Origin of the sequence: Pedobacter sp. ASV1-7 (genome assembly GCF_040203335.1) — a bacterium.
Classification (GTDB): Bacteria; Bacteroidota; Bacteroidia; order Sphingobacteriales; family Sphingobacteriaceae; genus Pedobacter.
Genome location: NZ_JBEHBV010000001.1, coordinates 1,038,085 through 1,095,755, shown reverse-complemented (window position 1 = coordinate 1,095,755; position 57,671 = coordinate 1,038,085). Strand labels below are relative to the sequence as shown.

Annotated in this window: 53 protein-coding genes and 5 tRNA genes (2 of these 58 only partly in view); 21 read left to right on the top strand and 37 right to left on the bottom strand. The window is 37.4% G+C overall.

The features are described 5' to 3' along the window. Nucleotides 1-239: the beginning of a response regulator gene (locus ABDJ41_RS04730; protein WP_349784602.1), read on the bottom strand. It extends 1,339 nt beyond the left edge of the window; 239 of the gene's 1,578 nt are visible here — the first part of the coding sequence; its start codon is at nt 237-239; its stop codon lies off the left edge, out of view. 177 nt (nt 240-416) lie between these two features. Further along, nucleotides 417-1,703 (bottom strand): sugar MFS transporter, encoded by a 1,287-nt coding sequence (locus tag ABDJ41_RS04725; protein WP_349784601.1) that lies wholly within the window; start codon nt 1,701-1,703, stop codon nt 417-419. A 200-nt stretch (nt 1,704-1,903) separates the two neighbouring features. Here ABDJ41_RS04725 and ABDJ41_RS04720 point away from each other — a divergent pair, with 200 nt between their 5' ends. From ABDJ41_RS04720 to ABDJ41_RS04695, 6 genes are read left to right on the top strand one after another with little or no spacing between them, the layout of a single operon-like run. After that, entirely contained in the window at nt 1,904-2,770 is an 867-nt protein-coding gene (locus ABDJ41_RS04720; RefSeq protein WP_349784731.1) for a transketolase, read from the top strand. A 2-nt stretch (nt 2,771-2,772) separates the two neighbouring features. Then, nucleotides 2,773-3,732: a transketolase family protein gene (locus tag ABDJ41_RS04715; protein ID WP_349784600.1), complete on the top strand. Its 960-nt coding sequence runs from the start codon at nt 2,773-2,775 to the stop codon at nt 3,730-3,732. A gap of 30 nt (nt 3,733-3,762) precedes the next feature. Next, complete coding sequence (locus tag ABDJ41_RS04710) at nt 3,763-4,323, top strand: RNA polymerase sigma factor (protein WP_349784599.1); 561 nt, start codon at nt 3,763-3,765, stop codon at nt 4,321-4,323. Between the two features lie 34 nt (nt 4,324-4,357). Further along, nucleotides 4,358-4,963 (top strand): hypothetical protein, encoded by a 606-nt coding sequence (locus ABDJ41_RS04705; protein WP_349784598.1) that lies wholly within the window; start codon nt 4,358-4,360, stop codon nt 4,961-4,963. 10 nt (nt 4,964-4,973) lie between these two features. After that, the gene (locus ABDJ41_RS04700; RefSeq protein WP_349784597.1) at nt 4,974-5,426 is read left to right on the top strand and encodes a hypothetical protein; all 453 of its coding nucleotides are present in this window, start codon (nt 4,974-4,976) and stop codon (nt 5,424-5,426) included. Nucleotides 5,427-5,441: 15 nt separating this feature from the next. Further along, nucleotides 5,442-6,629: an aspartate aminotransferase family protein gene (locus ABDJ41_RS04695; protein ID WP_349784595.1), complete on the top strand. Its 1,188-nt coding sequence runs from the start codon at nt 5,442-5,444 to the stop codon at nt 6,627-6,629. Nucleotides 6,630-6,644: 15 nt separating this feature from the next. Here ABDJ41_RS04695 and ABDJ41_RS04690 read toward each other — a convergent pair whose 3' ends face one another. From ABDJ41_RS04690 to ABDJ41_RS04675, 4 genes are all read right to left on the bottom strand, one after another. Beyond that, nucleotides 6,645-7,565, bottom strand: coding sequence for a DUF58 domain-containing protein (locus tag ABDJ41_RS04690; RefSeq protein ID WP_349784594.1), 921 nt, complete (start codon nt 7,563-7,565; stop codon nt 6,645-6,647). Nucleotides 7,566-7,632: 67 nt separating this feature from the next. Continuing rightward, nucleotides 7,633-7,950 (bottom strand): thioredoxin, encoded by a 318-nt coding sequence (gene trxA, locus ABDJ41_RS04685; RefSeq protein ID WP_316816023.1) that lies wholly within the window; start codon nt 7,948-7,950, stop codon nt 7,633-7,635. Between the two features lie 132 nt (nt 7,951-8,082). After that, nucleotides 8,083-12,513: a DNA polymerase III subunit alpha gene (dnaE, locus tag ABDJ41_RS04680; protein WP_349784592.1), complete on the bottom strand. Its 4,431-nt coding sequence runs from the start codon at nt 12,511-12,513 to the stop codon at nt 8,083-8,085. Between the two features lie 88 nt (nt 12,514-12,601). Then, nucleotides 12,602-13,087, bottom strand: coding sequence for a lipocalin family protein (locus ABDJ41_RS04675; RefSeq protein ID WP_349784591.1), 486 nt, complete (start codon nt 13,085-13,087; stop codon nt 12,602-12,604). Nucleotides 13,088-13,233: 146 nt separating this feature from the next. Here ABDJ41_RS04675 and mdh point away from each other — a divergent pair, with 146 nt between their 5' ends. Next, complete coding sequence (gene mdh / locus ABDJ41_RS04670) at nt 13,234-14,172, top strand: malate dehydrogenase (RefSeq protein WP_349784590.1); 939 nt, start codon at nt 13,234-13,236, stop codon at nt 14,170-14,172. A 25-nt stretch (nt 14,173-14,197) separates the two neighbouring features. Next, nucleotides 14,198-14,629, top strand: coding sequence for a retropepsin-like aspartic protease (locus tag ABDJ41_RS04665; protein WP_349784589.1), 432 nt, complete (start codon nt 14,198-14,200; stop codon nt 14,627-14,629). Between the two features lie 224 nt (nt 14,630-14,853). Here the strand turns inward: ABDJ41_RS04665 and gyrB are convergent, their stop codons facing one another. Continuing rightward, on the bottom strand, nt 14,854-16,812 hold the full coding sequence (gene gyrB / locus ABDJ41_RS04660; RefSeq protein WP_349784588.1) for a DNA topoisomerase (ATP-hydrolyzing) subunit B: 1,959 nt from the start codon (nt 16,810-16,812) through the stop codon (nt 14,854-14,856). A gap of 254 nt (nt 16,813-17,066) precedes the next feature. Between gyrB and ABDJ41_RS04655 the strand changes: the two genes are divergently transcribed. The 3 genes from ABDJ41_RS04655 to ABDJ41_RS04645 all read left to right on the top strand — a co-directional run bounded on the left by ABDJ41_RS04655 (nt 17,067) and on the right by ABDJ41_RS04645 (nt 19,370). Next, nucleotides 17,067-17,654, top strand: a complete 588-nt coding sequence (locus ABDJ41_RS04655) for an OmpH/Skp family outer membrane protein (protein ID WP_349784586.1) — start codon at nt 17,067-17,069, stop codon at nt 17,652-17,654. A 259-nt stretch (nt 17,655-17,913) separates the two neighbouring features. Continuing rightward, nucleotides 17,914-18,558, top strand: coding sequence for a porin family protein (locus ABDJ41_RS04650; protein ID WP_349784585.1), 645 nt, complete (start codon nt 17,914-17,916; stop codon nt 18,556-18,558). An 86-nt stretch (nt 18,559-18,644) separates the two neighbouring features. Beyond that, nucleotides 18,645-19,370, top strand: a complete 726-nt coding sequence (locus tag ABDJ41_RS04645; RefSeq protein WP_349784583.1) for an EcsC family protein — start codon at nt 18,645-18,647, stop codon at nt 19,368-19,370. Between the two features lies 1 nt (nt 19,371). Here the strand turns inward: ABDJ41_RS04645 and ABDJ41_RS04640 are convergent, their stop codons facing one another. After that, nucleotides 19,372-19,773, bottom strand: a complete 402-nt coding sequence (locus ABDJ41_RS04640) for an RNA-binding S4 domain-containing protein (RefSeq protein WP_349784582.1) — start codon at nt 19,771-19,773, stop codon at nt 19,372-19,374. A 114-nt stretch (nt 19,774-19,887) separates the two neighbouring features. Between ABDJ41_RS04640 and ABDJ41_RS04635 the strand changes: the two genes are divergently transcribed. Genes ABDJ41_RS04635 through miaA form a run of 6 tightly spaced genes read left to right on the top strand, consistent with a single transcriptional unit; the run spans nt 19,888 to nt 25,471 of the window. Then, entirely contained in the window at nt 19,888-20,706 is an 819-nt protein-coding gene (locus ABDJ41_RS04635) for a 2,3,4,5-tetrahydropyridine-2,6-dicarboxylate N-succinyltransferase (RefSeq protein ID WP_502930324.1), read from the top strand. Nucleotides 20,707-20,710: 4 nt separating this feature from the next. After that, entirely contained in the window at nt 20,711-21,826 is a 1,116-nt protein-coding gene (locus tag ABDJ41_RS04630) for a glycosyltransferase family 4 protein (RefSeq protein ID WP_349784581.1), read from the top strand. Nucleotides 21,827-21,842: 16 nt separating this feature from the next. After that, on the top strand, nt 21,843-22,409 hold the full coding sequence (locus tag ABDJ41_RS04625) for an L-threonylcarbamoyladenylate synthase (RefSeq protein ID WP_349784580.1): 567 nt from the start codon (nt 21,843-21,845) through the stop codon (nt 22,407-22,409). Between the two features lie 26 nt (nt 22,410-22,435). After that, nucleotides 22,436-23,842 (top strand): CCA tRNA nucleotidyltransferase, encoded by a 1,407-nt coding sequence (locus tag ABDJ41_RS04620; RefSeq protein WP_349784579.1) that lies wholly within the window; start codon nt 22,436-22,438, stop codon nt 23,840-23,842. A gap of 57 nt (nt 23,843-23,899) precedes the next feature. Continuing rightward, nucleotides 23,900-24,553: an IS1096 element passenger TnpR family protein gene (locus tag ABDJ41_RS04615; protein ID WP_349784578.1), complete on the top strand. Its 654-nt coding sequence runs from the start codon at nt 23,900-23,902 to the stop codon at nt 24,551-24,553. 9 nt (nt 24,554-24,562) lie between these two features. Continuing rightward, nucleotides 24,563-25,471 carry a tRNA (adenosine(37)-N6)-dimethylallyltransferase MiaA gene (gene miaA / locus ABDJ41_RS04610; RefSeq protein ID WP_349784577.1) on the top strand — a complete coding sequence of 303 codons (909 nt, stop codon included), beginning with the start codon at nt 24,563-24,565 and terminating at the stop codon, nt 25,469-25,471. Here the strand turns inward: miaA and ABDJ41_RS04605 are convergent. From ABDJ41_RS04605 to rpsU, 18 genes are all read right to left on the bottom strand, one after another. Further along, the gene (locus tag ABDJ41_RS04605) at nt 25,468-25,782 is read right to left on the bottom strand and encodes a DUF3467 domain-containing protein (protein WP_349784575.1); all 315 of its coding nucleotides are present in this window, start codon (nt 25,780-25,782) and stop codon (nt 25,468-25,470) included. The two genes, miaA and ABDJ41_RS04605, sit on opposite strands and share 4 nt — an antisense overlap. 89 nt (nt 25,783-25,871) lie before the next feature. After that, nucleotides 25,872-30,158, bottom strand: a complete 4,287-nt coding sequence (gene rpoC, locus ABDJ41_RS04600; protein WP_349784573.1) for a DNA-directed RNA polymerase subunit beta' — start codon at nt 30,156-30,158, stop codon at nt 25,872-25,874. 73 nt (nt 30,159-30,231) lie between these two features. Then, nucleotides 30,232-34,035, bottom strand: a complete 3,804-nt coding sequence (gene rpoB / locus ABDJ41_RS04595; protein ID WP_349784572.1) for a DNA-directed RNA polymerase subunit beta — start codon at nt 34,033-34,035, stop codon at nt 30,232-30,234. Between the two features lie 153 nt (nt 34,036-34,188). Further along, the gene (gene rplL / locus ABDJ41_RS04590) at nt 34,189-34,563 is read right to left on the bottom strand and encodes a 50S ribosomal protein L7/L12 (protein WP_349784571.1); all 375 of its coding nucleotides are present in this window, start codon (nt 34,561-34,563) and stop codon (nt 34,189-34,191) included. Nucleotides 34,564-34,626: 63 nt separating this feature from the next. Next, a complete protein-coding gene (rplJ, locus tag ABDJ41_RS04585) occupies nt 34,627-35,148 on the bottom strand; it encodes a 50S ribosomal protein L10 (RefSeq protein WP_349784570.1) in 522 nt (173 codons plus the stop codon). 2 nt (nt 35,149-35,150) lie between these two features. After that, complete coding sequence (rplA, locus tag ABDJ41_RS04580) at nt 35,151-35,849, bottom strand: 50S ribosomal protein L1 (RefSeq protein ID WP_349784569.1); 699 nt, start codon at nt 35,847-35,849, stop codon at nt 35,151-35,153. Between the two features lie 23 nt (nt 35,850-35,872). After that, nucleotides 35,873-36,316 (bottom strand): 50S ribosomal protein L11, encoded by a 444-nt coding sequence (gene rplK, locus ABDJ41_RS04575; RefSeq protein ID WP_349784568.1) that lies wholly within the window; start codon nt 36,314-36,316, stop codon nt 35,873-35,875. An 89-nt stretch (nt 36,317-36,405) separates the two neighbouring features. Continuing rightward, nucleotides 36,406-36,948, bottom strand: coding sequence for a transcription termination/antitermination protein NusG (gene nusG / locus ABDJ41_RS04570; protein WP_349784567.1), 543 nt, complete (start codon nt 36,946-36,948; stop codon nt 36,406-36,408). A 9-nt stretch (nt 36,949-36,957) separates the two neighbouring features. Then, nucleotides 36,958-37,155 carry a preprotein translocase subunit SecE gene (gene secE / locus ABDJ41_RS04565; protein ID WP_349784566.1) on the bottom strand — a complete coding sequence of 66 codons (198 nt, stop codon included), beginning with the start codon at nt 37,153-37,155 and terminating at the stop codon, nt 36,958-36,960. A gap of 13 nt (nt 37,156-37,168) precedes the next feature. Beyond that, nucleotides 37,169-37,239 (bottom strand) — tRNA-Trp (locus tag ABDJ41_RS04560). Nucleotides 37,240-37,347: 108 nt separating this feature from the next. Further along, nucleotides 37,348-38,535, bottom strand: a complete 1,188-nt coding sequence (gene tuf / locus ABDJ41_RS04555) for an elongation factor Tu (RefSeq protein ID WP_349784565.1) — start codon at nt 38,533-38,535, stop codon at nt 37,348-37,350. Between the two features lie 118 nt (nt 38,536-38,653). Beyond that, nucleotides 38,654-38,725 (bottom strand) — tRNA-Thr (locus ABDJ41_RS04550). An 84-nt stretch (nt 38,726-38,809) separates the two neighbouring features. After that, nucleotides 38,810-38,882 (bottom strand) — tRNA-Gly (locus ABDJ41_RS04545). 11 nt (nt 38,883-38,893) lie between these two features. After that, a tRNA-Tyr gene (locus ABDJ41_RS04540) sits at nt 38,894-38,976 on the bottom strand. Between the two features lie 39 nt (nt 38,977-39,015). Next, nucleotides 39,016-39,088: transfer RNA gene (locus ABDJ41_RS04535), tRNA-Thr, on the bottom strand. Between the two features lie 205 nt (nt 39,089-39,293). Continuing rightward, on the bottom strand, nt 39,294-39,641 hold the full coding sequence (gene hpf / locus ABDJ41_RS04530) for a ribosome hibernation-promoting factor, HPF/YfiA family (protein WP_349784564.1): 348 nt from the start codon (nt 39,639-39,641) through the stop codon (nt 39,294-39,296). A 14-nt stretch (nt 39,642-39,655) separates the two neighbouring features. Then, a complete protein-coding gene (locus ABDJ41_RS04525; RefSeq protein WP_349784563.1) occupies nt 39,656-40,540 on the bottom strand; it encodes a tyrosine-type recombinase/integrase in 885 nt (294 codons plus the stop codon). 125 nt (nt 40,541-40,665) lie between these two features. Further along, nucleotides 40,666-40,860 (bottom strand): 30S ribosomal protein S21, encoded by a 195-nt coding sequence (gene rpsU / locus ABDJ41_RS04520; protein WP_349784562.1) that lies wholly within the window; start codon nt 40,858-40,860, stop codon nt 40,666-40,668. 103 nt (nt 40,861-40,963) lie between these two features. Here rpsU and ABDJ41_RS04515 point away from each other — a divergent pair, with 103 nt between their 5' ends. Further along, the gene (locus ABDJ41_RS04515) at nt 40,964-41,335 is read left to right on the top strand and encodes a hypothetical protein (protein ID WP_349784560.1); all 372 of its coding nucleotides are present in this window, start codon (nt 40,964-40,966) and stop codon (nt 41,333-41,335) included. Nucleotides 41,336-41,431: 96 nt separating this feature from the next. Here ABDJ41_RS04515 and ABDJ41_RS04510 read toward each other — a convergent pair whose 3' ends face one another. The 4 genes from ABDJ41_RS04510 to ABDJ41_RS04495 form a co-directional block, all read right to left on the bottom strand. Beyond that, nucleotides 41,432-42,604 (bottom strand): acyl-CoA dehydrogenase family protein, encoded by a 1,173-nt coding sequence (locus ABDJ41_RS04510; protein ID WP_349784559.1) that lies wholly within the window; start codon nt 42,602-42,604, stop codon nt 41,432-41,434. Between the two features lie 190 nt (nt 42,605-42,794). Then, nucleotides 42,795-43,670, bottom strand: coding sequence for a putative Ig domain-containing protein (locus ABDJ41_RS04505; protein ID WP_349784558.1), 876 nt, complete (start codon nt 43,668-43,670; stop codon nt 42,795-42,797). A 155-nt stretch (nt 43,671-43,825) separates the two neighbouring features. Continuing rightward, the gene (locus ABDJ41_RS04500) at nt 43,826-44,353 is read right to left on the bottom strand and encodes an adenine phosphoribosyltransferase (RefSeq protein WP_349784556.1); all 528 of its coding nucleotides are present in this window, start codon (nt 44,351-44,353) and stop codon (nt 43,826-43,828) included. Nucleotides 44,354-44,355: 2 nt separating this feature from the next. Next, complete coding sequence (locus ABDJ41_RS04495; RefSeq protein ID WP_349784555.1) at nt 44,356-45,264, bottom strand: ComEA family DNA-binding protein; 909 nt, start codon at nt 45,262-45,264, stop codon at nt 44,356-44,358. A gap of 143 nt (nt 45,265-45,407) precedes the next feature. Here ABDJ41_RS04495 and ABDJ41_RS04490 point away from each other — a divergent pair, with 143 nt between their 5' ends. The 3 genes from ABDJ41_RS04490 (at nt 45,408) to ABDJ41_RS04480 (ending at nt 49,656) form a co-directional block, all read left to right on the top strand. Continuing rightward, complete coding sequence (locus tag ABDJ41_RS04490; RefSeq protein WP_349784553.1) at nt 45,408-47,159, top strand: bifunctional lysophospholipid acyltransferase family protein/GNAT family N-acetyltransferase; 1,752 nt, start codon at nt 45,408-45,410, stop codon at nt 47,157-47,159. 213 nt (nt 47,160-47,372) lie between these two features. Beyond that, complete coding sequence (locus ABDJ41_RS04485) at nt 47,373-48,575, top strand: hypothetical protein (RefSeq protein WP_349784552.1); 1,203 nt, start codon at nt 47,373-47,375, stop codon at nt 48,573-48,575. 244 nt (nt 48,576-48,819) lie between these two features. Further along, the gene (locus ABDJ41_RS04480; protein WP_349784551.1) at nt 48,820-49,656 is read left to right on the top strand and encodes a hypothetical protein; all 837 of its coding nucleotides are present in this window, start codon (nt 48,820-48,822) and stop codon (nt 49,654-49,656) included. Nucleotides 49,657-49,838: 182 nt separating this feature from the next. Here the strand turns inward: ABDJ41_RS04480 and ABDJ41_RS04475 are convergent, their stop codons facing one another. The 7 genes from ABDJ41_RS04475 to pheT form a co-directional block, all read right to left on the bottom strand. After that, the gene (locus ABDJ41_RS04475) at nt 49,839-51,200 is read right to left on the bottom strand and encodes a beta-helix domain-containing protein (protein ID WP_349784550.1); all 1,362 of its coding nucleotides are present in this window, start codon (nt 51,198-51,200) and stop codon (nt 49,839-49,841) included. An 85-nt stretch (nt 51,201-51,285) separates the two neighbouring features. Next, nucleotides 51,286-54,144 (bottom strand): TonB-dependent receptor, encoded by a 2,859-nt coding sequence (locus ABDJ41_RS04470; protein ID WP_349784549.1) that lies wholly within the window; start codon nt 54,142-54,144, stop codon nt 51,286-51,288. Between the two features lie 113 nt (nt 54,145-54,257). Continuing rightward, nucleotides 54,258-54,782, bottom strand: coding sequence for an Mpo1 family 2-hydroxy fatty acid dioxygenase (locus ABDJ41_RS04465; RefSeq protein ID WP_349784548.1), 525 nt, complete (start codon nt 54,780-54,782; stop codon nt 54,258-54,260). A gap of 80 nt (nt 54,783-54,862) precedes the next feature. Beyond that, the gene (rny, locus tag ABDJ41_RS04460; protein WP_349784547.1) at nt 54,863-56,425 is read right to left on the bottom strand and encodes a ribonuclease Y; all 1,563 of its coding nucleotides are present in this window, start codon (nt 56,423-56,425) and stop codon (nt 54,863-54,865) included. A gap of 331 nt (nt 56,426-56,756) precedes the next feature. Then, nucleotides 56,757-57,047, bottom strand: a complete 291-nt coding sequence (locus ABDJ41_RS04455) for a cell division protein ZapA (protein ID WP_349784546.1) — start codon at nt 57,045-57,047, stop codon at nt 56,757-56,759. Between the two features lie 30 nt (nt 57,048-57,077). Next, the gene (locus ABDJ41_RS04450; RefSeq protein ID WP_349784545.1) at nt 57,078-57,368 is read right to left on the bottom strand and encodes a hypothetical protein; all 291 of its coding nucleotides are present in this window, start codon (nt 57,366-57,368) and stop codon (nt 57,078-57,080) included. Nucleotides 57,369-57,388: 20 nt separating this feature from the next. After that, nucleotides 57,389-57,671: the end of a phenylalanine--tRNA ligase subunit beta gene (pheT, locus tag ABDJ41_RS04445; RefSeq protein WP_349784544.1), read on the bottom strand. It continues 2,117 nt past the right edge of the window; the window shows 283 of its 2,400 coding nt (coding positions 2,118-2,400); its start codon lies beyond the right edge, outside the window — the gene reads right to left on this strand; its stop codon occupies nt 57,389-57,391.

Sequence of the window (57,671 nt, the reverse complement as noted above, 5' to 3'; positions counted from 1 at the left end):
CTGCACGCTATACCATCAAACCCACTTTTAAGCTCTGCAATAACCGAAAGTATTGATAAAATAGCAAATAATCCTGCCAATGCAAATAATACCACTATAGCTATGGTAAAGATTCCAATAGGAAAAATAAATATGCATATCCCCAATACGATACATAAAACAACGGATAAAGTTGCTGCGTATAATCTCTTAGAAATGCCTATATCCTTCAGAATCTGAAGTAAACCAGAAATGAACATAAATAGTATGCGTTAAATTTATTAAACTCCCTATAGATTAACAATAAGTGTAAAATTAGTTAATACACAAGCTATTAACGCTATTCATTTTGTTCAACTCTAAAGGATAGGTCCTCTTAAACGCAAAAAGGAACAGCCCTTAAGCCATTCCTTTTACGTTTAATTCTTATAAAGATTTTATATCTTTTTACCAACCTTGTGTCCTGCTGAAGCAAAATAAACGATATATAAATAAGCTGGTAACATTGCGTATAAAAATGCGTGCTGGAAATCGATATGTAATTTATCTTTCATAAATCCATACACCAATGGCCAGATAGCGCCTCCGGCAATACCCATAATCATAATGGCCGATCCTGTTTTTGTAAATCTGCCTAAACCCTTAATGCCCAATGGGAAAATAGCCGGCCACATTAATGAATTAGCCAAACCTAAAAGGGCAACAAACCAAAAGGATATTACACCGGTTGTAAATACCGAAAGTGCAGTAAATAAAATACCAACAGAAGTACAAATTCGAAGTGCTGCTTGCTGACTTATAAATCTAGGAATAGTTAAGATACCAATTAAGTACCCCAACAACATGAAGCCTAAAGTAAATGCAGTGGCATTATCTCTGAATACATGCGGAACCGTACCTAATTCCCTTGCGTAAGTTCCGATAATATCTCCCGCCATAACTTCTACCGCCACACAAAAGAAAATAGCAAGTGATCCTAAAAATAAATGAGGATAATCAAATATTGACCTTTTAGAGTCCGTATGTGCATCATGAGTAACTTCTTCCTCGTCTACATTCACTTCTGGTAATTTTACAAACTTAAGAAGTAGAGCAAACAGACCCAACGCAACTGCTAATGCTATGTATGGTGCATGCAATTGGTCTAACAATTCGTTTAAGATAGTTTGTTTCTCCACCTCAGTAACAGCTTCCATTAACCTTGCCTCAGATGCATTTGCTCTTTTTAAAAGCAGAGAGCTAAGTATAACCGGAGCAATAATACCTGCTGTTTTATTACAAAATCCTGCAATTGAAATACGCTGTGCGGCACTATCTATTGGCCCAATAATACTTAAATAAGGATTCACTGCAGTTTGTAACAAGGCCATACCTGACCCCTGAATAAATATTGCAAGTAAGAAAAGAGTATAACTACTTTTTTCTGCAGCTGGAATGAACAATAAAGATCCGACACCTAAAACCACCAAGCTCGATACCAAACCATTATGAAAGCCGATTTTTTTTATGATCCATGAACTAGGAATTGCAAGAAAAAAGTAAGCGATGTAAGAAGCAAATGTTACTAAGTATGCCTGTAAGTCAGTTTCAAGATTGAAGGCTTTTTTTGCAAACGGGATAAGAGAGCCATTAGCCCAGGTTACGAAGCCCAAGATAAAAAACAATGCGCAGCAGATCACCATTGGCAATAAGGCCGTTCTGTTTTGAGGTTGAGTAGAATTCATGGTTTAAGTTTAAGGTTTTATTTTATGTGTTGAATAACTTGTTTAACTATTTTAAAAACTTCAAGCTCTAAAAATATAAATTTTCATTGAATTACATACTTATTTAACTTTTTTAGCGCAAACGTTTGTTTAATTTATTTGAGATCATTGAACATAAGTATAAATGTTCCCCTCAATATATTTTTAATTACATTTGTCGTATTAATCAACAACCCCAATTAATGAAACATAAAATAAATGAATTAGAAGATATCGCCGCTCAGGTTAGAAGGGATATTGTTAGAATGGTGCATGCCTGCCAATCGGGTCACCCAGGAGGATCATTGGGATGTGCAGATTTTATGACTGCATTGTATTTTGAAATCATGAACCACTCTACTGATTTTAAAATGGACGGGAAAGGAGAAGATTTATTCTTCCTTTCAAACGGACACATTTCTCCTGTTTTTTACAGCGTTTTGGCGAGATCAGGATATTTCGAAGTAACTGAACTAGCTACTTTCAGAAAACTAAACACCAGGTTGCAAGGCCACCCTACTACTCATGAAGGTTTACCTGGTATCAGAATCGCTTCTGGATCTTTAGGTCAAGGTCTATCGGTAGCTATTGGTGCAGCTCAAGCTAAAAAATTAAATAAAGATCAATCTACAGTATATATATTACTTGGTGATGGTGAATTGCAGGAAGGACAAAACTGGGAAGCCATCATGTATGCTCCTCACAACAAGGTAGACAATCTGATTGCTTCTGTTGATTATAACGGACAACAGATTGATGGACCAACTGAAAAAGTTTTGTCGTTAGAAAATCTTCAGGCTAAATTTGAAGCTTTTGGATGGCATGTAATTAACTCGGATGGTAATGATATGGATTCCATTGTTAAAGCTTTACATTACGCCAAATCATTAACAGGTAAAGGAAAGCCGGTTTTAAACTTAATGAGTACCCAAATGGGAGCTGGTGTTGATTTCATGATGGGATCACATAAATGGCACGGTGTTGCTCCAAATGACGAACAACTTGCCGCAGCATTAGCTCAATTAAGTAGTACCCTTAAAGATTATTAAGCATGAAGAAGTATACATATACTGAAAAAAAAGATACTCGTTCTGGTTTCGGCGCTGGTTTGCTTGAAGCTGGAAAAAAGAACCCTGAAGTTGTAGCACTTTGTGCTGACCTTGTTGGCTCTTTAAAAATGGACGCCTTTATTAAAGAATTCCCTGAACGTTTTTTCCAAATCGGAATTGCTGAAGCCAATATGATTGGCATTGCAGCTGGTTTAACAATTGGTGGTAAAATTCCTTTTACAGGAACTTTTGCAAACTTTTCAACAGGAAGAGTTTATGATCAGATCCGTCAATCGGTAGCTTACTCCGATAAAAATGTAAAAATCTGTGCTTCACATGCTGGTTTAACACTAGGTGAAGATGGTGCTACTCACCAGATTCTTGAAGATATAGGTTTAATGAAAATGCTTCCAGGCATGACGGTAATCAACACTTGCGATTACAATCAGACAAAAGCTGCAACTATTGCAATAGCGGAACATGAAGGACCTGTTTATTTACGTTTTGGCAGACCGGTAATCCCTGTGTTTACTGATCCTGATCAGAAATTCGAAATTGGAAAAGCATGGATGGTAAATGAAGGTAAAGATGTAACCATCATTGCTACAGGTCATATGGTTTGGAAAGCAATTGAAGCTGGCGAAAAACTTGCTGAACTTGGTATTGATGCTGAAATCATCAACATCCACACCATCAAACCTTTGGATGAAGAAGCCGTTTTAAAATCTGTAAAGAAAACTGGCTGTGTGGTTACTTGCGAAGAACATAATAAGTTTGGCGGCTTAGGTGAAAGTGTTGCAAGATTACTTTCTACAGAATTGCCAACACCACAGGAATTTGTAGCAGTGAATGATAGCTTTGGCGAAAGCGGCACTCCTGATCAATTGATGACTAAATACGGTTTGGACAGTATTAATATTGTTGAAGCTGCTCAAAAAGTAATCAAAAGAGCTAAATCTTAAGATTTAGAAACAAAGACTAAAGAAAAATAAATGAAGCAGGTTGAAGATTCAGAGATTTTAGAGAAATTTTTAGACTTAAAAACTCGTGATGAAGCCTTTAACCTGCTTCTAAATAAGTATCAGCAAAAAATTTACTGGCACATCAGACGCCTGGTAATTGATCATGATGATGCCGACGACCTGGTTCAGGATACTTTTATTAAAGTATGGAAGAATCTGGAAAAATTCCGTAGCGACTCCCAGCTTTATACCTGGATTTATCGAATTGCTACAAATGAAACCATTACCTTCCTCAACAAAAAGAAACAAAGGAACAACACTCCTTTAGATGAGGTTTCGTCAGAACTAGCGGAGACACTTATTGCCTCTTCACATTTTAATGGCGACAAGGTTCAGCTTAAACTTCAGCAGGCATTACTCACACTTCCCGAAAAACAACGCCTCATTTTTAACATGAAATATTTTGACGAATTAAAGTATGAAGAAATTTCAGAAATAACAGGCACAACTGTTGGTGCTCTGAAAGCCTCTTTTCACATCGCAGTCAAAAAAATTGAAACTTTTATGCTAAATGAAGACATTACCTTTTAAACCTTTTGGGTTATAATGTATCAATATACTTGAGATGGATAATAAAGTAGAAAATAACGATCATTCTTTTTCTGTACCTGAAGGATATTTTGATCAATTACCTCTTCAAATTGAGAATGGCATATTTCTGGAAAAATTAAAAACCAAAGCTGCTGATACGGGGTTTATTACTCCAGTTAACTATTTTGAAGAACTTACGCAAGCTATCAACACCGAAATCCTTGCTGATCGTTTAAAATCCGTTCAACAGATAAATGAATATCCTACTGTTCCTCCGAATTATTTCGAGCAGCTACAATCTAATATATTATCTAAGACTGTTAATGAGAAAAACAAGAAACAGCCTGCTAAAATTGTCAGGTTATTTCATTCCAGTATCTTAAAATATGCTTCTGCTGCCTGTTTTATCATTTTAAGTGCAACTGGCTTATACTTTTATCGGGCCGAACATCCCCCGGTTAAACCTATTTATACGGATTTACCAACTGAACAAATGTTATACGATATAGATGAACAAGTTATAATTGATCATATTGAAGCCAATAACCTACATCAGGCAAAGACAAGCCCTTCAGACATAGCTTTAGAAAACTATATCCTTAATAATTACACACAGAGTGATATTGCATCGGGTTTATAAACATCATCAAATGAAACATCTAATCATCGTTCTGCTCTTTCTTCTTCCCACTTTTACCATGGCACAACGAGGGAGCGAACGCAATAATGAAATTGAGGCTTATAGAATTGCCTATTTAACACAGAAGCTTGACCTTACTGCGGAAGAGGCTAAGATTTTCTGGCCTATTTATAACGACTGGCAGAAAGAACAGAAAGCTTTGCGTAAAGAACGTGCACAGAAAATGATAAGCTTTAGAAAAATCACAGAGATAGAGGAGCTCTCAGATACTGAAATACAAACTCTGATCACAAACGACTTTAGTTTTAAACAACGTGATTTAAACCTTGATAAGAAATATTATTATAAATTAAAATCAAGTCTTCCAATTAAAATAGTTGGTAAATATTATAGAGCTCAGGAAGCATTCAAACGGGAACTACTGGCTAAATACAGAAATAACGGGCAAGCAAGACAGAATTAATTCTTATTTTTGGCAATGCTTACACAACGCCAATTATTTTTACAACATAACGCCCAAACTACGCTTGAACCTCTTCTTTTAGAATTCAACAAAGCCAATGGCATGTATCTTTATGATAGCCAGGGCAAAAAGTATATGGATTTAATTGCCGGCATTGGAGTAAGTAATGTTGGCCATTGTCATCCGGCAGTTGTGGCTGCTGTACAGGAACAGGCTGCAAGTTATATGCATATCATGGTTTACGGAGAATTTGTACAAAGTCCTCAGGTAAATTTTGCAAAAGCACTTGCTGATGTATTACCCTCTAACTTAAATTGTACGTATTTCGTTAATTCAGGAACTGAAGCTGTTGAGGGGGCTATGAAATTGGCCAAAAGATATACAAACCGATCTGAAATCATTGCCTGTTATAACTCCTATCATGGCAGCACGCAGGGTGCACTAAGCTTAATGGGGAATGAAGAATTTAAACAGGCATACAGACCTCTTTTACCTGGAATTAGCTTTATCCACTATGGGGCTCTTCCAGACCTGAATCTGATTACCTCAAAAACAGCTGCTGTTTTTGTTGAAACTATTCAGGGTGAAGCAGGTATAAGAGTAGCCGATCAGGCTTATTTTGAAGCCCTAAGAAAAAAATGTACTGATACAGGAGCATTGTTGGTATTTGATGAAATCCAATGTGGATTTGGTCGCACAGGAAAAATGTTCGGTTTTGAACACTTTAACATCGTTCCAGATATACTTTTATTAGCCAAAGGAATTGGTGGAGGAATGCCAATCGGCGCATTTATCAGTTCCAGAGAGATCATGATCTCTCTGGCAACAAATCCTATATTGGGACATATTACTACTTTTGGAGGTCATCCGGTAAGCTGCGCCGCCGGTTTAGCTACTTTACAGACCATATTAAATGAGGATATTGTAGCTGGTGTAACAGAAAAGGGATTGCTCTTTAAAAAACTATTGAAACACCCGGCAATTAAAGAAGTTCGGGGTATAGGGCTTATGATGGGAATAGTTTTCGAAAACTTCGACATCAATAAAAAAGTTATTGATGCTTGTATTAAAGATGGATTGATTAGCGATTGGTTTTTACATTGCAGCAATGCCATGCGAGTTGTACCGCCACTTATTATTACCGAATCTGAAATTGAATGGGCATGTAGTATAATCCTGAAAAATGTTGAAGCAATAGCCTGAATCAGGCATTAAATACTAACTCATTTTTTGTCGTTTAATCAGATATGCCTGAAGAACTGGATAGAATCCTTGTGCAATATCCGCATCAACTATATCTATTTTGTATTGTATACATTTCAGTTGAATAAGCTGCCTATGCTCCTGCATCCTGGCAAGATATGCATCTTTAACTTTTGATGTATGTGTCTTTAAAACTGCACCGGTCTCCATATCGACAAACTCATAAGGGCGATTCTCAAAATCAAACTCAACCTCTTTTGATTTATCTATCACATTAAAGATAACCACCTCATGCTTATTGAATTTAAGATGTTGAAGGGCGGAAAATAATCCATCGATATGATGTTCATCTTGTACAGTACTTAGCATGTCACTAAATACAACAACTAAAGATCGCTTATGGATTAAATCTGCTATCTGGTGTAAGACTTGCTCAAGGTTTGTCCGCAAATCCAATTGCTCTGTTTTTAAAATCTCCTCCAGTTTTGCGAATAAAAATTTCTGATGTGCAGTTGTAGATTTAGCTTGCGTATTCAAGATCAGAGAATCTGTAAACAAACTAAGTCCAAAAGCATCTCGCTGTCTTTTTAACAAGTAAATAAGCGAAGCAACAGCCTGTACAGAAAAACTAAGCTTATTATATTCCTTTAACGGAAAATACATTGATGAGGACACATCAATTATGAACTGGCACCGTAGATTCGTTTCTTCCTCGTAACGTTTGCTAAAAAGCTTGTCGGTGCGTGCAAAAAGCTTCCAGTCTATATTCTTAACATTATCACCGGCATTATAAAGTCTATGCTCAGCAAATTCGACAGAAAAACCATGAAAAGGACTTTTGTGCAAACCAGTAATGAAACCTTCTACTACCTGCCGGGCAAGCAATTCAAGATTGGCACTAAAACGTAAGCTTTGTTCATCAATGGGCGACTGCATATTGTAAATATAAAAAAAGCGTTCATAACATTATGAACGCTTTTTTTATTGCTATGATATAACGTTATTATAACTGCTTATCTAATTTCTGAGCAAGTACTGATTTAGGCACAGCACCAACTTGTTTATCTACAACTTCACCATTTTTAAAGTACAATAAAGCCGGGATATTACGGATACCAAACTGAGTAGAAATTTGAGGGTTGTTATCAACATTAACCTTTCCTACAATCGCTTTTCCTTCGTATTCTTTTGAGATTTCATCTACAACAGGACCTACCATGCGACATGGACCACACCATTCTGCCCAAAAGTCTACTAAAACGGGTTTATCTGATTTTAACACAACTTCCTCGAAGTTAGCATCTGTGATTTCTAAAGCCATAATTCTATTTTTTTATATTAGTTCTCTTATTTAGTTTGCCTGAGCATGATAGCTTTATATCCTATAGCTCTTGCAGACTACAAATATATTATCAATTGTAATGCCATCAATCCAGCTAATGCCATTATGACATTAGTTCAACTTTGAGCTTACATTTAAAGCCTCCAGCTGCTGTAAAAAATCATTCGTAGGGTTGATCTTCATAGATTTTGATGGTAATTTAACTACGACATTCTGTTCGCGATCGTATACATCAAACAACAATTGACAGTTCTGCTGCTCCGTAGTTGCCTTATTATTCTCTAAAATTGCCAATACCTGACTCATAAAATCGTCTGTAACACGCTCTATAGGAACTTGTATGGTTACACTCTTAGCCAGCTTGTCTCTCAATTCCGACAGTAAGTTGATCGATGTGATTTTAAACTCCCAATCGCCCTCTTTTCTAAAACGTTCACCTACTCTACCACGAATCTGAAGAAAATATCCATCAGTTAAGAACTGTTTAAATTTGATAAAATCATCTCCAAATAATGCAAGCTCACAGGTATCATCATAATCTTCAAAAACCATGGTGCCAAAAGGCTTTCCCGTCTTCGTCATACGCTGTGCAGAAATAACCACCAATCCACCAACTACAAGTTCTCGATTTTTTATCGTTTCAAACTCTGCAAGTACCTCTTCGTTAGTATCTCCAGTTCTAATCTTGTTCACCAATGCCAGATGTCTAACCTTGTTCTGACAAAACTCTTTCAGTTCAAGTTTATAGTTATCTAGCGGGTGTCCTGATAAAAAGATACCAATGGCATCCTTTTCCCACTTCAGCCTATCTATTAAGCTCCATTCAGGTGCCACAGGTAAAGCTGGTTCCAGAATCAAATCAGCAACAGAGCCACCGAACAAAGATGATTGTGAAGAAGATTCATTATTCTGGAAGTCATTGGCATATTTGATCACCTTCTCAATACCATTCAGTTTGTCGTTAATGCCAACAAAGAAATATTGAGCTCTATGGTAACCGAAACAATCAAAAGCCCCACTATACACAAAACTCTCGTAAGCTTTCTTGTTAACAGTTCTTGTATTAGACCGTCTGGCAAAATCATAAAGATCTTTATACATACCCTTTTCATTACGGTCTTCTATTATGCTCTCTACGGCCTTTTCACCTACCCCTTTAATACCTGACAAACCAAAACGTACCTCTCCCTGATTATTTACAGAAAATTTTGTACCTGATTCGTTTACATCCGGACCTAATACCTGAACCCCCATCTGCTTACACTCTTCCATAAAGAAAGCAACCTGCTTAATGTCGTTCATGTTGTTTGATAGAACCGCAGCCATATATTCCGCTGGGAAGTGCGCTTTTAAGAATGCCGTTTGATAAGCAATCCATGCATAACAAGTAGAGTGCGACTTATTAAAAGCATAAGAAGCGAAGGCTTCCCAATCTTTCCATATCTTTTCTAGCTTAGCTGCATCATGACCTTTTTCTGCTGCCTGTTTAACAAACTTAGGCTTCATTTTATCCAGTACATCCTTTTGCTTTTTACCCATAGCCTTACGTAAAACGTCGGCCTCGCCTTTGGTAAAGCCTGCAAGCTTCTGCGACAAAAGCATTACCTGCTCCTGGTATACGGTAATTCCGTAAGTTTCCTTTAAGTACTCTTCGCAGGCATCTAAATCATAAGTAATCTCTTCTTCACCATTTTTCCTACGAACAAAGCTTGGAATATATTCGAGCGGCCCGGGACGATACAAAGCGTTCATCGCAATTAAATCAGCAAATACAGTAGGTTTTAACTCCTTCATATATTTTTGCATCCCTGTACTCTCATATTGGAAAATCCCGATGGTTTCACCTCTTTGGAAAAGCTCGTAAGTCTTCACATCATCAATCGGAAAATTATCCGGATCAAGATCTATATTATGTCTATGTTTAACCAGTTTAACAGTATCCTTAATCAGAGTTAGTGTTTTTAACCCTAAAAAGTCCATCTTCAACAAACCTGCACTTTCAACTACCGAGTTGTCAAACTGAGTAACATACAGATCTGAATCTTTTGCAGTAGCAACAGGAACAAAATTGGTAATATCACTTGGTGTAATGATTACCCCACAAGCGTGAATCCCTGTATTCCTTAATGATCCTTCTAATATCTGAGCTTGCTCCAGTGTTTTGGCACCGAGATCTTTCGCACCGGCAAGGTTTTTAAGCTCCAGTACCTTCTCATATTCATCGGCACGTAATGCCTCTTTTAATTTAGCCTCATCTAGTGTGAAAATCTTTGCCAGCTTCATGTTGGGAATGAGCTTCGCTATCTTTTCAGCTTCAAATAAAGGTAGATCCAATACCCTGGCGGTATCCTTAACAGATGATTTGGCAGCCATGGTACCATAGGTAATAATCTGAGCTACCTGATTTGCACCATACTTCTTGATAACATAATCCATAACCCTTCCACGGCCTTCATCATCAAAATCGATATCAATATCGGGCATGGACACACGGTCGGGATTCAGGAAACGCTCAAAAAGCAAGTCGTACTTAATCGGATCAATATTGGTAATCCCCAAACAATATGCTACAGCAGAACCTGCAGCAGACCCCCTTCCAGGACCAACAGAAACGTCAAGGTTTCTGGCCTCTGCAATAAAATCCTGTACAATAAGGAAATACCCTGGATATCCTGTTTTCTCAATCGTCTGGAGTTCAAAATCTAAACGCTCAGTTATTTCAGGGGTAATTTCTCCATATCGTTTTTTAGCACCAACATATGTTAAATGTCGCAGGTACTTATTCTCCCCTCTTTTACCTCCGTCTTCTTCATCTTCTTTTACAAGGAACTCATCAGAAATATCAAATTTAGGTAAGAGTACTTCCCTTGCTAACTTATAAATCTCAATCTTATCTACAACTTCCTGTATATTCACAATTGCTTCTGGCAGATCTGCGAACAGGTTTTTCATTTCATCAGGCGACTTAAAATAATATTCCTGATTCGGCAATCCAAACCTGAAACCTCTACCTCTACCAATTGGAGTAGCCTGTTTCTCACCATCTTTCACACATAATAAAATATCATGTGCATTGGCATCTTTTTTATTGATGTAATAAGTATTATTTGTAGCAATCAGCTTAACATCATGTTTCTTCGCCAGGGTAACCAATGAGGTATTGACAATATCTTCATCCTCCTGGTTGTGACGCATAAGTTCCAGGTAAAAATCATCCCCAAATTGCGATTTCCACCATAGCAGGGCTTCTTCTGCTTGCTTTTCACCCAGGTTTAATAATTTACTCGAAATCTCGCCATAAAGATTACCAGACAATACAATAATATCATCTTTGTATTGCTCGATAATTGCTTTGTCTATCCTCGGGATATAATAAAAACCTTTTGTATAGGCTATAGATGACATCTTAGCCAGGTTATGGTAACCGGCCTTATTCTTGGCCAATAATACAACCTGATAACCATTGTCTTTCCTGCTTTTATCTTCATGATCCTCACACACAAAAAACTCGCAACCAACAATAGGCTTAATAATTGTTTCTTCAGGAGTCTTCCCCTCTGCAATTGCTGCCTCATTTCTTGCTTCAACCCCTTTATTATGATTAAGAACCTGTGCCACAAAGTGAAAGGCTCCCATCATATTGGCATGATCTGTCATAGCTACAGCAGGCATTTTAAAGCCTGCAGCCGCTTTAATCAAAGACGGTATGTTGATGGTAGATTGAAGTACTGAAAATTGTGTATGATTATGCAAATGCACGAAATTTGCTGAAGCAAGCTCGCGCTTATTCTCATTCAGTGTGCTTTTAGAGACCTTAGGAGCTTCAGTTTGCTGCAGACGTTTCCTTATTTCATCAGAAGCCGATTTAAGGTTAACATGATTTAAACCTACCCGCTCAAATACCTGTGGTGTGCCTTCTTTAAAGCGTTGTATATAACCAGGATCAGCTTGTAGTTGTTCAGGTCTGAAAACCTCAAGTTTAAGTAACTGTAAAAAACAACGGGTAGTAGCCTCAACATCCGCAGTAGCATTATGGGCTTCTGAGAATGGCTCTCCAAAAAGATACTCGTGAAGTTCAGTTAAAGTAGGCAGTTTAAATTTACCTCCACGTCCACCTGGAAGCTTAAGCAACTCTGCTGTGGTTTCTGTACAGGTATCTAATACTGGCATACTTGCCATAGGACTCGCAACACCCATCCGGTGAAACTCGCAGCCCATAATGTTAACATCAAAGCCAACATTCTGACCAACAACAAATTTAGCTTTAGATAAGGCTATATTGAATTTTTCAAGAACCTCGCTCAAAGCAACCCCTTGCTCTGTAGCAAGTTCAGTAGAAATACCGTGAATACGCTCCGCATCATAAGGGATATTAAAACCCTCTGGAGATACAAGGTAATCCTGATGCTCAATAAGATTACCAAGTTCATCATGTAATTGCCATGCAATCTGAATACACCTCGGCCAATTGTCTATGTCAGTAATTGGCGCATTCCAATTGCGTGGTAAACCTGTGGTTTCGGTATCAAATATTAAATACATAGCTGGTAATTATTCTTACTTTCTGAAATGAAAATGATTCCCCAAAAATACGGAATTTTAGCTGCCTTTGACTAACGTAATTGTAATTTTAGGCATGCTCCTTTTCGAGCTCCTGATGCACAGGCTTATGCCCCTGAGAAACCAGTTTATTAATATCATAGCCTCTTTCTTTGCAGCGGTTTACAATAGCCTTAAGCAAGTCTTTTGGCAATTCCGGCTTTCGCGACATGATGTAGAGCCTCTCCCGTTTTGGATGTCCTACCACCACATAAGAATAATCTTCTGCCAGTTCAATCACCCAATAATCCACTTTAAAAGGCCATACCAATTGTGCCTTAAAAATAGCATTACCAGTCTTCTTGGTTACAAAAAGTTTTGATCTGATGTACTTCCTCTTTTGCTCACCAACAACATTATAAGTAGTGAATACGGCATAATAACCATCAGGATGAATAACATAAGTTTCTACTTTTCTTCGCCAATGTTTATCCATAAATGTTGGAATAGAATACAAAGAATACCACTTTCCAGCGTAAGCCATAATATCTACTCGTTGTACCGGTTGGTTCTCCATAAGCTCTCTGGTTGTTTGGTATTAAGCAAATGTAAATTCTTTATCATAAAACCCATAACCAAGAATAAAGTTTTTAAAAGCATTTTTTAAACTGGCGTAATTTTATAACTTCGACAGAAGGTAACATACATAAAAAAATAAAATTTATGAAGATAACAGTTGTAGGTGCCGGCGCTGTAGGCGCCACTTGCGCAGATAATATTGCCAGAAAAGAATTAGCTGAAGAACTTATTTTACTAGACATCAAAGAAGGGTTTGCCGAAGGTAAATCAATTGACATGATGCAAACAGCAGCATTACTAGGCTTCGACACTAAAATTAAAGGTGTTACCAACGATTATGCCAGTACGGCAGATTCTGAAGTAGTTGTAATTACCTCAGGGCTCCCACGCAAACCTGGAATGACTCGTGAAGAACTGATTGGTACAAATGCAAATATTGTAAAAGGTGTTACAGAGAATATCCTAAAATATTCTCCAAACACAATAATCATTGTGGTTTCAAACCCAATGGATACCATGAATTACCTCACCTTAAAAACATCCGGACTCCCTAAAAACCGTATTCTTGGCATGGGTGGTGCGCTGGATTCATCAAGATTTAAATATTACCTGAGCCTTGAACTAGGCTGTTCACCTGCTGACCTTAATGCAGTGGTGATCGGTGGTCATGGTGATACAACAATGATCCCTTTGATCAATCATGCTACCTGGAACAGCATTCCTGTAACACAATTGCTAAGCAAAGAACAACAGGATAAAGTTGTAAAAGCAACCATGGTTGGCGGAGCTACTTTAACAGGATTAATTGGCACTTCAGCATGGTATGCCCCCGGAGCAGGAACAGCAGCGATGGTTGAAAGCATTGTTCGTGATGAGAAAAAACTCATCTCTTCCGGAGTTTACCTTGATGGTGAATATGGACAGAAAGATATATCACTTGTTGTACCTGTCATCATTGGTAAAAATGGTGTTGAGAAAATCCTTGATTTTAAATTGAGTGATGATGAACAAGCCGCATTTAGTAAAAGTGCTGATGCTGTACGCAATATGAATGCAGTATTAACAGACATGAAATTAGTTTAAAACAACATAAGGAGTACAATCTTAAATGAGAACAATTTCTGTTCCGCTCACCTTAATAAACTTACAAGACGACGGTTTCCACTTATTAGTGGAAATTGTTGTTTTTGGCCAAACCATATTAGCAGTAGTAGATACCGGTGCTTCAAGAACTGTTTTTGATAAAACTTTTATCGAAACTCATATCACAGATCTTAAAAAAAATGAAGAGGAAGTACATGCAACTACACTTTTCACCACATCAAGCACATTACAGGCAACCATTCCAAAGTTAAAAATCGGCTCGCTGATCATCAAAGATTATGAATCCGTTGCGTTGGATCTTGAGGCAGTAAATCAAGCTTATGAGGGATTAGGACATGGTCCAATCGCAGCAATTTTAGGTGGCGACCTGCTACTTAAATACAATGCAGTGATCAATTACAAAAAAATGAAGCTAAAAATGACCATTCTCCGCTGAGGCTGGAACAAATCGCGCTGAAAAAGCGCAAATTATTCCTATGCCTCTTCCGAGAAGGTAATTTTTGTAAAAAATCCACATAAGCAAACAGGGCCGCTGAATCAGCGGCCCTGTTTGCTTATGTTAATGAAATAAAAATCACCTTCTCGGAAAAGGCCTCAGGCGCTTTTGCCCTTCAGCAAAAGATGCCAACCTTAGAGGAGAATGGTTATTTTTACTCTTTTTTAAGCATCAATTTTCGCGTACTTCGCATTTCTTTCTATAAACTCTCTGCGTGGTGCAACCTCATCTCCCATTAACATAGAGAAGGTATGATCACATTCCGCAGCATTTTCTATAGTTGCCTGCATTAAAGTACGGGTAGCAGGATTCAGTGTAGTATCCCAAAGCTGCTCAGCATTCATCTCACCCAAACCTTTATAACGTTGAATGTGTACACTTTCTTCCTTACCTGCACCTTTTAAACGCTGTACAGCTGCATCACGCTGTACGTCATTCCAGCAATATTCGAATTCCTTACCTTTCTTCACTTGATACAAAGGCGGCGCAGCGATGTAAACATAACCAGCCTCTATAAGTGCTTTCATATACCTGAAGAAGAATGTCAGAATCAATGTAGTGATGTGTGAACCATCAATATCAGCATCCGTCATGATCACAATTTTGTGGTAACGAAGCTTTGTTAAGTTCAATGCTTTATCATCTTCCGGAGTTCCAATACTTACACCTAACGCTGTAAACATATTCTTGATCTCATCATTTTCATAGATCTTATGTTCCATTGCTTTTTCCACATTCAGGATTTTACCCTTCAAAGGAAGAATAGCCTGGAAGTTACGATCACGCCCCTGTTTTGCAGTACCACCCGCAGAGTCTCCCTCCACCAGGTATAGTTCACACTTTTCAGGATCACTATCAGAACAGTCAGCCAGCTTACCAGGCAAACCTGAACCGCCCATAACACTCTTACGCTGAACCATTTCACGCGCTTTACGTGCCGCCGCACGAGCTGTCGCTGCAAGAATAACCTTGTTAACGATCATTTTTGCTTCTTTAGGATACTCCTCAAGGTAAATGCCCAAAGCTTCACCAACAGCAACATCCACAGCACCCATAACCTCAGAGTTACCCAACTTGGTTTTAGTCTGCCCTTCGAACTGAGGTTCCTGAACTTTAACAGAAACAACAGCAGTCAAACCCTCTCTAAAATCATCACCTGTGATCTCAAATTTCACATTTTTAAGCAAGCCAGATTTATCAGCATATGCTTTCAATGTTCTGGTTAACCCCCTTCTAAAACCTGCAATATGTGTACCACCCTCATGAGTATTAATGTTATTCACGTAAGAATGAACATTTTCAGAATAACTATCGTTATACTGTAAAGCTAATTCTACTGGAATGCCGTTTTTAATTCCTTCTACATAAATAGGTTCAGGAATTAATGATGGACGTGTACCATCCAGGAACTGAACAAACTCTTTCAGACCACCTTCAGAATGGAAAAGCTCAGTTAAGAACTCACCTTTATCATCCAATTCACGTTCATCAGTTAAAGATAATTTAATGCCTTTGTTAAGGAAAGAAAGTTCTCTTAATCTCGAAGCTAAAGTATCATAACGATACTCCGTGGTTTGGGTAAAAATCGTTGGATCTGGGCTAAATGTTACAATTGTACCTCTTTTATCAGTATCACCAATAGATTTTACATCATATAAAGGTTTACCAATATTGTACTCCTGCACCCATATCTTACCTTCACGATGAACTTCAGCTTTTAAATGTGTAGACAATGCGTTCACACAACTTACACCTACACCGTGCAAACCTCCAGAAACCTTATAGGTATCTTTATCAAATTTACCTCCAGCGTGTAATACCGTCATTACAATCTCTAGGGCTGATTTCTGCTCCTTCGTATTAATCCCAGTTGGGATACCACGGCCATTATCTTCAACCCTTATCGAGTTATCTTTTAATATCGTTACATAAATAGAGTCGGCATGTCCTGCCAACGCCTCATCAATTGAATTGTCTACTACCTCATATACAAGGTGATGCAAACCTTTAATTCCAGTATCGCCTATATACATCGAAGGGCGCTTACGCACCGCTTCCAATCCTTCTAGTACCTGTATATTATCTGCCGAATAATTTGACTTTGGATCCTTTTCTTCGCTCATATTTTTTTATTATACAATAAGATTCAAATTTAACCAATTATGGTCAATTTTCGGCAAATGTGGATAACTATTTGACCAAATAATGGCCTAAAAACATTCTAAAAAACAGAATCCTTAGGATAGTAATTTTGAAATTTTATATTTGTTGAAATTTATCATAAAAAGATAAGCCGTACGATATTCAGATGAGCGCGAAAGGGCGTAAAAAGAGATAACGAACGCTACATTTGACAAAAAAAGATAATTATACTTAAATGAAAGCAACATTAAAATTAAGCGGTATCGCTACAGCAGTAGCCATAGTTTCAGTTATGGCTTCATGCCAGAACAAGGACGACAAAGGCGCTACAGTTAAAAAAACAGATTCTACAGCAGTAGCTAACAGCGAAAAAATTGTTTATGTAAACTCAGATTCTTTATTAACAAAATACCACTACTTCACAGACCTTAAAACAAAGCTGGAAGCTAAATCTAAAACTGCACAAACTGACCTGGCATCTAAACAACAGGCTTTTCAACGTGAAGTGGCACAATATCAGCAACAAGCAAACACTTTACCTGCAGACCAAAGAGCAGCAACAGAAGAAAGATTAGCACGTAAACAACAAGAATTGCAAACTTATACTCAAAATGCTGGCGCAGCCATCCAAAATGAGCAAGCTGCAGAAAATGAAAAGCTTTATGATAAAGTTGCAGACTACTTAAAAGAGTATGCAAAAAAGAAAGGCTACAAAATGGTTTTAGGCTATTCTAAAGGAAATGGTACAATACTATTTGCTGATGAAAGTTTAGATGTTACAAGCGAAGTAATCATCGGATTAAACGAAGCATATAAAAAATAATTAATATTAAATTTTTAAGAAGCCTGATCATTAACCCGATCAGGTTTTTTTTTGAAATTCGTTTTTATCCTGGCCAGGTGTCTCAAATCCGGGACAACTATTATCCAGCCTTCATTCAAGTTTTGGCAAGCCTAAAACAACAGACATAACACACAGAAAACAAGATAATTAACACACAAAACACATTACTCACAGCTCATATTTTTCAAACCTTTGGCATGGTTATTACAATACACCATTGAATTTTAAATTGAAAATTATGAAAAAATTATTCATTATAGGTCTTGGGTTAACTGTTAGCAGTCTGGCTTTTAAGGCAAGCGCACAAACATCACAATCAGCGGCAAATGATCAGATGAGAATCGGTATAAGAGCAGGTGCTAACCTGATGAACATGGGAAAACTTCAGATAGCTGATCAGAGTTACTCAACAGATTCTAAAGTTGGTTTTCAGGTCGGGTTGTATGGAGATCTACCGATGGGCGGAGGTTTTGCCTTCCTTCCGGAGATCATGTATATTCAAAAAGGAGCTAAAATTAAGGAAACAGTTCTTGGAACTACAGGAGAATTCGACACTAAAGTCAACTATTTAGATATCCCTTTATTAATTGGATATAAAGCGACTCCTGAATTAACGGTGTTTGCTGGTCCTCAGGTATCATTCCTGCTTTCTCAAAAATCAACAGGCCTGGTAAATAACGATCCTCAAACGGAATCGACGGATACAGAGAATTTCAGCAAATCATTAGCAGGTGCTGCAGTTGGTTTAGGTTATAGCATAACTCCAAACATCAACCTGAATGCCAGGTATATGATGGATTTCCAAAATGCATTAAAGGATGATGTGAATCAAGATAAAATCAAAAACAAAGGATTTGCATTATCATTAGGTTATACATTTTAATAATACACATTTCATAATAAAAATAGCCTGTATCATCATTGATCAGGCTATTTTTATGCTCCAATAATTAGTAATTTTGTTTGGCTATGAAATATGAAGAAAAAGTAAGAATCGAACTTGAATTCTGGAAAAGAGAGATGTTACAAAAGCCCTCCTTTCTAAATAAAGTAACGAACAACGTTCAGAAAAAAATCAATAGCTATATCCCTCAAAAAGTTCATCAAGCCATTACTACAGCCATGAAGGGAATGGTAAAAACTGTTTTATATGGTTCTACTTATACGACTACTGCTACGCCTTACCCAGATATGAGCCTGGTTCAAAGAGAAGCATTAATTTTACAAAAGATAGATAGTTACTGCAAAACTGGAGCAGCAGAGGGAGGTATAACTGGAGCCGGTGGATTCCTAATGAGTATGGCTGACTTCCCAATTTTGATTGGGATTAAAATGAAGCTGCTCTTTGAAATCACATCGTTATATGGTTATGATGTAAAAGACTATCGTGAAAGACTATATATCTTATATATATTTCAACTGGCATTTTCAAGCAAACAAGGAACTACAAAAGTATTTCAGCATATTCAAAACTGGGAAAATCAATTGAAAACGCTGCCCGAAAAGCCTGAAAATTTTGACTGGCTAACCTTCCAGCAAGAATACCGCGATTACATAGACCTTGCAAAGCTGGCTCAATTACTACCTATAGTTGGGGCAGCTGTTGGTGCTGTTGCCAATTATCAACTCATAAAGAAACTCGGTAAAACTGCAATGCAAGCCTACAGATTACGTTTACTAGACCAGAAAAACTGAACTAGTCTTCTTCCTCAAATAATCCACCAATTAAATCATCTGTTTCTCTTCTGTCTTTCTTCGTCGGCCTTCCTGTTCCCCTATCTCTTTTTAAAGTAGGTGCATGAAATACCGATTTAAAAGCATAAGTCTCCTCTTCTGGAGTAATATCTTTATACTTAGTGACTGCAATCTTCGATTCTACTCTGTTATAAAGTAATTCAACTACCTCAATCACTTTCTTCTCAATCCCTTTCGAAACCTGATAAATATCTCCCGGTTTAACAATAGCTGAAGGCTTAAGATTCTGGCCATTCAACTTAACACGCCCCGCTTTACAGGCCTCTGTTGCTAAACTTCTGGTTTTAAATAATCTGATTGCCCACAAATATTTATCAATCCTTAATTTTTCCTGTTCACTCATAACACCCCAAAAATAGTTATAATAACAATTTTATTAAATTTCCTGAGGAAAATACACAGAAAACATAGATCAATACATAAATTTCATTTATTTTGTCAAAAAATACAATCAATCATGATAGCAGAATTAAAAAAGTTAGTAGAAGCCGCTTGGGAAGACAGAACCTTACTAGAATATAGTGAACATTGCGAGGCAATTGAAACTGTAATCATGCACCTAGATAAAGGGGAGTTACGCGTTGCAGAGCCTGTACTTAATTCCTGGGGTATCAATGAATGGATAAAAAAAGCAGTTATACTTTATTTCCCAATCAGACAAATGAAGGAAATAGAAGTTGGCCCTTTTGTTTTCCATGACAAAATGAAATTAAAAACGAATTACAAGGAAATTGGCGTAAGAGTTATTCCAGGGGCAAGTGCACGTTACGGAGCTTATTTAGCTAAGGGTGTAATCATGATGCCATCTTATGTAAATATTGGTGCTTATGTTGACGAAGGTACAATGGTTGATACATGGGCTACTGTAGGATCATGTGCACAAATCGGAAAACATGTGCATTTAAGTGGTGGTGTTGGTATTGGAGGGGTATTAGAGCCTATTCAAGCAGCTCCTGTAATTATTGAAGATAACTGTTTCCTGGGTTCAAGAGCAATTGTTGTTGAAGGTGTACGTGTAGAAAAAGAAGCCGTTCTTGGTGCCAATGTAGTATTAACAGCCTCTACAAAAATCATTGACGTAACAGGTCCCACTCCTGTAGAGTATAAGGGTATCGTTCCAGCTCGCTCTGTGGTAATTCCAGGTAGCTATGCTAAAAAATTCCCTGCAGGCGAATACAGCGTTCCTTGTGCTTTAATTATAGGAAAACGTAAAGAATCAACAGATAAAAAGACTTCTCTTAATGATGCATTGAGAGAAAACAATGTTTCAGTATAAAATAATGAAGATTGGTTTTGATGGAAAAAGAGCTGCTAATAACCTTACCGGCCTAGGTAACTATAGTCGCTCACTTATTGCCCAACTGGCAAAATATTTCCCTCAAAACCAATATTTCGTTTATACACCCAAGGTAAAAAACAATCCTCAGATCAGGTTTTTTACTGATAACAAAGCGATCTGCCTGAAATTGCCTGACACAAAAGCCATTTTATGGCGAACGCTCGGTATAAAAAAACAACTCATAAACGACAGGATAGATTTGTTTCATGGCTTAAGTCATGAGCTTCCAATAGGTATTCGTAATACAGGTATTCCATCTATAGTCACCATTCACGACCTGATCTTCATTAGGTATCCTCAAAACTTTGGTGTAATTGATCGTTTTATCTATAAAGTAAAAACGAAAAATGCCTGTAAAAATGCAAATTGCATCATCGCTATTAGTGAACAAACTAAAAGGGATATCATCTCATTTTATAAAACTGATCCTGAGAAAATTGAAGTCATCTATCAAAGCTGCGATGACAGTTTCAAATCGATAGCAACAGAGGAAGTTAAAGAGCAAGTAAAGAAGAAATATAATTTACCAGCTAAATACATTCTCAATGTTGGGACAATAGAAACCAGAAAAAACCTGATAGCACTTGTTAGAGCACTAGAAACTATTGATGAAGAGTTTAAGCTAATCGTTATTGGAAAAAAAACCGGCTATTTTAAAAAAGTTGAAAGTGAAATTCAAAGACTAAACCTGCAAAGCCGGATTGTGTTCCTTCAACATATTCCTTTTACTGATCTACCTGTCATATATCAAATGGCATCGGTATTTGCATATCCTTCCGTTTTTGAAGGCTTTGGTATTCCCATCATTGAAGCTTTGTATAGCAAAATTCCTGTTGTTGCAGCGACCGGCTCCTGTCTTGAAGAAGCTGGCGGGCCAGCTAGTTTATATGTACATCCCGATGATCATATCGCATTATCTGATGCCATTAAAAAGATCTTAGCAAATCCATCACTGAGAGAAGACATGATAGGAAAAGGCCTGACTTATGTTCAAAAGTTTAATAACGAGAATATCAGTAGTCAAATGATGCAGTTATACCTTAAAACTCTTGGATAAACTGTAATTTTACCTCATGCTAAAAACAGAAATTGAAAAAGCACTTGCTGTTTTAAAGAATGGTGGTGTTATACTCTACCCTACCGATACCGTATGGGGATTAGGCTGCGATGCTACAAATGAAGAGGCTGTTGCTAAAATAAATGAAATAAAAGGCCGAACGACTGACAAAAGCTTTATCATTCTACTAGATACTGATGCTAAACTCCAAAGTTATGTAAATGAAGTACCCGATGTCGCTTACGACTTGATCGAGTATGCAGAAAACCCACTTACATTGGTTTTTCCAGGAGCAAAAAATCTAGCTAAGAATGTGATAAATGCTGATGGAAGCGTTGGTATAAGAATCGCAAAGCACAACTTCTGTCAGCAATTGATCCAAAGGTTCCGCAAACCCATTACTTCTACCTCTGCAAATATCTCAGGTGTACCCACCCCAATGCTTTTTGATGAAATCAGTGATGAAATAAAGAATGCTGTGGATCATGTGGTAGACTGGGAACAAGAGCTCAGAACCAATAAAAAGCCTTCAACCATAATGAAATTAGCGCCCGGAGGTCAATTTTCCTTTATTAGAAGGTAAGTTTTACTACTTTTGCAATCTCATCAATGGAACAACATTTACAACACCCTGTCTTTAAAGCCCTTGCAGATATTGCGAATATGCATCATATCGAAGCGTATATAATTGGTGGTTATGTCAGGGATATTTTCCTTGATAGACCATCGAAAGACATCGATATTGTTGTTCTTGGAAATGGAATTCATTTTGCAGAACTCGCGGGTAAACATCTGAGAAGTAAAGTCGCTGTATTTAAAAATTTCGGTACTGCAATGTTAAAGTTTCAAGATCTTGAAATAGAATTTGTAGGTGCGAGAAAAGAATCTTATCGCTCCGATTCAAGGAAACCGATTGTCGAAAACGGAACAATTGAAGATGATCAGCTCAGAAGAGACTTTACCATTAATGCTCTGGCCATATCACTTAATAAAGAGAACTATGGACAACTTATTGATCCTTTTAATGGAATCACAGATCTGAACAACAAACTCATAAAAACACCTTTAGATCCTGAACTGACTTTTTCTGATGACCCTTTAAGAATGATGCGCGCAATTCGTTTTGCAAGTCAACTCAATTTCACGATTGATGAGCAAGCTTTAAATGCTATCAAAAAGCAAAAGGAAAGGATCAGCATAGTTTCTAAAGAACGTATCACTGATGAATTGAACAAAATTATCCTATCAGACGTTCCTTCTGTTGGCTTTAAGTATTTATTTGATACCGGATTATTGCATCTTATATTTCCCCAGATGGCACAACTTTACGGAGTTGATATCATCAATGGAAAAGGACATAAAGATAATTTCTATCATACCCTGCAGGTACTGGATAACATTTGTGAATTTACATCTGACCTTTGGCTTCGCTGGGCAGCAATATTGCATGATATAGCCAAGCCTGCAACAAAAAGATTTGAAGAGGGACATGGCTGGACATTTCATGGTCATGAAGATAAAGGGGCAAGAATGGTTCCTAAAATATTCGCACAACTCAAACTTCCATTAAATGAAAAAATGAAGTTTGTTCAAAAATTAGTGCAATTACACCTGCGCCCAATTGTACTTGCACAAGAGGTTGTAACAGACTCGGCTGTACGCAGACTTCTATTTGATGCAGGTGAAGATATTGAGAGTCTGATGTTACTCTGCAATGCTGATGTAACTACAAAAAATGAGTATAAAGTAAAGAAATACCGCAACAATTTTGAGTTGGTTAAACAAAAACTCAAAGATGTTGAAGAGCGTGACAAGATCAGAAACTGGCAACCTCCAATTTCCGGCAATGATATTATGGAAACATTTGGTTTGACCGCTGGGAAAGAAGTAGGCCTGATTAAGAACGCAATCAGAGAAGCAATTCTGGAAGGTGAAATAACAAACACATACGAAAACGCATTGGAGTTTATGCTCGAAAAAGCTAAGGAGTTTGGACTTCAACCCATAAAGCGTTAATACAATTATATAAAGTATATTTTATTTTTTAATTTTATACCTAGAAAAGAGGCTAAAATGGCAATTTATAGATTTAGAATAACTTTCGAAGATTTCGATGAAGTAATTAGGGAAATAGATATCAAATCAACCCAGACATTTGAAGATTTACATAAAGCAATTCACCGATCAACCGGATATTCATCAGAAAAATCATCGTCCTTTTTTGTTAGTACTGATAATTGGATAAAAGGTGATGAAATTGCTTACCTACCCAATCAGCGTAAAATAGATAGAGGTGTTGCTCTAATGGAGAATGCTAAACTGAATAAATTTATTGATGACCCTCATCAAAAGTTTTATTATATCTATAACTTCGATCGTCCGTTTGACTTCCACGTAGAACTGATTAAAATTATTCTGAATACTGATCCTAATATTGAATACCCTTTCCTGGTAAAGAGTACTGGAGAAGCCCCAAAGATCATCGAAAAAAACAATCTTGATGCTGTGGCTGTATCTTCAAACCCTGTATCGACAGATTTTGACTTCTTAAATGAAATGGACTTTGTTCCTGAAGATACTGAAGAACTTGAAGCAATGGGAGGAAGAGGTATCAATGCTGAAGAAAAGTCTGACGAATCTGAAGAAGAAGAAACTGCTGATGAGGATGATGAATTCTCTGACGATGATAACTTCGGGGACGAAGAATATAAAGAAGACGATTACTAGTGCCTGATTATGGCATTAAATAAAACCCTGATTGTCGTTGTCGGCCCTACAGGAATAGGAAAAACTGCCCTGGCTATATCTATAGCCAGGCAATTCAATACAGAAATCATTTCTGCAGATTCAAGACAGTTTTTTAAAGAAATGGAAATTGGTACAGCTAAGCCTTCAGCAGAAGAACTAGCTGCAGCTCCTCATCACTTTATAAACTCCCACAGTATAGAAACCCTGTTCAGCACGGGTGATTTTGAAGTACAAGCCATCGAGCTGATCGAGCAATTGTTTAAAAAACACGATACACTTGTAATGGTAGGTGGCTCCGGACTTTATATTGATGCGGTATGTAAAGGTCTGGATGATCTTCCTGAGATCGATTTAGATATCAGAGAAAAGCTCAATGAGCAATTAGCAAACGAGGGCCTGGAGTCTATTAAAAAACAACTGAGTGAATATGACCCTGAATATTACCAGAAAGTTGATCAGGCGAATCCTCAGCGCATGATAAGGGGATTAGAATTCTATTTATCAACCGGCACCAAATTATCAGCACATCTTACTAATCATAAGAAAGTCAGGTCTTTTAATATCCTTAAAATAGGATTAAATATGGATCGGGCAGCACTTTATGACCGCATAAATATGCGGGTAGATAAAATGATGGAAGCTGGTTTGCTAGATGAAGTTCAAGGCTTGCTATCTTTTAGAAAATATAATGCATTGAACACAGTAGGATACTCGGAGTTATTTGCTTATTTGGATGGAGATATCTCTTTAAAAGAAGCCGTAGACCAGATTAAGCAAAATACCAGAAGATTTGCCAAGCGACAGTTAACTTGGTTTAGAAGAGACGACAGCACCGCCTGGTTTGAACCCGGACAAGATGATGCTGTCATCAATTACATCAGCAAAAAAATAGATTAAGCCTGAGCTGTTGGTCCGCCAAAGTTCATCGGAAAACCTGGAGGCTCCTCTTGCGTTTTAATACGGCCATTTGCCGCTTCATATTTCTCTACATTATCCAACATCGCTGCTACCAATCTTTTGGCATGCTCTGGTGTTAATATGATTCTGGATTTCACTCTTGCTTTAGGCACGCCAGGCATAACCCTGATAAAATCAAGTACAAACTCAGTATTTGAATGCGTTATAATGGCAAGATTTGAAAATACCCCTTCTGCAATTTCTTCAGAAAGCTCAATATTTAATTGGTTATCGTTGTTTTGTTCTTCCATATAACAAACTTAGAGAAAATTTTAGTTTAGATGGCAAAAAAAATCCCCCAACTAAAAAGAAGGGGGATCTTTATAAAGATATCTAAATATTAAGCATCTACTTCTTCTTGTTTCGAAGCTAATAATTTATCGTATTCTTCTTGAGAACCTACAATGATACGCTCATATCCACGTACACCAGTACCTGAAGGGATTAAGTGTCCAACAATTACGTTTTCTTTCAATCCAAGCATGCTATCACGTTTACCAGCAATCGCTGCTTCGTTTAACACTTTTGTAGTTTCCTGGAACGAAGCCGCCGAGATGAACGATTTCGTACCCAATGAAGCACGTGTAATACCTTGCAACATAGAACTTGCAGTTGCAGGTCTTGCATCACGAACTTCAATCTGTTTCAAATCTTTACGTTTCAATTGAGAGTTCTCATCTCTTAATTTACGTAATGAAATGATCTGACCAGGTTTCACAGTCTCAGAATCACCAGCCTCAACAACAACCTTCTTGTCGTAGATCTCGTCATTCTCAATCATGAAGTCCCAACGATCTGCAGAGTTGTTCTCTAAGAAAGTAGTGTCTCCCGGATCTTCGATGTGAACCTTCTGCATCATTTGGTGTACAATTACCTCAAAGTGCTTATCATTGATTTTCACCCCTTGTAAACGGTAAACCTCCTGGATACCATTCACTAAGTACTCTTGTACAGCCGCCGGGCCTTTAATAGCCAGGATGTCTGCAGGAGAGATTGAACCATCTGATAAAGGCATACCTGCTTTTACAAAGTCATTATCCTGTACAAGGATGTGTTTAGACAATGGAACAAGGTATTTTTTAACTTCACCATCTTTCGATTCGATAGTCATCTCACGGTTACCACGTTTCACACCTCCTAAAGTTACCACACCATCAATCTCTGTTACTACAGCAGGGTTAGATGGATTACGTGCTTCGAAAAGTTCAGTTACACGTGGTAAACCACCCGTAATATCCCTAGTTTTTCCAGTTGCACGAGGTATCTTAACAAGGATCTGTCCTGTTTGAACCATATCACCTTCATCAATTGCAATGTGGGCACCAACCGGGATGTTATATCCTCTGATCAGTTCACCTTTCTTGTCAACGATTCTTACTGAAGGGTTTTTAGTTTTATCACGTGTATCAATAATTACTTTCTCACGGTGACCAGTTTGTTCATCCGACTCTTCACGGAAGGTTACACCTTCAATAATTGCATCAAACTCAATCTTACCGGCAAACTCCGAGATGATAACTGCGTTGTATGGATCCCATGAACAAATTCTATCACCTTTAGTGATCTTAGCCCCATCTTCAACATATAAGAATGAGCCATAAGGAATGTTATTCGTCATGATCACTTTACCAGTACCTGGCTCAACGATCTTGAATTCACCTGAACGACCTAATACAATTTGCGTATCACCTTCTTCAGTTTTAGTTGCCACAGTACGAACGTTCTCAAACTCGATTTGACCATCAAATTTAGCAATGATCTGAGATTCTGCAGCGATGTTCGATGCAGTACCCCCAACGTGGAACGTACGTAGTGTTAACTGTGTACCCGGCTCACCGATTGACTGTGCCGCAATTACACCAACAGCTTCTCCTTTTTGAACACGCTTACCAGTTGCAAGGTTACGACCGTAACACAATGCACAAACACCTCTTTGGTTTTCACAAGTTAAAACTGAACGGATTTCAATCCCCTCAAGCGGAGACTCATCGATTGCTTTAGCAATATCTTCATCAATATCCTGTCCGGCACTAACTAATAGCTTTCCATCTAAAGGATTGAATACATCGTGTAGAGATATACGACCTAATAATCTGTCATATAACGGCTCAACAATATCTTCATTATCTTTCAATGCTGTAGTATACATACCTCTCAATGTACCGCAATCCTCAGAATTAACGATCATATCCTGGGCCACATCATGTAAACGACGTGTTAAGTAACCAGCATCGGCAGTTTTTAACGCCGTATCCGCCAAACCTTTACGAGCACCGTGGGTAGAGATAAAATACTCTAATACCGACAGACCTTCTTTAAAGTTTGATAAGATCGGGTTTTCAATAATCTCACCACCTGAACCAGATTTCTGAGGCTTAGCCATCAAACCACGCATACCGCATAGCTGACGAATCTGCTCCTTCGAACCACGGGCTCCAGAATCCAACATCATATATACTGAGTTGAAACCTTGGTTATCGCTCGATAACTGATTCATCACAAATGATGTTAATCTGTTATTGATACGAGTCCAGATATCGATAATCTGATTGTAACGCTCATTGTTGGTAATGAAACCCATGTTATAGTTGTTTCTTACCTCATCAACTTCATTCGAAGCCTGCTCTAAAAGAGCTTGCTTCTCAACCGGGATGTTTACATCCTGTAAGTTAAATGATAAACCACCACGGAAAGCCATTTGGAAACCTAATTCCTTAATGTCATCAAGGAATCTTGATGCACGAGCCATACCTGTGATTTTAACAACCTCACCAATGATATCTCTTAGAGATTTCTTGGTTAATAATTCGTTGATATAACCTACTTCTTCCGGTACCATTTGGTTAAATAATACACGACCAACAGTAGTTTCAATCAATTTATTAGCGATTGTACCGTCTTCTAATTTAACATTTACCTTTACTTTGATAAATGCATGAAGATCGATCATCTTCTCATTGTAAGCAATGATTACCTCTTCTGGTGAATAGAAAGAGAAATCCTGACCTTTAACTACACGTGATTCATCAGTTCTACGGCCTTTAGTGATATAGTAAAGACCCAAAACCATATCCTGAGAAGGTACAGTAATAGGAGTACCGTTTGCAGGGTTCAGAATGTTATGTGCTGCAAGCATTAATACTTGCGCTTCAAGGATAGCGGCGTGCCCTAATGGTAAGTGTACTGCCATCTGGTCACCGTCAAAATCCGCGTTAAAAGCCGTACACACTAATGGGTGTAACTGGATCGCTTTACCTTCAACCAATTTAGGCTGGAATGACTGAATACCTAATCTGTGCAACGTAGGTGCACGGTTTAGCAATACAGGGTGTCCTTTTAAAACATTCTCAAGAATATCCCAAACTAATGGATCTTTCCTGTCTACAATTTTCTTAGCAGATTTTACTGTTTTAACAATACCTCTTTCTATCATCTTGCGGATGATAAATGGTTTGAATAGCTCAGCAGCCATATCTTTAGGTAAACCGCATTCGTGTAATTTAAGGTTAGGACCTACAACAATTACAGAACGAGCAGAATAATCTACACGTTTACCTAATAGGTTCTGACGGAAACGACCTTGTTTACCTTTCAGGATATCTGAAAGAGATTTCAAAGCACGGTTACCTTCAGTTTTTACAGCATTTACTTTACGTGAGTTATCAAATAACGAATCTACAGCTTCCTGTAACATACGTTTTTCGTTACGTAAAATCACCTCTGGAGCTTTGATCTCAATCAAACGCTTCAAACGGTTATTACGGATAATCACGCGACGATATAAATCGTTCAAATCTGAAGTCGCAAAACGACCACCTTCCAATGGAACTAAAGGACGTAATTCTGGTGGAATAACCGGAACAATCTTAATAATCATCCACTCAGGGTTATTCTCAATACGAGATCTTGATCCACGGAAAGCTTCAACAACCTGTAAACGTTTCAAAGCTTCGTTTTTACGTTGCTGAGAAGTTTCGTTTGCAGCCTGGTGACGCAGGTTATATGATAATGTATCTAAGTCAATACGCTTTAATAAATCCTCTAATGCTTCAGCACCCATTTTGGCTACGAATTTATTAGGATCTTTATCATCCAGGTATTGGTTTTCTTTAGGCAACTTATCAAGAATATCTAAATATTCTTCTTCAGTTAAGAAATCCATGTACTGAATACCTTCTTCTGCCATAAAACCAGGCTGAATTACTACATAACGCTCGTAGTAAATGATCAGATCAAGTCTCTTTGTCGGCAAGCCTAATAAGTATCCAATTTTATTAGGTAAAGAACGGAAATACCATATATGCGCAACAGGAACCACCAGGTTGATGTGTCCCATACGCTCTCTACGTACTTTCTTTTCTGTTACCTCAACACCACAACGGTCACAAACAATACCTTTATAACGGATACGTTTATATTTACCGCAATGACATTCGTAATCTTTTACCGGACCAAAAATACGCTCGCAAAACAAACCATCACGCTCAGGTTTGTAAGTACGGTAATTGATAGTCTCAGGTTTTAACACCTCACCACTTGAGCGCTCTAAAATAGCCTCCGGCGATGCCAAGCTAATGGTAATCGAGGTGAAATTGCTTTTTAATTTATTATCCTTTTTGTAAGACATAGCTCTTTTGTTTGAAAGTTGAAAAATTTAAAAAGTTGGGATGCTTAGCACCCCAACAAAATAACTTTCAACATTAGTCTAACGTAATATCTAAACCTAATCCACGTAACTCATGCACCAACACGTTAAACGATTCTGGTACACCAGGAGTAGGAAGGTTCTCGCCTTTTACAATCGCCTCATAAGTTTTGGCTCTACCGATAACATCATCTGATTTCACAGTTAATATCTCTTGTAGAATATTGGCAGCACCAAATGCCTCCAATGCCCAAACCTCCATCTCACCAAAACGCTGACCACCGAACTGGGCTTTACCACCCAATGGTTGTTGTGTAATCAATGAGTATGGTCCGATAGAACGGGCGTGCATCTTATCATCAACCATGTGTCCTAATTTCAACATATAGATAATACCTACAGTTGTTGGCTGGTCAAATTTCTCACCCGTTAAACCATTATGTAAATAAGTTCTGCCTGAAGCAGGAACACCAGCTTTGGCGATCCATTCTTCTACCTCGTCATGTTTAGCACCGTCAAAAATCGGAGTTGCAAATTTAACACCCAATTCTTTACCGGCCCATGCCAATACAGTTTCATAGATCTGACCCAAGTTCATACGTGAAGGTACACCAAGTGGGTTTAACACAATATCAACAGGAGTTCCATCTTCAAGGAATGGCATATCCTCATCACGAACAATACGAGCAACAATACCCTTATTACCGTGACGTCCAGCCATCTTATCCCCTACTTTTAGCTTACGTTTTTTAGCTACATACACTTTAGCCATCTGTACAATACCTGATGGAAGCTCATCACCAACGCTGATGGCAAACTTATCACGTTTGTAAGCACCTAGTTCTTCGTTTACACGAATACCATAGTTATGTAACAACATTTTAATCTGATCATTTTTATCATCATCAGTAGTCCATTTGTATGGATTAATGTGAGCATATTCAAGATCAGATAAGCTTTTCTGAGTAAATTTAGCACCTTTAGGGAACAACAATTCTTTATAAACGTTGAATACACCTTGAGATGTTTTGCCATTTACAATCTGGAACAACTTGTCAACAAGTTCATTTTTCAAATTTGTAGTAGCAATCTCATAACGCTTGTCTAATTTCTCTATTGCTGATTTTTCCTCAGCTTTAGTAGTTTTTTTAGCTCTTGAGAATAGTTTGGTATCAATTACAACTCCTTTAATTGACGGAGGAGTTTTTAAAGATGCGTCTTTCACATCTCCTGCTTTATCACCAAATATTGCACGTAATAACTTCTCTTCTGGTGAAGGATCAGATTCTCCTTTAGGAGTGATCTTACCAATAAGGATGTCACCTTCTTTCACTTCAGCACCAACGCGGATAATACCGTGCTCATCTAAATCTTTAGTAGCTTCCTCAGAAACGTTAGGGATATCTGGTGTTAATTCCTCTTCCCCACGTTTTGTATCACGTACTTCTAATTCAAACTCTTCAATGTGTAATGAAGTAAAGATATCTTCACGAACAATACGCTCGCTAATTACGATCGCATCCTCAAAGTTATACCCTTGCCAAGGCATGAAAGCAACTTTTAAGTTTCTTCCTAATGCCAACTCACCATTTTCAGTAGCATAACCCTCGCAAAGTACCTGACCTTTAACAACTCTCTGGCCTTTCTGAACGATAGGCTTCAAGTTAATACAAGTATTCTGATTTGTTTTCTTGAATTTGATCAGTTTATATGTTTTGCTATCACCTTCGAAAGAAACTAAACGATCGCTATCGTTTCTAACATATTTAATAGTGATTTCATTCGCATCCACATACTCAACAACACCGTCACCTTCAGCATTGATCAGCGTTCTTGAATCGCGGGCTACGCGACCTTCCAAACCTGTACCAACAATAGGAGCTTCAGGACGTAACAATGGTACGGCCTGACGTTGCATGTTCGATCCCATCAAAGCCCTGTTCGCATCATCATGCTCAAGGAAAGGAATTAACGATGCAGCAATCGATGTGATCTGGTTAGGTGCCACGTCCATCAAGTCTAATTTCTCAGGCTCAATAACCGGGAAGTCACCCTCATAACGTGCTTTTACACGAGGAGTAATAAAATTACCTTTATCATCATAAGCAGCGTTTGCCTGTGCAATCGTTTTACCGTCTTCATCTTCAGCAGATAAATAGATAACCGGTTCATCAACAACAACGATACCGTTCTCAACCTTTTTATAAGGAGTTTCAATGAAACCCAGGTTATTGATCTTCGCATGAACACAAAGAGATGAAATCAAACCAATGTTTGGTCCCTCTGGAGTTTCAATTGTACACAAACGACCGTAGTGCGTATAGTGAACGTCACGAACCTCGAAACCTGCACGCTCACGTGATAAACCACCTGGGCCTAAGGCTGACAGACGACGCTTATGCGTAATCTCTGCCAAAGGATTCGTTTGGTCCATGAACTGCGATAACTGGTTAGTACCAAAGAATGAATTAATAACCGACGATAAAGTACGGGCATTAATCAAATCAGTTGGTGTAAATACTTCATTGTCGCGAATGTTCATACGCTCACGGATGGTACGAGCCATACGTGCTAAACCAACACCAAATTGAGCGTATAATTGCTCACCTACCGTACGAACACGACGATTCGACAAGTGATCAATATCATCCACCTCTTCTTTAGAGTTGATTAGTTTAATCAAATATTTAACAATAGCAATAATATCTGCTTTTGTTAAAACCTTTACATGATCAGGAGTATCCATCTTCAACTTACGGTTGATACGGTATCTACCTACATCACCTAAGTCATAACGCTTATCCGAGAAGAACAAACGCTCAATAATACCTCTTGCAGTTTCCTCATCAGGTGGTTCTGCGTTACGCAAAGCACGATAGATGTTTTCAACAGCCTCTTTTTCAGAGTTAGAAGTATCCTTTTGTAAAGTATTATATATAATGGTATAATCAGCCTGACTAGCACCATCATCTTTAGATAAGATGATCGTTTTAACGCCAGCGTCAATGATCATATCAATATGGTCATCTTCTAAAACAGTATCCCTGTCAAGGATTACCTCATTACGATCGATAGAAACTACCTCACCAGTATCCTCATCCACAAAATCCTCTACCCACTTACGCAATACTCTTGCAGCAAGTTTACGGCCGATGTATTTCTTCAAACCTGATTTGCTAACCTTAACCTCATCGGCAAGATCAAACAATTCAAGAATGTCTTTATCAGAATCATAACCGATGGCACGTAATAACGTGGTAACAGGGAACTTCTTCTTACGGTCGATATATGCATACATCACGTTATTTACGTCAGTAGCAAACTCGATCCATGAACCTTTGAAAGGAATAACACGAGCAGAATATAATTTAGTCCCGTTAGTGTGACGGCTCTGGCCGAAGAACACTCCCGGAGATCTATGCAATTGCGAAACAATTACACGCTCTGCACCGTTAATCACAAAGGTACCTTTAGGAGTCATATAAGGTATGGTTCCTAAATATACATCTTGAATGATGGTTTCAAAATCTTCGTGTTCAGCATCATTACACGAAAGCTTTAATTTAGCTTTCAATGGAACACTATAAGTTAACCCACGGTCAATACACTCAGGTATATCATAACGTGGTGGGTCAATAAAATAATCCAGGAACTCTAGAACAAAGATATTTCTGGAATCTGTGATTGGAAAGTTCTCAGCAAACACTTTAAACAAGCCCTCTGTATGACGGTTATCTGAAGTAGTTTCTATCTGAAAAAATTCTCTGAATGATTGCAACTGCACATCTAGAAAATCTGGGTAATCTATAATATGCTTACTACGTGCAAAATTTACTCTTTGGTCGACTTTATTTGCCAATGGACTAAAGTTAATTTAGTTTAAGAATAAACTATTTGTTTGGTTTGCCGCTCAACAATTCCATCAACCAAACTAAATGAAATGTTTATAAACAGGTATAGACTCCGACTATAAAGTCGGAGTCTACGTTTAATTTATATCGAATTTAAGTTCTTACTTAATTTCAACTACAGCTCCAGCTTCTTCTAATTGTTTTTTCAAAGCTTCTGCTTCGTCTTTAGCTACACCAGCTTTTAATTCTTTTGGCGCGCCATCAACTAAGTCTTTAGCTTCTTTCAAACCTAAACCAGTTAAGTCTTTTACCAATTTAACAACTGCTAATTTCTGACCACCAGCTTCTTTCAATATTACATCAAAAGTAGATTTTTCTTCAGCCGCAGGAGCAGCGTCACCGCCACCAGCTGCAACAGCTACTGCAGCAGCAGCTGGTTCAATACCGTACTCGTCTTTTAAGATTTGAGCTAATTCGTTAACTTCTTTAACTGTTAAGTTTACCAATTGCTCAGCAAACGCTTTTAAATCTGCCATTTTTATAGATTTTTAAAAATTTACGTAATAATAATTATTTAATATGAACTTTTTAAGGTGTTCTTAACCTTCTCTTTCCTGAAGAGTTTTAACAATTCCTGCAATTTTGTTACCGCCAGACTGTAATGCTGAAATAACGTTTTTAGCTGGTGATTGTAATAATCCAATGATATCTCCAATAAGCTCTTCTCTCGATTTAAGACTTACTAAAGTATCTAATTGGTTATCACCAATAAATACTGTTGAATCAATATATGCAGCTTTAAGCTGAGGTTTATCAGATCCTTTTCTCAAGGCTTTGATCAGCTTAGCCGGACCATTACCTACTGTTGAGAATAATAATGCTGACTGGCCTTTTAGCGCTACAAAGATCTCTGATGCATCACCTTCTAATCCTTCGATCGCTTTTTTGATCAAAGTATTTTTAGCTACTTGCATTTCAATCCCGCTCTCGAAACATTTGCGACGAATAGCGTTAATCTTCTCAACAGTTAAGCTTGATGTATCGGTGATATAAAAATTACCGAATTCCTGCATCTTCTCTTGAAGAGCAGAAACAACTTCATGTTTTTCTTCTCTGTTCATAATTAGATTCCCACTACTGATTTAGTTTCAATTGCAATTCCAGGACTCATTGTTGAAGAAACGTGAATGCTCTTAAAATAAGTTCCTTTTGCAGCAGATGGTTTTAGCTTAGAAATTACCTGAAGTACTTCTAATGCATTTTCATATATTTTTTCTGCTGGGAATGATACTTTTCCTACCGAAGCGTGAATGATACCACTTTTGTCAACTTTAAAATCAATCTTACCGCCTTTTACATCAGTTACTGCTTTACCAACTTCGTTAGTAACAGTACCTGACTTAGGATTTGGCATAAGGTTACGTGGACCTAAAACGCGGCCCAGTTTACCTACTTTTGCCATACAAGCAGGAGTAGTGATAATAATGTCAACATCAGTCCATCCACCTTCAATCTTGGCTACATATTCATCTAAACCTACAAAATCTGCACCTGCCGCTTTAGCCTCTTCTTCCTTATCAGGAGTACAAAGAACTAAAACACGTACAGTTTTACCTGTTCCGTGTGGTAAAGTAGCAATACCACGTACCATTTGATTGGCTTTACGCGGATCTACTCCTAAAGATACGTCGATATCAACCGATGCATCAAATTTAGTTGTAGTAATCTCTTTTACCAAAGCAGCCGCATCCTTTAAAGAATACGTTTTACCAGATTCTAGTTTAGCATGTGCCTTTTTTTGATTTTTTGTTAATTTAGCCACTGTTGTAAACTGTTTATTGTTAATTAATTTGACCAAGGTGCATCACCACTAACGGTGATTCCCATACTGCGTGCTGTACCGGCAACCATACTCATTGCCGATTCGATAGTAAATGCGTTTAAATCAGTCATTTTATCTTCAGCAATCGACTTAACCTGATCCCAAGTCACCGAACCAACTTTCTTACGGTTGGGCTCAGCAGAACCACTCGTTAATTTAGTCGCATCCTTAAGTTGGATAGCAACCGGAGGGGTTTTGATGATAAATTCGAAAGACTTGTCAGCATAAACAGTAATTACAACTGGTAATACTTTACCGGGCCTATCTTGGGTACGAGCATTGAATTGCTTGCAAAACTCCATAATGTTCACCCCTTTAGCACCTAATGCAGGTCCTACTGGTGGCGATGGGTTTGCAGCTCCACCTTTGATTTGTAACTTAACAAGGCCACTGACTTCTTTTGCCATTTTCTGTTTTGTTAATTAGTAATACTCAATGTTATAATGTTGGAAGCATGTAACATTTAAGATCTTGATATTGTTTTAAAAAAATAAAACTATTCTTTCTCAACTTGCATATAGTTAAGCTCCAATGGAGTCTTTCTTCCGAAAATCTTAACCATAACTTTTAATTTCTTTTTCTCTTCATTAACCTCTTCGATCACGCCGGTGAATCCATTAAATGGTCCATCCATAACTTTAACGTTCTCGCCAACATAATAAGCTACGTTCATGGTTTCGCCTTGCTGGCTCATTTCATCAACTTTACCTAAAATGCGGTTAACCTCTGCCTGGCGCATAGGTACAGGGTTTCCTCCCTTATCCCCTAAAAAGCCAATCACACTATTAATATTCTTAATAATGTGTTCTAATTCTCCATCTAAAATAGCTTCTATCAAAACATAGCCAGGATAAAAGTTGCGTTCTTTTGCAATCTTTTTACCATCTTTCATCTGATAGTATTTTTCCATTGGAATCAATACTTGCGGTACCAAATGAGAAAAACCTAAACGGCTAATTTCAGAATCGATATACTGTTTTACCTTCTTTTCTTTTCCGCTAACAGCTCTAACTACATACCATTTCAACTGACTGTCCATTTAGCTCCTTTAATTAGAAAGTGATTTATAAAAAGTCTCTAAAACAAAAGTAGATCCCTTATCCATTGCAAATATTACCAATGCAATGATTAATGAAGCTACCAAAACCAACACTGCCGAATTTTGCAATTCGCCCCATGTAGGCCAAGTAACCTTGTGGGTCATTTCATCGTATGATTCTTTAATAAATTGAACTACTTTAGCCATAATTATCTTTTTGCACGGGAACAAGGATTCGAACCCTGATCAAAGGTTTTGGAGACCTCTATTCTACCATTGAACTATTCCCGTGTATATTAATTCTTGTCTTAAGAATTGGCAATCTTTAGAACAAAGTACTCAGGCAATAAAGCCTAAGTACTTTGCTTTATATTCTTTACATCCCGAAGGAGGTATTGATTATTTTAAAATTTCAGTTACCTGACCAGCACCTACTGTTCTACCACCCTCACGGATTGCGAAACGTAGACCTTTTTCCATTGCGATTGCGTTGATCAATTTAACTGTGATCGTAACGTTATCACCTGGCATAACCATTTCAGTTCCTTCAGCTAGTGAAATCTCACCAGTTACGTCTGTGGTACGGAAATAGAATTGTGGACGGTATTTGTTAAAGAATGGAGTGTGACGTCCACCTTCTGCTTTTGATAATACATAGATCTCAGCTTTGAAATCTGTGTGAGGAGTTACTGAACCTGGTTTACAGATAACCATACCACGACGGATATCAGTTTTCTCAATACCACGTAGCAATAAACCTACGTTATCACCTGCTTCACCATAATCAAGGATCTTACGGAACATCTCAACACCTGTTACAGTTGATTTAAGATTTTCTGCACCCATACCCAAGATCTCAACTGGATCACCAGAGTTGATTACACCACGCTCAATACGACCAGTTGCAACAGTACCACGACCAGTGATCGAGAATACGTCCTCAACAGGCATCAAGAATGGAAGATCAGTTAAACGTGGAGGAATTGGAATGTAGCTATCAACAGCATCCATTAATTCCATGATTTTTCCAACCCATTTCGGATCTCCGTTCAAACCACCAAGAGCTGAACCTTGAATAACTGGAATATCATCACCTGGGAATTCGTAGAAAGATAATAATTCACGAACTTCCATTTCTACTAATTCTAACAATTCAGGATCATCAACCATATCCACTTTATTCATGAATACAACCAATGAAGGTACACCAACCTGACGAGCTAATAGAATGTGCTCGCGAGTTTGTGGCATCGGACCATCTGTAGCAGCTACAACGATGATAGCTCCATCCATCTGCGCAGCACCTGTAACCATGTTCTTCACATAATCCGCGTGACCTGGACAGTCAACGTGTGCATAGTGACGGTTAGAAGTTGAATATTCTACGTGTGATGTATTGATAGTGATACCTCTTTCTTTTTCCTCTGGAGCAGAGTCAATAGAATCAAATGAACGTGCCTCAGACAAACCAGCATCAGACAACACTTTAGAGATAGCTGCTGTTAGGGTTGTTTTACCGTGGTCAACGTGACCGATTGTGCCGATATTTAAGTGCGGCTTGCTGCGGTCAAACTTTTCTTTTGCCATGTTTTTATACTTATTAGTAGGTTAACTTTTTATTTATTATTTGTTTTGATACTATTTCAACACGAAAAACCTTGTTCAGCTGCTTTCTATAACAGATTCACAAAGCGTCTCTTTTTTGAGCCAAAGATGGGACTTGAACCCACGACCTCTTCCTTACCAAGGAAGTGCTCTACCGCTGAGCTACTTCGGCTTTTATTTTTAGCCTGCATTTTCCTAACCAGTAACAAAGGTTAAAACACTGCCTGCAGACTGCCCAGCTTTCTTTTCCAATTTGAGCGGAAGACGAGGTTCGAACTCGCGACCTATAGCTTGGAAGGCTATCGCTCTACCAACTGAGCTACTTCCGCTTTTATTATAGTGGGGAGAGAAGGATTCGAACCTTCGAAGTCTTGCGACAACAGAGTTACAGTCTGTCCCATTTGGCCACTCTGGTATCTCCCCGCTTCTAACTACCACATATCGCTACGCAGTACTTAAAAGAGCCTCCTATCGGAATCGAACCAATGACCTACTGATTACAAGTCAGTTGCTCTACCAGCTGAGCTAAGGAGGCTTATATAACCCATTACTATAATTTAGTAATGTTTTCTACAATATTAATCTTTCACAGAACTTCCCTCTTTCTTACCGGGCCAACGCCCTCTCTGAATGGGAATGCAAATCTACAAGAATTTCCATACGAAGCAAAATTATTTTCAAAAAAAAATTGGCGGAACTAAATCCGCCAATTCATTATCAAAAACCGAAAAAATATGTACCTAATAATCAGATACTTCATTCGCGTTTAACAAAATCTTATGTTCGCTCAATTTAGTTCTCGTCTTATCTTTATGTTTAGTGATTTGCTTTTTTAATGATTCTATCGCCAAATCCGTTGCTTCTTCAAATGTTTTACATTGCTCTTTTGCAAACATTGTACCTCCCGGGACAATCAGTTTAACCTCACTTATTTTATTTGCCTCATCATCTACGTTTTCTAGTTTTAGGTATACCTCACCACTAATAATCTGATCAAAGAACTGATCCAGTTTATCAATTTTCCTTTGAATAAAATCTAACAACTTCTGGTCTGCATTGAAATGGATCGATTGAACTGTAATTTTCATGTTTTCCTCCTTTTTTACGCCTTTGGATGGGCCTGTTTATATATTGTTTTTAATCTTTCTACTGAATTGTGAGTATACACCTGCGTAGCAGCCAGACTGGCATGCCCCAATAATTCCTTTATAGCATTCAAATCAGCACCTCTGTTTAACAAACTAGTAGCATAAGTATGTCTTAATACATGCGGACTCTTTTTGTCTTGGGTGGTTATATACGCCAAACAACGCTGAACTATTCTTCTCACAAATTCAGGGTAAGCCTCCGCTCCTGTATTAGTAACGATTAGCCGTGCTGTTTTGTTATCAAAATTTTGTAATGTTTTTAATTCAATATAGACTTTCAGTTGATCACTCAAAATTCTGCCTATTGGAATGATTCGCTCTTTGTTTCTTTTACCTATCACACGGATAGTCGAATCATAAAAATTGACATCAGAGTCGTTAAGCGACAGAAGTTCTGCCAAACGCATACCCGTTCCAAATAAAGTCTCAATAATCAGTCGTTCACGTATAGATGAGAAACTCTTATCAAATACCTCTTCAGAATCGAGCAACTGACCAAGTTTCTCATCATCAACAAAAAAAGGAAGCTTTTTAGACACTTTTGGTGCTTTTATCAACTTCATTGGGCTTGCCGTGATTACATTTTGCTTAACAAGGTATTTGTAAAAGCTACGTAAGGTTGATAATTTCCTACCCACAGAATTTGCAGAGAGATCATTATCCATTAAAGACACCATAAAATCTCTTATATGTATATACTTCACATCTATCAGAGACAGTTCATATGTCGCTGATATGAAATCACCAAACTGAACCAGATCTATTCTGTAAGACTGTATGGTATGTGAGGAATATCTCTTCTCATGCTGCAAATAGGTCAAAAATTGCTCAACCGCCATAGGTACTCTTGTATTACTCGTTTTAGTGAATATACAAAAGATTTATTCAATAAATGTCTTTTTAAAACAAAAAAACGCCATCGAATAATCGATGGCGTTTTAATTTTATATTAAACTATTAAGAACTAGATTGTTCCTTCAAGTTGCATGTTCTGCTTATAAATAGCGTGTTTAACTTGTATACGACGAGCTACAGATTTTTTCTCATAAGCTTGGCGGCTACGTAATTCTCTTAACACCCCAGTTTTTTCAAATTTCTTCTTGAAACGTTTTAACGCCTTATCTAGTGATTCGCCGTCTTTAATATTAATAATGATCATAACGTAAAAATACCTCCTCTCGTTGTTTTTAGGATTGCAAAGATAGAACTTTCATTTGATATGAAAAAGTATTTAATTATATTTATTCACCAATATGTCTAATATGAAGTCTAAAAAACCAATCTACATTACCATCGGCATCCTAATTCTTATTCTAGGCGGTTTCATTTATTATCGCTACTACTTTGTATTTGGTGAAGGTGTTAAAGCCGGTGAACTGAACTATGTAGTAAAAAAAGGTTATATGTTTAAAACCTATGAAGGCAAGCTAATCCAATCGGGCATAAGGTCCAGACAAACAGGAAACATTCAGTCAAATGAATTTGAATTTTCCGTAAGTGATGAAGCCATTGCTCAAAAGATGATGCTAAACAGCGGCAAGATGTTTGAACTACATTATAAAGAGTATGTCAACGCTCTACCCTGGCGAGGTTATAGCCCTTATGTAGTAGACAGTATCATATCTATAAAATAATATGTATGAAAAAATAAATCCGGGTATCATTTAATACGCCGGATTTACCAGTTTTAATAGATATTTGGTTAGAATAGTCTTTTTATAAATAGAAAGCTAAGCTTTAAGCACTTCTCTTGCTATTACTATTTTTTGTATTTCAGATGTACCTTCTCCTATTGTACACAGCTTACTGTCGCGATAAAATTTCTCAACCGGAAAATCTTTAGTATATCCATAGCCACCAAATATCTGTACTGCTTCTGTCGCACACTTAACTGACACCTCCGATGCAAAGTACTTAGCCATTGCAGACTCTTTAGTCATAGGTAAACCGCGGTTCTTCAAATCAGCTGCCTGTCTGATCAATAATTCAGCAGCCTCTATTTCCGTTGCCATATCAGCAAGCTTAAAACTGATGCCCTGGAAACTCGCTATAGGTTGTCCGAACTGGTGACGTTCTTTTGCATAGGCAACAGATGCTTCATAAGCTCCTTTGGCAATCCCCAGTGCTAAAGCTGCGATGGAGATTCTTCCTCCATCCAATACTTTCATAGCTTGTTTGAAACCTTCCCCAACGTTACCTAAAAGATTAGCAGCAGGCACACGGCAGTTATCAAAAATCATTTCCGTTGTTTCCGAAGCTCTCATCCCCAGTTTATTTTCTTTTTTGCCGGCAGAAAAGCCCGGGGTACCCCGTTCAACAACAATTGCAGAAATACCATTGGCATCTCCTTTATCTCCTGTACGCACCATTACAACAGCCACATCACCTGATTTACCATGGGTAATCCAGTTCTTTGCACCATTAATAACATACTCATCGCCATCCAGAACAGCAGTAGTCATCATTCTTAAAGCATCCGATCCGGTATTCGCCTCAGTTAATCCCCAGGCACCTATCCACTCAGCAGTAGCCAGCTTTGGCAACCACTTCTGTTTCTGTTCTTCATTTCCAAATGCAAGAATATGTCCCGTACATAATGAATTATGCGCAGCTAATGATAAACCGACAGAACCGCAAACCTTTGCCACTCCAACTATTACATCCACATACTCCTGATAACCAAAGCCAGAGCCTCCATAAACTTCAGGAACCAATACGCCCATTAAACCCAATTCACCTAGTTGCTTAAAAACTTCAATCGGAAAATATTGCGCTTCGTCCCATTTCATCAGATCGGGCTTTATATTTTTTTCGGCAAAATCTTTTACCATCCCTCTGATCATCTCCTGATTTTCTGAAATACTAAAATTAAAGCCTACGGAATTATCCATCGTTTCTAACATATTTTATGGTTTGAATTTGAGCAATGATAATCAAATAAAACCACAGCAACACAACGTAAAAGCCCGATTATAGGTAGAACGAAATGGTATTTAGTTCATTAACCCTACCCTTTCATTTTAGGTAAATCAAAAAGGTCAAAAAAAATATTTATTTTTTTTTCAAAAAAACGAAAATGCACCACTAAAAAAATTAGTGGTGCATAGGTGCGGTAATAGTATAATCTGTGGAGGGGAAAATTACAGTCGGTGTTCCGCTGATTGTTCCTGTAATGCCATTAAAAGTTAGTCCTGCAGGTAATAAAACCATTTTTCTAATATTATGACTCGCATTATCAGCTATGTAAAGATTTCCATTTCCATCTAATACAATATCTGATGGGGCATTAAACCTTGCATTTAGTGGAACAGATGAATCTAAATATCCCCCTTCACTACCTGCAATTGTGCTCACAGTTCCGACAGATGTAATCTTTCGTATTTTACGCCCCCCTGTCAGGTCACCCACATATATATTACCATCTACCTCCCCTGCAGTTCCACTACCCACAAATGTTGTTACCACTCCTGCAGAAGTAATTTTCCTTATCTTATGATTTGCAAAATCAGCGACATATACATTACCAGAAGCATCAACAGTAACACCTATAGGATTATTGAAACTTGCAGCTGAACCGATAGCATCAATATGTCCCACCGTACCGCTACCTGCCAACGTAGTAACCACTCCTGCAGAAGTGATTTTTCTTATCTTATGATTATTCCGATCTGCAACATATATATTTCCTGAACTATCAGCAGTGATGCCATAAGGATTATTAAATCTTGCTGCTGAACCAATACCATCGGCACTTCCGGAATTACTAATATCACCAGCAAATAAGCTGACCTGTCCATATGCTGCAACTGCAGGTACGACTCCTCCCGTATTGACAGGATTTAAAGGAGAAATTAATGTATTTTGTATAAACACATTTGATACATTATAATTAATCGACGGCGCCTGGGCTAAAATAGTGTTTATCCCTAAAAACAGCGCTAAGGTATTTAGCAGCAACTTTTTTTCCATAATGAATTAGTTAATTAATGTGTTTATACACATCTAATACATTATCAAATATGATAGTAATAAAAAAGTGCAACTCTTCCTGTATTATCCTATACCAATGCGATTTTATCTTTGTAAAATGATACTGAACTTCTTTCAGGGTATGCTAGTTCTATTTAGTAAGATGCCAGAGAATAAATTTTATCACTATATGGCGCTAATCTTAAGCGTCCATTTAAAAATTCGAGAGCAATTATAAATGAATATCCTGCGACTTCAGCCCCTAACTGCATAACCAACTTTGATGCAGCAACAACAGTTCCCCCAGTTGCCAATAAATCATCATGAATCAAAACTTTCTGTCCCGACAACAAAGCATCCTCATGCATTTCTATAGTTGCCGTACCATATTCCAGCTCATAAGTTTGCTGCACCGTAGTATATGGTAACTTTCCAGCTTTCCTTATCGGCACAAAAGGGACATTTAAAAGTTCAGCAAGCTGTGGTCCAAACAAAAAGCCTCTGCTCTCAATTCCTGCAACCACATCAATATCCATTCCCTTTAATTCGGCTGCCATTGCCTTAATAATCTCTAAACATAAAGCTGGGTCTTTTAGTATGGGAGTAATATCTTTAAAAACGATACCTGGTTTTGGAAAATCGTTTACATCTCGTACAGTTAATTTTATTTTCGATTCGATCATGTTCAAAATTCAAGATAAGCTGCCAGACGATCTATCGTTTCCTGGTCTAAAATGGCTACTTTATTTAAGTCTGCAATATTACTATAATTTCCGTGCTGTTTTCTATATTGTATCAATGCATTTACCTGCTTATATCTAATGTAAGGATGGAATTTAAAATCCTCAAAGCTAACTGTATTTACATTTATCTTTTTGATCCGCGAAACATCAATCTGCACCTGATCTTTAATTTTACTATACTTTACTGAGTCCAGGCCATACACTTCCATTAACTGCTCTTTTTTATAAAAGCCCCCGATACGGTCTCTATATTTTACAATACGGTTTGCAAAGGTCATTCCAATCCCTCTTATTTTATCGAGTTCAGTTGTATCAGCTCCATTAATCTCAATAACAACAGGCATCCTGTTTTCATAGATATCTCTTTTAAAAGCTGCATCCGTACTTTCCTTAACAGCTGAGCGGTCCTCTGCAATTCTTACGTATGGCCTTAATCTATCGTAGGTCGCTTCATTAATAGTATACATTTTCTGCAAATCTTCAGCTTTTCTAAATCGTCCGCCTTTCTCTCTATACCTTATAATTGCAGAAGCCTGCTTTTCAGATAAGCCAAGTTGTACCCAGCCCGCTTGTCCGATTGTATTCGGATTAAAAATAAACAGTTCTGATTTATCCTTTCCAGGATAATTAAGCCCCCCTGTTTCTCTATTTTTATTAGAAAACTTTTTCTGCTCAGCCAATAGCAATTCTTGAATCGCCATTACATCAGCCTCTGTAATGGGCTCTTCCTCCTTTATTAAACTATAAACATAAGGAAGAAGCATCGTTAACCCTATAAGGGCTAACAAAGTCATTAATCCATTGTATTCCTTTCGGTTAAAACCGAAATAAGTGTCCAACCATTTACGCATCAGCTAATTTAGGCAAGCTTAGTTAAAGCATCCACAACTAAGCTCAGGTTTATTCCAGGCCATATATTTCCGGTATGTAACCAAATTAAAAATATTAGTCTTATTTTTGAAATTGCATTACATTCTATAAAAACAGATTTTAAATGAAGATCATAACTACCAAAGAGTTTGCAAAAGCTACTAAAATAGATAAGCTAGGTGTTCCCGGTTTAGCAGCTTTGCTCATGGAGATGATGAAATTAAATGATATCAACAAAGTCTTTTCCAAAAATGAACATTTTAACGGACTTGAATTTGTAGATAAAATACTGGAAACGATAGGCGTTAGTATTGATTTTGATGAAGATGACCTTAAGAATATACCCAAAACAGGCGGATTTATTGCTATAGCCAATCACCCGTATGGGGGTATTGAAGGCCTTGCACTAGTAAAATTACTATGTACGGTAAGACCAGAATCTAAGGTAATGGTTAATTTTATCCTTAAAAAAATCCCTAATCTGAGCGAATTCTTTGTAGCGGTAAATCCATTCGAAAATGTACAACACACCTCAAGTATAAGTGGATTAAAAGCAACCTTCGATCTTTTACAAAGTGGAACTCCTATTGGAATATTCCCAGCTGGAGAGGTTTCGACATTCAGCCTGGACAAACAGGAAATTACCGACAGGTTATGGCATCCCGTTGTGGGGAAACTGATTGCCAGAGCCAAGCTTCCTGTTGTTCCTATCTACTTTCATGGTAATAATGGGGTCCTGTTTAATATCTTAAGCTTTATACATCCAACATTAAGGACTGCAAAACTTCCATCTGAGTTTTTAAACAAACAAGGGCTTAAAATAAAGGTGAGAATCGGCAAGCCAATTCATATTGAAGATATATCATACCGGAACAACACCAATAAGCTGCTTGATTTTCTAAGGGCACGTACTTATGCTCTGGGAACCGGACTCGAAGAAGAGAAAAAGTTGTTTAACCCCATAAACCTTTTCAAGATCAAGAAGAAGCCCGAGCCGGTTATCGAAGAAACAGATCGAAATGTAATTGTTGAAGAGATTGAGGGCCTGGAAGGCTTTAGGGTCTGGCAGGAAAAAAACTACGAGGTATATATTGCACCAACAGTGGCCATTCCGAATATATTAAGAGAGATCGGCCGCTTAAGAGAGATCACCTTTAGAGAAGTTGGTGAAGGGACAAATAAAAAGATTGACCTCGATAATTATGACATTTATTACAGTCACTTATTTATATGGGACAAGGAACTGCAAAATATTGTAGGTGCCTACCGTATCGGTAAAGGCGATGAGATCTTAAACACCATGGGTCGCAGAGGGTTTTACCTTTCGGAACTGTTTAAGATTAAAGAGCCATTCTATCCATTGCTTAGAAAAGGTATTGAGCTTGGCCGTTCATGGATCAGAAAAGAATATCAGTTGAAGCCTTTACCCCTGTTCTTATTATGGAAAGGTATCTTAAAATATCTACTGGATAACCCTCAGTACAGATACATGTTCGGACCGGTAAGCATCAGCAATAACTTCTCTAAGTTTTCTAAATCGCTGATAGTTGATTACATTACCAAAAACCACTTCGATTACGAGCTGGCGCATTACGTGAAACCTAAAAACAAGTTTAAAGCGGATTTATCGGCCATTGATAAAGATTTACTTGTTGAAAGTAGTGAATCGCTAAAAGACCTCGATAGCCTGATCTCTGATATTGAAAACTCTCATATCAAGATCCCTGTTTTATTAAGACAATACATGAATCTGAATGCAAAAATCATTTGCTTCAATATAGATCCTAAGTTTTCTGACTGTCTGGATGGCTTCCTGGTAGTGGATATGCAAAATATTCCTTCAGAGATGCTGGAGAAGGTAGGAAAGAATTTCTAAACAAAAAAGCCACGACATCCATCGTGGCTTTTTTGTATCAACTAAACCTAAACTTTATAAATACTAACCAAATATTTATGCCACAAAAGTATGGTCGTCATGTTAAGGGTTTGTTAATTACTGATTATTATAAAAGTTTTTAAGGGTAAAAGCTTAATATACATCTCAGGTTAATTCTATGTATATTTAAAGTAAATAGAACATTAACTTATTATGAACCGTCTGCTCAAAATATTCGGTACGCTCATTCTTATAATGACTGTAGGATTTACTTACGGTCAGCGGGATAGCTATCGTATTAGTTTTGAGTTTTCTAACGACACTTTTAATCTGGAAGTAGACTCTTCTATCATAGTAGGAAATGACCATGCTTTAGACAAAACCGAAATTCTCTCCTACTATGACCGGGTAAATACAGGAAAGTACACGGCTGTACTGGACAGTTTACTAGCATATAAGAAATCTCATCAATTAAATGACTGGTTATACTATCAGCTGATTCGAAGAACAGCCCAGGCTATTAGTCCCAAAAAGGACAACTATGAACGCTATACCTTTTACAAATGGTTTCTTTTAGGAAAATCCGGTTATGATGCCAGGCTAACTTTGTCAGACAACAGGATCATATTTTATGTCTACAATGATGAAGATATATCCGACATTCCTTTTGTCATGTTTATGAGTAAAAAGTATATGTGTCTAAATCGTCATGATTATGCTTATGCAGACCTTAATAAGGTCCCTCCTCACGAAATGATTAGTATTCCTGAATCAAAGAAAGCCTTTTCTTATAAAGTCACCAGGATGCCTGATTTCAAGCCCGAGGACTATTACGAAAAGAAAGTACAGTTCAATTATAAGCATAAAACTTATCACTTTAACATCAAACTAAACTCAGAAGTAGAGCATATTTTTCTCAACTATCCTGTTGTTGATTTTGAATCTTATTTCAACATACCCTTAAGCAAAGAAACTTACGGATCACTTATTCCGATGTTAAGGAAAAACCTTGAGGGGATGAAGCAGAAAAAGGGGATTGATTATTTAATGCGCTTTACCAGATATGCTTTTTTATATGAGGATGACGATAAAAACTTTGGCAAGGAAAAGCGCTTGTCGCCAGAGGAAACTCTCTTTGCAAAATACAGCGACTGTGACGATCGGGCTGCCCTTTTCTTTTTTCTTGTAAAAGAGATTTACAATCTGCCAATGATTGCATTACTATACCCTACTCATATTACTATGGCTGTTCAATTTGATAAACCTATTGGCCAACCGATCTTGTACAATGGAAAAACCTATTCCTTCTGTGAACCTACCCCTCAAAAAGAAGATTTGAATATTGGACAGATTTCCACTGATCTTAGAAATGTTCCGTACAAGATTGTTTACGCTTACGAGCCAATTCATAAATAAGCTTCAGTTTTTTCTATTTTATGGGATAAAATCAATAAGGAAAAACCTAAATCAAGTGCTATACATAAGGTTTTTTTCAGCCATACTAAATAGTAAGTCCATAGTAAGTCCATGTTAAGTCCATAGTAAATCCATGTTTTTACATAATAACTTGGAATTACTATAGATATAACTTATATTTATAATGCAGTTATTATTAACTATAGTCTAACCATTTATAAATTCAACTTAACCTCTATTCATTATGGCTTACATTGATGGCAAATTTATTCGTGGAACAGCTGGAGCTGTCATTTTTAAAAAGGTAGGAAAGAAACAAGTAGTTGTAGGGAAATCAAAAAAGGAGTTCATTGATATGACTCCCGCAACGTATAATGCAGCTTACGTTTTTGGAAGAGCCAGCACATTAGCCTCCTATATCAGAGGAAGTGCTGAACCAATTATAGGTTTTCATGATGGAGGAATGATTTCCAGATTTACGGGCGAATGCAATCAGATTGTACAAAAGGCATCGACTGATAAAGAAGGGGTGTTTGATTTTCGCCAGGATTACTTTAACCGCTTAAACGGTTTTGAGTTCAACAATATGTCACCGGTAAAAAACTATCTGTTTGCGCAACCCATAGTTAGTCTTACTGAGCAAAATGTAACGATAGATTTCCCGGAGATTAAAGTGCCTAAGGACTTAAAATTCCCTCCCAATGCCAGATATTGTACCGTAGCATTTAGTGTAACATTATTTGATTTGGAAAATGATCAATTTCAACTTCAGGACATACAATCTTTTGAAATTGAGATCACAGCCAAGTCTTTTATCCATCCCGCACAACAGCTAATTTTTGAAAGCTCAACAGGTTCATTGTGTGTCGTTACCCTTGCACTGTACTATTCAGAAAAAACATTTGCAGGAAATGCTGTGATCAATAATAAAGACTTCTGTCCATCTGCAGTATTAAAAGCAGAGTTTTGCCCTGGAGAGCAGACTAAACAGGAAGGGTGGATGGAAATGGTTTTCAATGAGAAAAAGAAACATAAAAAGGCAAGTAAGCCTAAAAAGAAAAGAGATGATCAGAGCTCTTAATCGTTAATTCAATTGAAAATAATCCGATCAGCTATCCCCCCCTGGTTTCAAATCAGATTTGCTTCTAAGAAAAAGGCATAGGAAGAAAAGATTCAAGTCAGATCACAACAGATAAAAAAAGAACCCGTATCATCTTTTGATTTATGATACGGGTTCTTTTTTGTATTTAACAATATATAAACTTAGTAAGTTGCTGTTTTTGGAGTCCAGTTAGCCCAATTAGCTGTCCAGTCAGTAGTATTCATAGCACCTACATAAGTTTCTACAGTAAAGCCAGTAGAAAGATCTGCACCAGCAAAACTAGCTTTGCCTAAAGCTACTGAACCAGCTTTTAATGTCAGTTTAGGAGCAGTAATAGAAGTACTGTTCAAACCAGCTGCATCAACACTGGCAATTGTTGTATTTGCACCTGTAGCAGCAAAAGTAGCTAAAGCTGCAGCATCAACAAAAGATGTTACTCCAGTGATCAAACCATAATTCGCACTAGCACCAAACACTAAATTATTTGATAGTGATGATCTACCAGCTTTGTATTCAGCAGCAGGAAATTCAGTATTGAATTCTATAGCATTTGTTTTTGCACCAACAATAATTGAATTAGCTAATACCAAACGGCTATTTCTACCGAAATAAATTGCAGCACCATGATTGGCCACACCTGATGCTCCAGGTCCTATAAATGTAAAGTTTGATAGTACTGGTCTAGAGTATTCATCTCTACTCACCGTACCTCCGTTATCATCTTCAACAGCTCTTGAGATAGATTTATCAGCTAGATTTGGATCTCTAAAAGAGATACCATATTGAATTTTACCTGTATAACCTTGGTCAAAATCAAAATCATCATCAAGACCACGGAAAGCAACTAAATGTGATGCGTTTACTGTACCTCCAAAGAATTCAAAAGAATCATCCGCACAGTAAGATACCTGTACGTGATGTAAAATCGTTCCGCTACCAACACCACATAAAGTTAAACCATTGATCTCTTTGTCTGTTTGTATTGGATAACCAGAAAACTCAATACGAACATAGGTAAACTCACCAGATTTGTCAGCCAGATCAGGAGTTAAACCTCCACCATATTCTGCTACACCTTCACCCAAAGCTCCACCTTCATACTGAGCAGTACCAGTTGCAGTATTAACTTTAGATTTACCACAGATAACAACACCTGCCCAATCCCCTTCTTTTCTAGTTTCTGCAGGCTGATCTGAAGTAAAAACAATTGGATTAGTAGCAGTACCATTGGCTTTAATGTAGCCACCACGCTCAACAATAAGTGCTCCCATAGAAGCTTTTTCTCCTTTAATTACAGTACCAGCAGGAATTTCCAAATTTCCACCATTACCCATTACACGTACATAGCCTCTCAACAAATATATTTTGTTGGCATCAAGAACCTTTTTTGAAGTAATCTGTCCTTCCAAAACGACAACGTCTTTTGGTTCATCAATGATCTCTTCTTCTGAATCCTTTTTACATGCAGTAAAGCTCGTTGCTAATGCTAGCATTGCCATCGCAAATAATTTACTTGTTTTCATTCTTTCCTATTTTTGTTTTTATAAAATTAGTTCAACTGTATTAGATCGATTTTAAAATAGTATTATCCTATTGTTAAGGTTTTTTTTAGAATTTATATCCAAATGACAATGAAAAGCTTCGACCATACTTAACACTATTGATCAACTGATCATCTACTTTCACAAATTTCTTATCGTTATTTAAATCTTGGTAATAACTGGCATCACTATCTAACAGATTGCTAATGTTTAGCTTAATCTCAGCACGATTTTTAATAACTTTCTTTGCAATTTGAAAATCTAACAAATCTCTTGGGGCCTCATAGATATCTGGATAATCCGCTAAAAAAGAACCATTCTCTGTTCTACCAAATCCTACTACTGAAATTCTTCGGCCAATTCGATTATACAAAATGCTAGCCTGCCAGCCTGAGTCTTCTGTATTATATTGAAAACCTGTATTAATCAAGTAAGGAGATTGTCCCTGAAGTGCTCTTTTATTGTTAATTGTTACCATACCTGCACCAAAATCAACCTCCGATTTAATTATTGCAGCATTGGCACTATATACCAGTCGCTTTAAGAATCCAAAACTTTCCGAAATAAACCCTAAATCGTGTCTGATCTCAAATTCAGCACCTGCAATAAAAGCCTCAGGTGCATTAATAAATGACATGGACTTACTCGAAGCCGTAGAACCGTCGATAATGTTATTTTCTATAGGATTTTTCAAATGTTTGTAAAACCCAGATACTGAAATCAATTGCCCGGCAGTAGGATAGAATTCATACCTCAAATCGAAATTCGATATAGTTGTCCTTTCTAAATCACGGTTTCCAATCTTAACTAGACCAGTGATGAAATCATAAAAAGCAAATGGTGCCAGTTCTCTGAATTGCGCCCTCGCTACAGTACTTGAATAACTCAAACGGAAATTAGCTTTAGAGGTAACCTCATAGGCTAAATTAGCCGAGGGTAGGAAATCTAAATAATTATTATCAACATTTACTTTTCCGCTATTATCTCTTGAATCTAACTTCTCTATATAGTTCTCTACTCGCAAACCAAATGTTGCTTTTAATCTCTTAGCAAATGTTCCTGAAATCATAGCGTATCCAGCATTCAAATCTCCAGAACCAGTGTAGTTGTTACTAGGATTACTGATATCGTCAATCATAAATTTATTTGCACCGATATTAGCAGAGCTAAAAATTTGATCTTGAGGCAATACCACTAAAGCATTTGTTTGATCAACAGTTTCTGTAGCCAAGCGATATCCTAATGTACGCGCCTTAAAAGTACGATCCTTATATTGTTTCAAAGCACCGATCTTAAGTGTTTGTCCTTGCTTAAAGATATTCAATGGTAAGCTATAATTTAACCCAGCACCATAAATGCTTTCATCTAGTTCACTAAAAAATCTTCCTGCATCTGACACCGCTGCTGTACTTTGCACTACAGCTTTGTACTCAGTTTCATTTGAAGTAGGATCTAATGAGTATGCTAAGCGTCTTAAATCTGGAAGATTGTTAGTAATTCTAGAATAAGATAAATTCCAGTTTAATTTAGCCTTACTTTTTTGACTAATTAAATGATCACCCTCGAGGACTGAGTTTAGTAATGATTTCTCATTTATTTCCTGTTGAGAAACTTTTTGAAGGATGAATCCGTCGCGAACACCAGATCTAGCCAAAGTACTCTCGTCATAGCTCTGGTTATAAATGTTTTTCAACGATATTTTATTCGCACCTTTTGTGTAAGCAACATTAGCTAATAGACCTAGAGTTGAATTAAAATTGTAGTATTTATCACCGTACTCAAAAATCGGAACTCCGATAGTCCCTCCACTCACTTCGTTATAATCATTCCTTACTTCATCACTGATAGATTGACTGCTCCTATATGTAACAGATCCAATGAAACCAATCTTAGCATCATCTTTCAATCCATATGAATTCCCATAAATCATTTGAAAGTTCTGAGTTGGCGCTGCTACACCTAAATTATTTATTCCCCAGGTATTTTTAAAACTACGTGAAGCAGCTACTTTTTTGTCTAAAGGAAGAAGTAAAAAACGTTCTTTTGAAGATGGGAATGCTGAAGGTAGTTTGCTTTCGCTACCAGCAAAACCCAAATAATTTACTGCGGCTCTACCGTTTCCATAAAAATCTTTAAAGGTTGAAATTGTATTATATCCAGTACCAACGTTAAGCTCTAAAGTTCTACTTGTTGGAAAATCTTTGGTTTTAATTTGAACAGCACCACCTGAAAAGTCGCCTGGCAAATCTGGAGTAGCAGTTTTGCTAATAACAACATTATCAATCAGATTAGAAGGAATGGCATCAAATGAAAATGTCTTACGATCAGGCTCCGTACTCGGCAAGGGGCTATTATTAATCATTGCGGCATTATACCTATCGCTTAATCCACGTACAATAACAAATTTATTATCCTGGATACTAGCGCCACTTACTCTTTTAAGAACCTCACCTGTATTTCTATCGGGCGATTTTTTAATAATATCAGATGAAATACCATCAGAAATAGAAGCACTGTTCTTTTGTAGTGCATATAAAGCATTTACACTTTCTTTCTTAAAGCTTCCTTGTATAACTACCTCACTTAAATTTTGAGAATTAGACTCTTCGAGAATTACATTTAGAGAAGTCGTTTTTCCATTGCTGACTTCAATTTCGCCTATTTCCTTACCTGCATAACCGATGTATTGAAATAAAAGAATATGCTTACCATCAGATAAGCTACTAATTGTATAGTTTCCATCTACATCAGTAGCCGTTCCTTTTGTTGTCCCTTTAATTTTCACGGTAACACCGATCAGTGTTTCCCCGGTTTTCTTATCAGATACTTTACCAGAAATTTTTCCCGTTTGCGCAAATACTGCTGCACTAATAATTACAAATAGAACCGTAATTATTGCTGTTTTGAGATTTAGTTGTGATTTCAATTTTGCTGTATTTTAATTTCCAGCAAAGCTATTACCACAATGTTAGCTATATGTTAGCCTCAAATTACCATTCGTTTACCTACGTGTTAAGAAATAGTTAAATGGCTTTCAGATCAATATCTTATGCCAATTTTTTTGCAAATAAAGTGTAATAACCAAATTGGCCCGATTAACAAGAACTTAACATCTTCTAAAAATGAAGGCTTCTTTCCTTCTATCTTATGTCCGATGAATTGTCCTATCCAGGCGATCACGAAAATCACCAGACATACCAGCCAGAATGCAGGTCCGCCAGCAGCTTCCCAATATTCCAGTTGGACAATAAAGTAACTCATCAAACCAACTACCCACAGCATCAGAAATGATAATGCAGGTGACAAAATAAAGTAATAATATAAAGAAAAAGCAATCAGAAAGGATGCCCAGTTTAAAAAGCCATTGTATTTACCCAAAAACTCGAGGTGAGGAAAAGGGATCGCCCACACTAAGCCCAGCAAACTAAAGACAATTAAAGGCACACAGATCCAGTGTATCAGTTTATTCGTATGATCCTGATGACTTTCTGCATATTTATCAAAAAGTACATCTACCGGTCTTTTAGGTTCTTCCTGAATTACTTTATTTTGTCCCTTCTTCATGTTTTTACTATTATTCTGTAAAAATAAGAAAAGCGATAGGATAACCTATCGCTTCATATTAATTATTTAACTTCTTAGGGTTACTTGGCAAACGCCACAGATCTTGTTTCTCTGATTACAGTTACCTTAATCTGACCAGGATAAGTCATTTCGGTTTGGATCCTGTTTGAAATATCCGCTGCCAGCAATTCTGCCTGCTGATCAGTAACTCTTTCGCTCTCTACCACTACACGCAGCTCTCTACCTGCTTGTATTGCAAATGTTTTCTCTACACCTGGGTAAGATAATGCAAGCTCTTCCAACTCTTTTAAACGCTTGATATAGCTTTCAACTACCTCACGACGTGCACCCGGACGGGCTCCTGAAATCGCATCACAAGCCTGAATAATTGGTGAAATCATTGAAGTCATCTCGATCTCATCATGGTGAGCACCAATTGCATTACAAATCTCCGGGTGTTCTTTATATTTCTCAGCCAGTTGCATACCTAAAATTGCGTGTGGCAATTCTGGGTTGTCATCAGGTACTTTACCTATATCGTGTAATAATCCTGCACGTTTAGCCATTTTAGCATTTAAGCCAAGTTCCGCAGCCATAGTCGCACAGAAGTTTGCTACCTCACGTGAGTGATGTAATAAGTTCTGACCATAAGATGAACGGTAACGCATACGTCCAACCATTCTGATCAACTCAGGATGAAGACCGTGGATGCCTAAATCAATTACGGTACGCTCACCAATCTCTACTATTTCGTCTTCAATTTGTTTTTTAGTTTTGGCAACAACCTCTTCAATACGTGCCGGGTGTATCCTGCCATCTGTAACCAAACGATGTAATGCCAAACGTGCAATTTCTCTTCTTACCGGGTCAAAGCCAGATAGGATAATAGCTTCAGGAGTATCATCAACGATGATCTCAATACCTGTAGCAGCTTCAAGTGCACGTATGTTACGACCTTCTCTACCAATTACACGACCTTTTATCTCATCACTTTCGATATGGAAGATAGAAACTGTATTTTCTATTGCAGCTTCAACAGCAGTACGCTGTATGGTCTGAATAACGACCTTTTTAGCTTCTTTAGTAGCAGTAAGTTTAGCTTCGTCTACAATATCCTTAACCTGGATCATAGCTTGTGTACGTGCTTCTTGTTTCATGCTTTCTACCAACTGGTTCTTTGCTTCATCAGCACTTAAGCCAGCAATAGTCTCCAATTGTTTAACATGTTGGTTCTTTAAAACATCTACCTCTTCTTGTTTTTTAATTGCAAGCTCGGTTTGTTTTTCCAGGTTCTTCTTTTGGTTATCAAGTTCCTGCTCTTTGCGGTTATAATTTTCTAAACGTTGGTTAATGCTTTGCTCTTTTTGCTTGATTGCATTTTCCCTTTGATTGATCTGGTTGTTTTTATTATTTACTTCCTGCTCATGCTCCGATTTCAGTTGCAAAAACTTCTCTTTTGCTTCTAGCAGCCTATCCTTCTTTAAAATCTCAGCCTTGCTTTCCGCATCTTTGAGCATTTTTTTCACTTTGGTCTGGGCTGCAATCTCCTGGGTCTTTAGTAAATTCCTTAGCAGGAACCTCCCTACAAGAATCCCGACAGCAAGGCCGGCCAGTACATATCCTATTATTCCTAATATTTCCATTCTCTATTTGTATTTATTGTTTTAATCAGATACAATCTTAATGATGTTATACATCCATATTAGATTTAAATCCTATCTGACTATTTATTTCTTTGTTTACATATGGTTTTTCTAATTAAAAAAAAACCGCAACTATTTTAATAAGTCTCAATTTTAAAAACCTCAACGAGTTATAATTAGGATTTAAGTCATTTTCAGGTACATAAAATGTAAATGAAATACACCTTCTTAATCCTATAAATATTGAAGTGTTAAGTTTTAAAAAGTGAAACTCAAAAAATAGCCGCGGCTATATCTTTGTGCTAATCTTAACTTGTAAAAAGAACAAACCTTATTTTAAGAAAAACCCGTTTAATAAACTATCCAATTCCTCAACCTTCTCGGCAACTGCAGTATCCTGGTTTTGCACTTTATTTTCTACTCTTAATACTGCTGTTGCATAATGCAGCACTGCCATAGAAAGCAAATCCTGTTTATCTCTAACCGCATAATTTTCCTGATAGTCCTTTATGCGCTCATTAATAATTTTGGCTGCTCGCCTTACAATTTCTTCCTCTTCTGTATTTACCTTTAACGGATATATACGATCGGATATGGTTATTTTTATCGAGATTTCTCCCATTTCTTAGCTTTGTTTCAATTCAAGCATCACTTATTTTTTAAGTAACACAACACACTTATCTATTTCACGCACAAAATCGTTAATTTTTTGCTTTATATCAAGTGTCTTTTCACTTGTTCCCTCAATACTTTTCGCCAATTTTAAAACTCTTAGCTTTTCTTCAAGATCCATATTCTTGGTTTTTGAGGTATCAAGTGCAACTTTTACCGATTCATTTTCCAGCTTAAGCAACTCATTCTCTTCTTGTAATGCACTACAAAGCTCTATTAAACGAGCAGTTTTCTGCAATACGGAGGTTAATTGATCTGCTACTGATGACATGAATAAATATTTATATTTTTTTACTTTCTAATTTCTGCTTTTGCTGTTTGTGCTAAGTTATGAATAATCTTTTGCATAACATTATCAATTTGTTTATCAGTCAACGTTTGTTCTTCATCTTGTATAGTGAAGTTCAAAGCGTACGATTTCTTGCCTTCTGGCAATTTATCACCAACATAAACGTCAAACACCTGCACATTCTTAACCAGCTTCTTCTCTGATTTAAACACAATGCTCTTTAAAGTATCGAAAGTAACAGCAGTATCTACCAGCATCGATAAGTCTCTTCTTACTGCCGGATAT

Bases quoted from the DNA above. Each gene is read 5' to 3' on its own strand.
- ABDJ41_RS04725 (WP_349784601.1), bottom strand. From the start codon at position 1,703: ATGAATTCTACTCAACCTCAAAACAGAACGGCCTTATTGCCAATGGTG.
- ABDJ41_RS04485 (WP_349784552.1), top strand. From the start codon at position 47,373: ATGAACCGTCTGCTCAAAATATTCGGTACGCTCATTCTTATAATGACT.
- ABDJ41_RS04655 (WP_349784586.1), top strand. From the start codon at position 17,067: ATGAAAGCAACATTAAAATTAAGCGGTATCGCTACAGCAGTAGCCATA.
- ABDJ41_RS04605 (WP_349784575.1), bottom strand. From the start codon at position 25,782: ATGGAAGAACAAAACAACGATAACCAATTAAATATTGAGCTTTCTGAA.
- ABDJ41_RS04690 (WP_349784594.1), bottom strand. From the start codon at position 7,565: ATGCAGTCGCCCATTGATGAACAAAGCTTACGTTTTAGTGCCAATCTT.
- ABDJ41_RS04705 (WP_349784598.1), top strand. From the start codon at position 4,358: ATGGATAATAAAGTAGAAAATAACGATCATTCTTTTTCTGTACCTGAA.
- hpf (WP_349784564.1), bottom strand. From the start codon at position 39,641: ATGAAAATTACAGTTCAATCGATCCATTTCAATGCAGACCAGAAGTTG.
- ABDJ41_RS04505 (WP_349784558.1), bottom strand. From the start codon at position 43,670: ATGGAAAAAAAGTTGCTGCTAAATACCTTAGCGCTGTTTTTAGGGATA.
- ABDJ41_RS04455 (WP_349784546.1), bottom strand. From the start codon at position 57,047: ATGGGAGAAATCTCGATAAAAATAACCATATCCGATCGTATATATCCG.
- ABDJ41_RS04700 (WP_349784597.1), top strand. From the start codon at position 4,974: ATGAAACATCTAATCATCGTTCTGCTCTTTCTTCTTCCCACTTTTACC.
- ABDJ41_RS04495 (WP_349784555.1), bottom strand. From the start codon at position 45,264: ATGCGTAAATGGTTGGACACTTATTTCGGTTTTAACCGAAAGGAATAC.
- miaA (WP_349784577.1), top strand. From the start codon at position 24,563: ATGGCATTAAATAAAACCCTGATTGTCGTTGTCGGCCCTACAGGAATA.
- nusG (WP_349784567.1), bottom strand. From the start codon at position 36,948: ATGGACAGTCAGTTGAAATGGTATGTAGTTAGAGCTGTTAGCGGAAAA.
- ABDJ41_RS04715 (WP_349784600.1), top strand. From the start codon at position 2,773: ATGAAGAAGTATACATATACTGAAAAAAAAGATACTCGTTCTGGTTTC.
- rpoC (WP_349784573.1), bottom strand. From the start codon at position 30,158: ATGTCTTACAAAAAGGATAATAAATTAAAAAGCAATTTCACCTCGATT.
- rny (WP_349784547.1), bottom strand. From the start codon at position 56,425: ATGGAAATATTAGGAATAATAGGATATGTACTGGCCGGCCTTGCTGTC.
- ABDJ41_RS04650 (WP_349784585.1), top strand. From the start codon at position 17,914: ATGAAAAAATTATTCATTATAGGTCTTGGGTTAACTGTTAGCAGTCTG.
- ABDJ41_RS04490 (WP_349784553.1), top strand. From the start codon at position 45,408: ATGAAGATCATAACTACCAAAGAGTTTGCAAAAGCTACTAAAATAGAT.
- ABDJ41_RS04465 (WP_349784548.1), bottom strand. From the start codon at position 54,782: ATGAAGAAGGGACAAAATAAAGTAATTCAGGAAGAACCTAAAAGACCG.
- ABDJ41_RS04645 (WP_349784583.1), top strand. From the start codon at position 18,645: ATGAAATATGAAGAAAAAGTAAGAATCGAACTTGAATTCTGGAAAAGA.
- ABDJ41_RS04615 (WP_349784578.1), top strand. From the start codon at position 23,900: ATGGCAATTTATAGATTTAGAATAACTTTCGAAGATTTCGATGAAGTA.
- ABDJ41_RS04480 (WP_349784551.1), top strand. From the start codon at position 48,820: ATGGCTTACATTGATGGCAAATTTATTCGTGGAACAGCTGGAGCTGTC.
- dnaE (WP_349784592.1), bottom strand. From the start codon at position 12,513: ATGTATTTAATATTTGATACCGAAACCACAGGTTTACCACGCAATTGG.
- gyrB (WP_349784588.1), bottom strand. From the start codon at position 16,812: ATGAGCGAAGAAAAGGATCCAAAGTCAAATTATTCGGCAGATAATATA.
- trxA (WP_316816023.1), bottom strand. From the start codon at position 7,950: ATGGCTTTAGAAATCACAGATGCTAACTTCGAGGAAGTTGTGTTAAAA.
- ABDJ41_RS04525 (WP_349784563.1), bottom strand. From the start codon at position 40,540: ATGGCGGTTGAGCAATTTTTGACCTATTTGCAGCATGAGAAGAGATAT.
- rplL (WP_349784571.1), bottom strand. From the start codon at position 34,563: ATGGCAGATTTAAAAGCGTTTGCTGAGCAATTGGTAAACTTAACAGTT.
- mdh (WP_349784590.1), top strand. From the start codon at position 13,234: ATGAAGATAACAGTTGTAGGTGCCGGCGCTGTAGGCGCCACTTGCGCA.
- tuf (WP_349784565.1), bottom strand. From the start codon at position 38,535: ATGGCAAAAGAAAAGTTTGACCGCAGCAAGCCGCACTTAAATATCGGC.
- ABDJ41_RS04695 (WP_349784595.1), top strand. From the start codon at position 5,442: ATGCTTACACAACGCCAATTATTTTTACAACATAACGCCCAAACTACG.
- ABDJ41_RS04640 (WP_349784582.1), bottom strand. From the start codon at position 19,773: ATGAGTGAACAGGAAAAATTAAGGATTGATAAATATTTGTGGGCAATC.
- rplJ (WP_349784570.1), bottom strand. From the start codon at position 35,148: ATGAACAGAGAAGAAAAACATGAAGTTGTTTCTGCTCTTCAAGAGAAG.
- rplK (WP_349784568.1), bottom strand. From the start codon at position 36,316: ATGGCAAAAGAAGTCAGTGGCCTTGTTAAGTTACAAATCAAAGGTGGA.
- secE (WP_349784566.1), bottom strand. From the start codon at position 37,155: ATGGCTAAAGTAGTTCAATTTATTAAAGAATCATACGATGAAATGACC.
- rpsU (WP_349784562.1), bottom strand. From the start codon at position 40,860: ATGATCATTATTAATATTAAAGACGGCGAATCACTAGATAAGGCGTTA.
- ABDJ41_RS04450 (WP_349784545.1), bottom strand. From the start codon at position 57,368: ATGTCATCAGTAGCAGATCAATTAACCTCCGTATTGCAGAAAACTGCT.
- ABDJ41_RS04625 (WP_349784580.1), top strand. From the start codon at position 21,843: ATGCTAAAAACAGAAATTGAAAAAGCACTTGCTGTTTTAAAGAATGGT.
- ABDJ41_RS04475 (WP_349784550.1), bottom strand. From the start codon at position 51,200: ATGAAAACAAGTAAATTATTTGCGATGGCAATGCTAGCATTAGCAACG.
- ABDJ41_RS04675 (WP_349784591.1), bottom strand. From the start codon at position 13,087: ATGGAGAACCAACCGGTACAACGAGTAGATATTATGGCTTACGCTGGA.
- ABDJ41_RS04630 (WP_349784581.1), top strand. From the start codon at position 20,711: ATGAAGATTGGTTTTGATGGAAAAAGAGCTGCTAATAACCTTACCGGC.
- ABDJ41_RS04510 (WP_349784559.1), bottom strand. From the start codon at position 42,604: ATGTTAGAAACGATGGATAATTCCGTAGGCTTTAATTTTAGTATTTCA.
- ABDJ41_RS04500 (WP_349784556.1), bottom strand. From the start codon at position 44,353: ATGATCGAATCGAAAATAAAATTAACTGTACGAGATGTAAACGATTTT.
- ABDJ41_RS04635 (WP_502930324.1), top strand. From the start codon at position 19,888: ATGATAGCAGAATTAAAAAAGTTAGTAGAAGCCGCTTGGGAAGACAGA.
- ABDJ41_RS04620 (WP_349784579.1), top strand. From the start codon at position 22,436: ATGGAACAACATTTACAACACCCTGTCTTTAAAGCCCTTGCAGATATT.
- ABDJ41_RS04515 (WP_349784560.1), top strand. From the start codon at position 40,964: ATGAAGTCTAAAAAACCAATCTACATTACCATCGGCATCCTAATTCTT.
- ABDJ41_RS04665 (WP_349784589.1), top strand. From the start codon at position 14,198: ATGAGAACAATTTCTGTTCCGCTCACCTTAATAAACTTACAAGACGAC.
- ABDJ41_RS04710 (WP_349784599.1), top strand. From the start codon at position 3,763: ATGAAGCAGGTTGAAGATTCAGAGATTTTAGAGAAATTTTTAGACTTA.